The sequence below is a fragment of the Advenella sp. EE-W14 genome, from assembly GCF_012923605.1.
GTDB lineage: Bacteria > Pseudomonadota > Gammaproteobacteria > Burkholderiales > Burkholderiaceae_B > Advenella > Advenella alkanexedens.
The window spans coordinates 1-57,671 of sequence record NZ_JAAVNG010000007.1; the positions used below are offsets into that span (position 1 = coordinate 1).

Below are 57,671 nucleotides of genomic sequence, written 5' to 3' on the forward strand. Positions count from 1 at the left end.
TCGCGCCGATGATAGTGGATGGACATCCGTGAAAGTAGGTCATCGTCAGGCTCTTTATTACGAAAAACCCCTTCAGCACTACTGAAGGGGTTTTTTTATTTCACCATGACTCCAGCCCGGTACTTCGCTGGACTGCGCCAAGACTAGATACAGCAGGTTTATCAATAACTTAGGCGAGTTCATCATATGCCGGTGCTTTCTGAAACTTGACCCGGTTTCCTCTCTGCTGGCCCCTAGAAGGCTCCTGGGAACCGGGTCTTTCCGAGGAGTCATCATGGCAAAAATCAAGCTCACCAAGTCCGCTGTCGATGCGGCACACCCCCAGGCGCAGGCCGTCGAACTCCGGGATACGCTGGTGCCCGGCTTCTTGTGCAAGATTACCCCGTCGGGCCGCTGTCAACGGTAATTGAATTTTGACCCCCTTTTTGCTTAAATCGGCAATCTAAATTTGACCCCCACGTTCTAGAATTTCACTCATTACTGGTGCAATTCCAATTCTCTTTTTATCTTTTAAGCGATAGCTATCCCCCCGTATTTGAATGACATGACAGTGATGCAGTAAGCGGTCTAGCATGGCTGCGGTAAGCGTTGCATCATTGGCAAATGCGGTTGACCATTGGCTAAAGGGCAGATTGCTGGTCAACAAGACACTGCCGCGCTCATACCGTTTTGCAATCACGTTAAAGAAAAGGTTGGCTTCTTCCCGTCCGAACGGCAAATAGCCAATTTCATCAATGATCAGCAGTTTGGATGTCATCACAGTACGTTGCAAATAATCTTTAAGCTTTCCTTGCTTGTTGGCGATACAAAGCTGCATCATGAGATCGGCGGCAGTTACAAAACGAACTTTGATACCCGCCATAATGGCGCGATAGCCCAAAGCAATGCCCAGGTGGGTTTTTCCTGTCCCGCTAGGGCCAAGCATAACCACGTTCTCACAGCGTTCGATAAAGCTTAATCCTGCCAGCTCGGTTAACTGTGCTTTGGGCGCTCCACTGGCAAAGTTAAAGTCGTATTCTTCTAATGTTTTCACGGCTGGCAGCCCTGCAAAGCGCAATAGTGTCGTTACTTTACGTTGTGTTTTGGCGGCAATTTCTTCGGCCAGTAATTGCTCAACAAAGTCAGCGTAACTGCCTTCTTTCTCAACGACTCGTTGGGCGATCCCCGGCCAGCTAGTCGGGACAGCGCTTAAATTCAACTGCTCGCAAGCATCATTGATGCGTTCAGATTGCAGCATATTGCACCTGCATGTATTGATCGTAAATACTGAGTGGATGCTGCAGGCTTTCAACAGGGATGGGTTGACCAGCCGTTGCGTTTAGATACTTTATTTGAACACTGCCGGTCTTTATCGGCAACGGCAACAAGCATTCTTGCTCCATCTTAAGTTCTTGATTGGGAATTTTACCGGTAGTGCCATGAACACGGTTATTCGCCACATTAACCAGCCAGGAGCCAATATAGGCATTGGCTGTCTGGACATCCAGCTGCAGATGGGCTGAACGCAGGGTTGCTTGCAAGGGCACGACAAAGCTGGATTTCAAATAGCGGTTAAAGCGCTCTACCTTGCCTTTGGTCTTTGCGCGATAAGGTCGACAAACGCGGGCTTTAAAACTGTACTCCTTAGCCAAAGAAAGTAACTGTGGATTCCAGCGGTGGTTACCTTGGGCGTAAGCATCTCGTTCAATCATGATGGTTTTAGCATTATCAAATAATATTTCACTGGGTACGCCACCAAAAAACTCAAAGCTTCTTTCCAAGCCGTCGATCCATGCTTCTGTACGTTCATGGTTATAAAAGTAGACATAACTTGCACGTGAATGACCCAATGTCGCAACAAAGGCTTTGAGCGCATCAGGACCTCGACGAATAATGGTGAAGTCAACCTGCATTTGCTGCCCAGGTTCTGTCTCAAAACGGACCACTGGGTCAGGGTATGCCTTTGGTTTAAACTGCGACATATAGTTACTGAGCGTACGAATCTTACCTTGATAACCACGCTCGATAATCTCTCGATAAATGACGGCAGCAGGAATCCAATCAGGATGTGCCGCCTGGATACGCGATTGAATGTATTGTTGGTAGGGATCCAACTTACCCACGCATTTGGCACGCTGCTTGTAACTGGGTGCCTCATCACAAGCGAGGTATTTTTTTACCGTGTTGCGTGCTAGCCCTGTTTCTTTTGCAATGGCTTTTATCGCCAGGCCTTGCTGTTTAAGTACTTTAATGGTCACCGCCATCTCCTGAGTTAACAATGATCACCACCCTCGAAAAAAAGGGGGCATTTTACTTCAGGGGTCAATTTTCAATTGCCGATGGGGGTCATTATTACATTGCCGATAACAACGTTGGTAATCTGAATCACCACTCTTGCGCCAAGGCGGTGCAGTCCTGACCGAAAAGGACATGATGCACCTCGCCGCTTGCGGCAGGGTATCCAATGCTGCGCCCCATTTCCGGACTGCGCGGCCGTCGCATTCGGACAATCCTTGTAAGGCTTCGGAGCAAATCAGTCTTGACACTTCTCGTTACAGCTTGAGTCTATCCCTTTGCTGGCAGCGCGTTGAGGTTTTGATGACGTAACTCCCGTGCACCGACAACCATGGCGACGATCTCTGCCCAACAGGAGGTTGCGTCATGACTGATCGAAGCGCCGAACCTTGGTACCCCACTGCCGCATATCTCTACGTGCTGCACCTGGATGACCTGGCACTGGCCTGGGAGTATTTACGCCGGCACCCCGATTACCGCCGTGACTGGCTACGCCGTCACCGCCAGCCGGAGACTGCCCACACCTGGGGATTGCGTATGCTGGAAGACCCAGCCTTGGATGCGCGTGACGCGCATCCGGTCTGGTTTTCCGGCCATCCTTGCACGGCGCAACTTCACCCGGACATCGATCCGCCACCAAATGCCGTCGCGTTCGAGCTGTGGCGCATTCCCGGTCAAAAGCACCTGGTCCACGATGGCCGACGCCTGATGCTCGCCACGCGCTGGCCCGGCTGCTGCCTGCGCCTGACGCTGGCGCCAAGCCTGGAGGATGGCATGGCCTACGTCTACGCCATCCGCGCGTGCGACATGCCTTGCGCGCGCCATTGCATGCTCCGGGCCGAACTGGACAAGCTGGCCGTGGCCCCCGAAGGCACGCCTGCGGCTGTGGTTCGGCCCCGGCCTGCGCCAACTGCGTTACAGGAGCTGCATACCTTGCAGGCGCTCGACGCCAACTTGGCAGGGGCGTCCTTGCGTGAAGTCGCCGAGGGGCTGTTCGGCACCGATGCCGTGGTCAAAGGCTGGTATGCCGATGGCGGCCTGCGGTCGCGCGTGCGGCGCCTAGTACGACGCGGCCTGACACTGATGCGTGGCGGATACCGGCGTCTGGCGCAACTCCAATGAATTGAGCAGGGTCGTTTTGCATCCCCTGCAAAACGACCCTCAACGGGAAGCCTCCCTTTCTTGAGACTGCCTCCATCTGGCCGCGCGGTGCGGCTGGACTGTCCTGACCGATGGAGGCTTACCCGATGCGACCCGCTCCCTTGCGGCCTGCTGCCGCGCACACCACACAGCAGCAACCCGCTGCTGCTACACAACCCCAACGCTACCTGACGAACGACGAGGCCGCCGAATATCTGCGCTTGTCGCCGCGCACGCTGGAGAAACAGCGCGTGATCGGTGGCGGACCGAAGTTCCGCAAGTTCGGCCGTCGCGTCATGTACGCGGTGGCCGACCTCGACGCCTGGGCCGACCAGCGCAGCTTCGAGGCCACGTCCGATCCCGAATACGCCGAGCACCACTCGGCCGACAGCCGTGCGCGCTGATCGGCGCTTCGCCGGTGGCCATCACCTTGCCCAGCCCATCGCTGCCACCCCGATCATCGGGGCAGCGATCGATGCAGGAGCGGGAACAGCTCGACTTGTTCCGCGCGCTGCCGGGCGACATGGCGCCGCGCGACAGCCAGGATTTGATGGCCTTTCCGTTCTTCTCGCTGGCGAAGTCGAAACGCGTCCAGCCGATCGACTTCCGCGCCGGCGGCGTGACGATCCGCGTGGAGGGGACGCAGGAGCATGGCATCGCCACGATCTGGGATGCCGACATCCTGATCTGGGCAGCCAGCCAGATCGTGGAAGCGCGCGACGCGGGCATTCGCCCGTCGCGCCTCATGCGCGCCACGCCCTACGAGATCCTGCGCTTCATCGGACGCGGTACGTCGCTGCGCGACTACCAGCGCCTCAAGGCCGCCTTGGATCGGCTGCAATCAACCACGGTGGCCACCTCCATCCGCGAGACGACTGGACGGCGCCTACATCGTTTCTCGTGGATCAACGAATGGAGGGAGCTGGCCGACGCCCGCGGTACGCCGCTGGGCATCGAGCTGATCCTGCCGGATTGGTTCTACGCGGGTGTGTTGGACGCGGCGCTGGTGCTGACCATCGACCCGGCCTATTTCAAGCTCACGGGTGGCATCGAGCGCTGGCTGTACCGCCTGGTGCGCAAGCACGGCGGCAAGCAGCCGGGCGGTTGGCAGTTCGACTTCAAACATCTGCACCGCAAGTCGGGCAGCACAGCGAAGCCCTACGACTTCGCCTGCGACCTGCGCGCGCTGGTGGCGCGGCAGTCGATGCCGGGCTACATCCTGGGCATCGAGCGGATGCCGGACGACGGAGCCGAACTGCTAACCTTCCGGCCCGTGCTGCGGACGGCACGGGGATAACTCGGGGAAAAGCTGTGAATGGCCTCGTGCTATCAGGCGTGCCGGGTATCGTGCTATCGGGCGTGTCCATATCGTGCTATCAGGCGTGCGAAACCGCCAAAAACCCAATAACGGCGCGGGTTCCCGGCCCCTCTAACTTCCCTAACTTAAATTCTTTAACTTTTAATAGAAGCGCGCCATTTCGGTGGATAAGCACCAAACGGCACGGTGCACAGCGAAGAAAACCCGGCTTTCCAGAAAGGAGGGCCGTGCCATGATCATCGCTTTACTGAACCAGAAAGGCGGTGTGGGCAAGACCACGCTCGCCACGCACATCGCTGGCGAGCTGACAATGCGCGGCCAGCAAGTCGTTCTGCTGGACGCCGATCCGCAAGGCTCGGCACTGGACTGAACCCAGCGGCGCGCCCAACAGGGCTTGCCGCGCTTATTCAGCGCCGTGGGCCTCGCACGCGAGACGTTGCACCAGGAAGCGCCCGAGCTGGCACGCCGGGCCGATCACGTCGTCATCGACGGCCCGCCGCGTATCGCGGCCCTGGCGCGCTCCGCGTTGCTGGCAGCCGAGCGCGTGCTGATCCCGGTGCAGCCAAGCCCCTACGATCTGTGGGCGTCCGCCGAAATGGTGGCGCTGATCCGCGAAGCGCAGGTGTTCCGACCGACGCTGCGCGCAGCCTTCGCCATCAATCGGCGCGTTAGTACGACCATCATTGGCCGTGAAGCGCGCCAAGCGTTGGCCGACCAGCCGCTGCCCGCGCTGCGTTCGGAGGTGCATCAGCGCATCGTCTTCGCCGACAGCGTAGCTGCCGGTCGGCTCGCCCGCGAAACGGCACCTGACAGCGCTGCCGCGCGCGAGATCGCCGCGCTGGTCGATGAACTGCTGCGGTGGCCGACATGACCACGGAACGATCTACGCGCGGCAAGCGCGTCGGCATCGGAGTACGGCCACCAGCGAACCCGCACGCTGAGGCGTGGGTTCGCCAGGGCGAAGCCGATGCCTTGCAAAAAGGCGACCTCTACACCGCGCGCCTGACCCTCGACATCACGCCCGCGATGCGGGCACGCATCAAGGTGTCGGCCTTCACGCAGGGCGTGACGGTGGCCGAACTGCTGCGCGCATTGCTGGAACGCGAATTCCCGGACGTATCCACGGAGAGAACACCATGAACACTCACGCCTTGCCAGGCACGGTTGCACCACCGACTTCACTCGCTGAACTCGTTGGCCGAGCTGGTACCGCACCTTTGACCCGCGTTTCGCTGGCCTACCTAGAGGCGCGCATCGACATCTATCTGCGCTTCGGCGAACCGGCGCGCACCACTCGGCTTGACCGCTGGCGGCGCGTCGCGATGTTCCTGCCGGGCGCCGTGTTCTGTCGCATTCGCTGGCACGCCAACGACTACGGCACCGTGCGCTGGCAGCTCATGGTGATGCAGGCTTGCACGCCGCTGGACGCGGCGCAACGCATTCCCGGTGTGCTGCCCGGCGCGCGCCTGCTGCTGCACGCCGAGGGCGAGCCCGCCGTGCGCTCTGTTCTGGCGCAATTCGACGCCATCGAGGCGCAAGGCATCGCATCCGCCGATGTGGCGCCCGCATACTGGTGCACGCTCGGCAATCGTCTCTCTGCGCGCCTGCCGCTGCCAGCGTACACAGCCAAGCGGCATGCCGCCTGGCTGGCCGGGAGGGCGCTGTCATGACGATGCTTTCCACATCCGCCAACACCACGGGAACGGCGCCGCATTCTCGCCCGCTCGGGCGCGTTCGCATCGTCGTGGCGACACTGGCCGCCATAGGCTTCGCTGCGCTGGCCTGGGCGTCTTTCGTGTCACCACTGCCGCGCCTGACCTACAACCCGTCCGACAGCGTAGCGGTCGGCTGGTATCGCGTCGATCCGCTCGACCACCGGGCCGGGTCGCTGCCAAGTCTGTTGTCCGTGAACAGCATCGTGCTGGTCCCGCTACCGGCCGAGGCCGTCACATTGGCCGCGCAGCGCGGCTACCTGCCGACGCGCGTTCCGTTGCTCAAGCGCGTGGGCGCGATTGCACCGCAGGAAGTGTGCGTCGCTGGTGGCATCGTCCGCATCGACGGCGTGCCTTCGGCTGCCGTGCTGCGCGCCGACCGGCTGGGCCGTCCGCTGCCGTCGTGGCAGCAGTGCCGCCGCCTCGCACCGGGCGAGCTGTTCCTGTTGAGCGTGACGAACGCAGCATCGTTCGACAGCCGGTATTTCGGCCCAGTCAGCGCATCCACCGTGATCGGTGTTGCGCATCCGGTCTGGCAGGAGACACGTCCATGATGGCCGCCGATTCACTGCACATTTCCGTGCTCCTCATCGTGCCATCTGACGTGTCGTTTCACTGTTCGTCGCCGTGTCGTTGCGCGTGCAGTGCGTGTGCATTTGCACATCACTTCGCGCAGCCTCCGGCACCGACTTCCTACGTGCAGATGTCTTGCCTCGAACACGCCTGGCCGGTGGCCGTGGCCATGTTCGCCGGCGGGCGGGCTGCTGGCAGCACAGCGCCGCCGGGCCGCCGACGCCCAGAGCGAAAGCGAGGGGCAAAGGCGAAAGGCAAGATAAAAGGTCGCGGCACTCAGCCGCTTGAAAACCTTGTCTGCACGTGGGGGTGGCGCGGCACGCGCCTGGGAGCGGCAGCGTGCTGCGAGAGTGCGCAACGCCGCATCGGCATTGGCGAGAGCGCGTGCTTCGCCCGCTCGGCTGCGCTGGCCTTGGATAGAGGCACAGCATGAACAACCATGACGATGAGCGGTTCCGCGTACGGCCTGGCGCGCCGAAGCAGCGTGGCGATGCTTTCATCAACAAGGTGCTGCGCCAGACCAACAAGGCTGGCGCCAAGCTCGGCAAGACGGTCGGTAAAGTCGGCCATCGGCCCGGTTCCAGGCTGGGGCGCGGCCACGTTGCAGCCCGCTTCGCCGGGGCTTCGCTCACACCCAACGCCTGGCGTGTCACGATCAAGGCGCGGCTGGTCAATTTGTCCAAGGCCGGGCTGCGTTCGACTGCGACGCACCTGCGCTACATCGAACGCGAAGGGGTGGATCGCCAGGGCGGTCCGGGCCGCGCCTATGGCCCAACGACCGACGCGGTGGATACTGCCGCTTTCGAGGAACGCGGGCGCGAGGATCGGCACCAGTTCCGTTTCATCGTTTCGCCGGAAGACACCGAAAAGCTCGACGACCTGCGCACCTACACCCGGCACCTGATGGCGCGCATGGAAGCCGACCTGGGCACTCGGCTGGACTGGGTGGCGGTAGATCACTGGAACACCGACAACCCGCATACGCACGTTGTCCTGCGCGGCAAGGACGACACGAGTAAGGACCTCATCATTTCTCGCGACTACATCAGCGATGGGATGCGCAATCGGGCGGCCGAACTGGCAACTGAATGGCTGGGGCCGCGCACCGAATTGGAAATCCAGCGCGCCATGCAGCGCGAAGTCGACCAGGAGCGGTGGACGGGGTTGGATCGCACCTTGCAGCGCTTGACCGTGGACGGTCTTGTGGGTCCGGAGGCGCTGGCCGAGCCTCGGCAGCAACGCCAACGGCAAATGCTGATCGGCCGCTTGCAGCGCTTGCAGCGCATGGGCTTGGCGAGTGAGCAGCAGCTTGGCACATGGGGCATCCATGCCGATGCCGAATCCAAGCTGCGGGCCATGGGCGAGCGTGGTGACATCATCCGCACCATGCAGCGCGCCATGAGCGGAAAGCAGCGCGAACTGGCGGTGTTCCAGCCCGGTGAGGATGGCCGCGCCATCGTCGGCCGGGTGGTCGGCAAAGGTCTGGCCGACGAGCTGCATGACAAGGGTTATCTGGTCATCGACGGGACCGACGGCAAAGCGCACTACGTCGCGCTGCCACCGCGATCGGAATTGGGGCAGTACCCGACCGGCGCCGTGGTGGAGGTGAAAGGCTCGGCCGACGTGCGCGTGGCCGACCGGAACATCACCGCGCTGACCGTTGATGGCGTGTACCGCTCCGATCATCATTTGGCCGTCGCGCAAGGTCAGGCCACGCCCGACCGCGACCCACGGGAGGTGGTGGTGGCACACGTGCGAAGGCTCGAAGCTCTGCGCCGCGCCGGCATTGTGGGGCGCGAGGCCGAAGGCGTCTGGCGCGTACCCGATAACTTGGCCGAGCGGGGCCGGCAGTATGACGCGCAGCGCCTGGGAGGCGGCGTAGCGGTGGAACTGAAATCGCACCTGCCCATCGAGCGGCAGACCCGCGTAATCGGCGCGACTTGGCTGGATCAGCAGTTGATCGGCAGTGGCAAGGGGCTGGGGGACTTGGGGTTTGGCGCCGAGGTCAAGGATGCGCTTCGCCAGCGTGGCGACTTCCTGATCGAACAGGGGCTGGCCGAGCGGCGAGGCCAGCGTGTGATCCTGGCGCGCGATCTATTGGCGACGCTGCGCTGGCGCGAGCTGGCAAAGGCTGCGCAGGAGATAGCGGCAGAAACGGGCTTGGAGCACCGGCCGGTGTCCGATGGGCAGCGCGTGACCGGCATCTATCGCCGCAATGTAATGCTCGCCGGTGGGCGCTACACCATGCTCGATGACGGCATGGGGTTCTCGCTGGTGCCGTGGAAGCCCGTGATTGAGCGGCATTTTGGGCAAACCGTGACAGCGGTGATGCGGATAAATGGCGTGTCCTGGGAACTTGGGGGGCAACGCGGGCTCGCACTTGGATAAGCTACAAAACTGTTGCGTCTAGTCCAGACCAGGACACGTACTCTACGTAATCAGAACCCTTCTTGAAATCTCAAATGGATCAGCTCGCCGATCGTAATGACAGGAAAACCGTGTTTCAGAGAAAATTGACGAATATCCTCACCCTTGGCCATCGTACCGTCTGGGTTCATGAGTTCGCATAACACCGCAGCAGGATTAAGCCCGGCGGATCGGGCTAGATCAACAGCGCCCTCCGTGTGGCCGCGTCTACCCAATACACCATCATCATGAGCACACAACGGAAACACATGACCAGGGCGCACCAAATCGTTGGGGGTTGCGTTGTCGGCAACTGCCGCCCTGATGGTCGTAACTCGATCCGCAGCGGACACACCAGTGGTGACACCGTGACGCGCCTCGATTGACACTGTAAATGCGGTGCTGAATCTGCTCTCATTCTGCGTGACCATGGGAGGAAGCTGGAGTCGCTTGGCAACGTTCTTTGTCAGGCAGAGACAAACGATTCCGCTGCATTCCCGGATCAGGAGAGCCATGGTTGACACCGTAAGTTTCTCGGCGGCCACAATGAGATCGGCCTCGTTCTCCCTATCAGCATCGTCCATCAGAATCACCGGGCGCCCAATGCGCATAGCATGAAGAGCATCCTTCATACGCTGACTGGCATCCGTAAGAGCAGAAAAATTGGAGGGAAATGATTGAACAAGCATGAAACGCTCCTCGCAAAGAATAAAGTGACGAAAAACGTTTCAGGGCAAACGTAAACACCCGCAGCGGGCGCCAATTTCTTGGAACTCGCACGGGTATCACATCTTCTCTCATCCGGACTATAACCGTCGGCCTTGGCTTTGCACCAAATCTGCTGACCTTACGAAACCGCAAGCGCTCGCGGGCTTGTCCATAAATGAACTTACCGCCGGTGGGGAGTTTCGCCCCGCCCTGAAGACGTGACCATAGTGTAGCATGTGAGCATGTCATCCGAAAAGCATCCCCTTCAGACGTGAAGTGACCATCCAATCTCGGAGTTCGGCTTTGTCTCGGAGTCGCGAGGCTCAATACAACAAGCCCACCATCGCCGCACGAATGACAGCAGCAGTCTTGTTGACCGCATTCAGTTTGACCATCGCATTCGCAATATGGAAGTTGACCGTTCGCTCGGTGATGTCAAGAATGCTGGAAATTTCGCCCGACGTCTTTCCTTCCGCTGTCCAGCGCAACACCATGATTTCGCGCTCGGTGAGTTGAATCGTGGATTCCCGCATCACTTTTGGGGTGAGGAGTTTTGACATTCCCAAGTGCGCAATCTGGGCGAGCCAAGCCATCTTGAAGCCTTTGTCGCGTAGTTCGGAAGCGGATAGCGGTTCGCCGGAGCGGGCGAGTGTTAGCATTCCAATTGTTCCGCTCGCATCGCGACTGGACTGCGCCCAACCAAATCTCAGCCCAAACGAGTAGACCTCCTCCCAAAATTCACGAAACGGAACGGAAAGGTCATTTGACCAGATGACGGGTTGCATGGAACGTATGCCGTGTTGTACCGTCGGGTCAATATCGAGGTAGTTGCGTTCCGCGTACCGGAGTTGCCAAGCCGCCGGATAGTTGTTGAACATCACGGTTTTCGGACATGAAATAGGAAGGGGTGTGCGCATACCATAGGCGCAATGCTCGAAGCCCAAGTCGCGGGCTACTTCTGCGAGCACATCAAACAATTTATTCTCGCAGTGGATGGAGTGCAGCTTTGATAGCTGATCTTCCTGCCAGGCTTCCACGAATGCTCCGTTGAAAAAGACCTCGATTTCTTTGTCACAATGCCGCAAATACTTTGGTTGCCACAATACAACTGTCAGACTTGACACTGTTGTTCGGCAATCCTGTCATGTACCGTAATCACTGTCAGACTCTTGCGGATATGCCATGAAGGATCGACAAGCAGATGCCGGAATCCCGTACCAAGCCCCCTCCGATAACCCTCTCCGCTGACGGTTATGTGCGCCTAACGCTGGATACATTGCTGACTATTCAGTTTTTCCATTCGATATCAGGTGTGTACGAAGACGCTGTATTTTCTGCCGGTGAAGGGGCGCGGTTCTCAATCACTTACGGCTACACCGAGTGGATTAGCGCGACGAAACCGTTGCTCAGTCTAGGATGGGACTGGCAGCTCGGGGGGACACAAGCCACCCTTCAGTACTCGTACTGGCGGGTAGGCAGCCATTATAGCAACGTCATGCTTGTCGATGAGCAATTGCGCGACTTGGGAGCCCCCACAACTGCGGCCTTGCTTGAATCCTTAATCGACCTAATGCGCTGGCAGACAGAGGTTGACGAGCATATCGTCGCCCGCTATGCGTAGCAACCTGTCAAAGTTACCAGTTACGTAATTTCCAGTGGCACAGTCCAATCCCCCTGATCTTATCGTCATTGCTTGGGGGGTATATGTTTGTCATTTCTGGCGCACCGCGAACACTTCCGCGGGGCCTGTACTCGAAGGTCGCTCACTACCGCCACAAGGTATTTATAGAACAACTCGGCTGGCAGCTTCCAACCCTCGGGGAGGGAGAGCAGGATCAGTTTGACCGATCGGATACTGTCTACGTGGTGGCACAAGATGAAGATGGGCACATCTTCGGATGCGCTCGGTTACTCCCTACCACCCGCCCCTATCTTCTCAGCGACGTCTTTCCCCAGCTTCTCAATGGGCTACCCCACCCATGCTCGCCTGACATCTGGGAGCTTTCCCGCTTCGCGTCAGTGGACTTCAACTCCAAGATGACATCGCCATTGGGCCAATATTCGTCATCTATAGCTATCCAGTTGCTCAGGGAATCGATCGCATGCGCAGCAGAACACGGTGCAAGACGATTGATTACTGTATCTCCGATTGGGATTGAACGACTCTTACGTAGAGCAGGTATTCACGCGCATCGAGCCGGCCCGCCAATGGTTGTCGATGGGCACCCGATCGTTGCCTGCTGGATCGAAGTGGCCAGAAATATCGTTCCGGCGCAGCTCGCACCATAGGAAGACAGCGATGTTCAAACTCAGTTACAGCCTAAATAGCGCCGACTTGCTCCCAGTAGAAGAGGTGTGCGACAGCCTCCTTTCCTTTGGCTACTCCGGCGTTGAACTCTCCTTTCAACGCAGTCAATTCGATCCGTTCCAAATATCCGAAACGAGGGTTGGAGAATTGCGCGAGTATTTTGCCCACGCGCGGATTAAGCCGGTATGTATTTCCACCGCGACCACGAAGTTTCTATCCAGTGTTCCGCATGAACCGTCCTTGATAAATATCGATGAGAAAAACCGCGCCCTTCGCAGCACACTGATCGGACAAGGACTCAAGTTGGCCGACATGATCGGAATACCCCTCGTATCGTTCCAAAGCGGATATCTCCGAGATGAACACGCTGGCCTGTCGCGGTCAGCCGTTCTGCAAACCTTAACCGCCGAAATCAAGGCCCTCCTGGCACAAATTCGGGGCACTGTGAACTTGGTAATCGAGCCCGAACCCGGAATGTTTATCGAAACAATCGCGGACGCAAAGGAGTTGATTGGCCTGGTAGACGACGCCAGGTTTGGGCTGCACATGGATATCGGACATGTGTTCTGCTCCGAGGAAGACTACCTCGAAACCATACGTGCGTTTGCCCGCGACGTGAAATACGTTCATATCGCCGATATCCAAGAGGGCTTCAACTTAAAGTACCAGGCCGCATCCACTGCGGATGTTGGAAGACTCCTGGACCGCGAGCCAGACCGCGAAACCGCAACATTATATGACATTGACAATACCGGAATGTATCTGTTTGTTCACGGTTCAAGGCGGATATTTGTCGCATCCGAAAATGCAGCGAATGACGCTGCTCGCCAATACAACGCGGTGGAAGCATTGATCATTGATAAGGCGCATTTGAATGCAAATGAGTCCGTGGCCATAAAGCACGAGATTCTCGCCTACCTGGACTCGATATCCGGCATCGACTACGAAAGAGTATTGCGCGCATATGACGCGGTTGCCAGTCTTCGCCAGGGAAATTCGTCGCAGCCGCCAGTAATTGTGGAAACCGTCTGCAACACCATCAAGGGCAAAGTTCATTATCATGACTTATTCGGCAATGGAAGAATCGATTATGCGAAAACCATTTCCGCGCTCATCACGTCTGAATACACGGGATACTGCACCGTCGAGTTGTATAACCATGCGTCGCTCTGGCGCGATATTGCCCCACGTTCCGCAAAGTTTATTCTCTCTCACGTAATCGGGCACTTCGGCTGGGATGCCTCGTGTTTTGGTCATATCGATCATCGAAAAGTGGTCGCGCCATATATCCGCGTCGCCGATGCCCAAATGGGGCATGAAGGTGGCGTCGCAGTTCTTTACGATCTGCGATTGTGCCAGCCAAATACCGTTGCACTCCCCGCCAATGCGCTCCATACCTTGGAACACTGCCTGCTATGGATTCTGCCTAGTCTTGTACCCGGATTTCTTAGTGTCGCTCCAATGGGTTGTCAGACAGGCCTTTATCTCACGACGGCATTCCCTCTTGAGAGCGGCTTCATGAAAGAAGCGATCATCATCGCACTCAACCAGATCATGGAACTGGAAGAAATTCCGTATCAAAACGAAATCCTCTGCGGCATGGCGAAAAATCATGACTTGCCCGCAGCAAAATCCATCGCGGGCTCCGTCGCGGTGGCGATGACACGCACTTTGGGAAATACGCCATGATTACTATCAAAGGTGAACGAAGCTACTCATATTCAATTACGAGAACAGAGAGCATTTTCGACATCAATAACGATGCCTTGCTCTCCGGGGGCGACGCCTACCCCGGTGCGCGGCGATTCATCATCGTCGACAAGAATGTTTATGACCTGTACGGTTCGAAAATTGAATGCTATTTCGCCGAAAGGGGAGTGACGGCAAACATCAGGCTGGTCGATGCTGGGGATAAGCACAAGTCAGAAACGAACTACATTTCCGTGTTCGGCGACTTATGCCAATATGATCTCAAACGACGTAGTGAGCCGATCATCGCTATTGGGGGCGGCGTGGTAACTGATCTTGCTGGATTTGTTGCCAGCACGTATCGGAGGGGTATTCCTCACCTCAAAGTACCTACCACTCTGATGGGATATATCGACGCTTCCGTGGGCATCAAGACTGGGGTCAACTTCGGAGCATTCAAGAACAGAATGGGGAGCTTCGAAATTCCGGCAGGGGTCATTCTCGACAAGGCGTTTCTGAGGACACTGGACAAGCGGAATCTTGTCAACGGCATCGGGGAGATCATCAAATTGGCTGTCATTCTCGATGCTGATCTCTTTGAGGACATGGAACGCGGAGGGGAATCGCTCGTCTTGAACAAGTTCCAGGACGAGTTGGGTCAAGTCGTCCTCGATAAATCCATTACGGGGATGGTCCGCGAATTGTCTCCCAATCTGTATGAAACAGAGCTGCAGCGGAAAGTGGACTTCGGTCATACCTTCAGTCTGGTCATCGAGTCCGAGTCGGGCTACAAAACCATGCATGGCGAGGCAGTTGCGATTGATATATTGCTGTCCTCATACCTATCCCTTCAGAGGGGAATCCTCTCTATCCGGGAGTTTGAGCGCATTGTCGCCCTGTATGAATCCCTAGGCATCCCGATGTGGAGCAGTCATATCACGCCAGACATGCTCTGGGGCGGGGTCAGTGAAAGAGTAATGCACAGAGATGGAAAGCAGTCGATTCCAATTCCGACAGCCATTGGCGCCTGCGATTTCATCAATGATCTGAGGTGTGATGAGATACGTAGTGCGGTTGAAATTCTCGAAAGAGAATTTGGCAATGAAGTTGTCGCATGAACTCTGACTTCAGATTAGCGCGCATCGCACCGGCAGTGTGGGCTGTATTTTTCTGTTTTGTCGGCATCGGCGCGACGATTAGCGTAATACCCGTCTATGTCAGCGCGCAGCTCGGATTTGGCTCATTCGTTGTCGGAATGGTGGTGGCGTCCCAATACGTAGCGATGCTGCTTGCCCGTCCTGCTGCTGGCAGCACAGTCGACACAAATGGACCAAGAATTGCTCTTCAACGTGGCTTGCTGTTTTTCCTGCTAGCTGGAATCGGCTATCTATTGTCAGCGATGGCCGATGGCGCTTCTATCAAATTGGTTGTACTCATAGTTGCCAGGCTGATACTCGGCATCGCGGAGAGCTATATCGTAACAGGTGCGCTTGGCTGGGCAATAAGACACACTGGCCCCTCCCATGCTGGCAAGGTCATGGCTTGGAACGGCAACGCGATGTATGGAGGCATCGCCGTTGGAGCGCCGCTTGCTGGTCTGCTGAGCGTTTCAGGTAGCTTCGAACCTGTAGCCTGGGTATCGATCTTGTTGGCCATCGTAGGGATATCCATTTCTATTCGTCTGTGTCCATACGGACCAATAGGCGGTATACGCGCGCCATTCCGCCATACGCTACGCTTGGTCGCGCAGCCAGGACTAGGCCTGTTGTTGGCAAGTGTCGGCTACGGGGCAATTCTGGGATTTGTCAATTTGTATTTCCAACATAACGGATGGAGTTCCGGCTTCTTCGCCATTTCCGGCTTTGGGTTCGCCTATGTCGCGGTGAGAGTGTTTTTTGGTGGGCTACCAGACAAATACGGCGGGGTGAAAGTAGCTATCTGGTCATTGATAATCGAGTCAACCGGCCAGGCATTGCTTTACTTCGGTTCAAACGAATTCATGGCATTACTAGGCGCCGCATTAAGTGGAGCCGGGTTCTCTCTCGTCGTACCTGCGTTTGGGGTGGAAGCGGTGCGCCGCGTGTCCCATCAAGACCGCGGCGCGGCCATGGCTGGGTATTTGGCATTCTTCGATCTGGCATTCGGAGCAGCTATACCACTAGCGGGCCTTCTCGCTGATGCATATACGATTGGAGTTGTGTACTTGCTCGGTCTGCTGTGCACGCTTGCTGGTCTGACTATCGCCACCAAGATGAAACCCAGAGAAAATATCCCGTTTATGATCGCCGAACCATCGGACTCGCAGACCAAGTAAATTCCGGCTTTACGAGCATATTTGGGAACGCCATGACCTACTCCATTTTTAGCATACCGGCTGTAGGAGGAATGCTTACTCTGCACAGATGGTTCTCCTCCTGCAACGCTACACAATTGACATTTCCTGCGTACCGACGTCTTTGTGGGAAAACAGCGAGAGGGGGAGATAGATGGAGCTTCGCCACCTTCGTTGCTTTCTTGCGGTAGCGAAAGAACTCCACTTCGCTCGCGCGGCCGAGCGATTGCATATCGAGCAGTCGCCTCTGTCACGTGCCATAAGGGATCTAGAAGAGGAACTAGGCACCCGGCTATTCTCCCGTACTACGCGCAGCACCCGTTTGACTCGCGCGGGAGAACTCTTTCTGCAGCACGTGCCACGTGTTTTCGTTGCCATTCAGCAAGCTCGCGACAGCGTGAAGGCCGCCACCAACGGCTTCCACGGTCAATTGCGCATCGCTTTGTCTGACTGCATTACACCGACGTGCTTTTCAGCTCTTCTGGCACTTAGCAGGCAAGAAGAGCCAGAGATCGAGGTTCGCCTCGCGGAGGTTCCCTTGTCGCAACAGATCAAGGGGCTGCACGATAATCTGTATGACGTAGGATTCGCTCAATCGGATGAGGTCGGCGATGAACTCATTGCCGAACCCGTCTGGCATGATCCATTAATGGTGGCAGTGCCTGCACGCCACCCATTGCTTGCTTACAAGGATGTGCCTCTGGACGAGGTGCTGCGCTATCCCTTGGCGCTCGGCGATACGAACGCATGCGAGGGACATGCCCGCCAAGTCGAACGCGTGCTGCGTCGAGCCAATCAAGAGCCGTTGATCGCCGAACGAGTTGCGTCCTTCGACCTGATGATGACGCTGGTGTCCGCAGGTTTTGCACTCGGATTGGCCGGCGCTTCGCAAATAGCTGCCAACCGCGAACCAGGTGTCGTGGCGCGACCGCTGGCCGGCGGTTCGCACAAGCTCACGACTTACCTGCTGCGTGTAGGTGGCGAACCGTCGGATACTCTGGCTCGCTTCATCGAACGGGTCTATGCCGTTGAGCCACCGAAAGGAAAGACCTCTGCTGCACGAGCAAAACCTGATCCATCGGAGGATATCGAGCCATGAAGAAGATCACCCCGCTTCTACTTGCCGCAACGCTGGTGGCTTGCAGCAAATCCGAACCGGCCAAGACGACCACCACGTCCGTGCCGTTCGAAACGGTCGAATCGCTCGCCGCCAATCCCGAACGGTTGAAGGAACTGCGCCAGCAGTGCAAGACTGACCGTGCAAAGCTCGGCGACGAACTCTGCAATCGAGTGGCCGAAGCGACAAACCGGCGTTTCCTTGGTGATGGCAAAACATCCTACACGCCACCGAAGGAATCACCCAAGTTCTGATTTCGGGCGAATCGCTTCGAAAACTGAATTTATTTTCTCGACATGCCGCAACGCGCTATTGCTTGCGGCATTTTTACTGGCTTCGCTCCTGCACGCATTGATGCTTTTTAAGGCATCTTTGTCCCGATAACGGTCTTTGACCGGCCTTGTTCCACCTCCGATCCTGATGACAACGGCACGTCTTCGTGCCACTTGCCACATTGGGAGAGATCGGAGGCCAGAATGCAAGGTCAGAGTGTGCTGTTCGGGCAAATCGCCGTTGTTTTCGGCATTGTGATCGCCGGTGTGTGGAGCGCCACACAATGGACAGCCGCCGCCCTGGGCTACCAGCTACGCCTTGGCTCGCCCTGGTTCGATTTCTTCGGCACGCCGGTCTATCACCCTTGGCGGCTGTTCGAGTGGTGGTTCTTCTTCGATGCCTATGCGCCCCGCATCTTCAACATTGGCGGAGCGATTGCAGGCGGCAGCGGCTTGGTTGCCGTCGTGGTTGCCATCGGCATGTCGGTATGGCGATCACGGCAATCGAAGCTGGTCACGACCTACGGCTCAGCGCGCTGGGCCGATGCCACCGACATCCGCAAAGCCGGTCTGAATCAGCCGACCGGGGTCTTCCTCGGCCTGCATGACGGGCAATACCTTCGTCACGAAGGCCCCGAACACGTCCTGACCTTCGCTCCGACGCGCTCCGGCAAGGGGGTTGGTCTCGTGGTGCCCACGCTGCTGTCCTGGCCCGCGTCCACCGTGATCCACGACATCAAGGGCGAGAACTGGTCCATCACCGCCGGCTGGCGTTCGCGCTTCTCACACTGCCTGCTGTTCAACCCCACCGATCCCAAATCGGCCGCCTACAACCCGCTGCTGGAGGTTCGGCGCGGCGCGCATGAAGTGCGCGACGTGCAGAACATCGCCGACATCCTGGTCGATCCCGAAGGTGCGCTGGAGCGCCGCAACCACTGGGAGAAGACTTCGCACGCCTTACTGGTCGGCGCCATCCTACATGTGCTCTATGCGGGCGAAGACAAGACGCTGCGCGGCGTCCCAACTTCCTGTCCGACCCGGCGTGTCCGTTCGAGCTGACGCTGCACCGGATGATGACGACGCGGCACCTGGGCGATGCACCACATCCTGTCGTCGCCTCGGCCGCGCGCGAAGTGCTCAACAAGAGCGACAACGAACGCTCAGGCGTGTTGTCCACGGCCATGTCCTTCCTCGGCCTGTACCGTGACCCCACTGTGGCCGAAGTCACCTCGCGTTGCGATTGGCGCATTGCTGATCTGATTTCAGCAGAGCATCCGGTATCGCTGTACTTGGTCGTGCCACCTTCGGACATCAGCCGCACCAAGCCGCTGGTGCGCCTGATCCTCAACCAGATCGGCCGACGCCTGACCGAATCGCTGGACGGCAGCGACGGCATCGCGCGCCGCCACAAGCTGCTGTTGATGCTCGACGAGTTTCCGGCGCTGGGCCGACTCGACTTCTTCGAGACGGCGCTGGCGTTCATGGCAGGCTACGGCATCCGCAGCTTTCTGATCGCCCAGTCGCTCAACCAGATCGACAAAGCCTACGGTCAGAACCATTCCATCCTCGACAACTGCCATGTCCGGGTGACGTTCGCCACTAACGATGAACGCACCGCCAAACGCATTTCCGAAACACTGGGCACGGCGACCGAGCTGCGCGCGCAGCGCAATTACGCCGGTCATCGGCTGGCTCCATGGCTTGGGCATCTCATGGTGTCGCGCCAGGAAACGGCGCGCCCGTTGCTGACGCCCGGCGAGGTGATGCAACTCCCGCCGGACGAGGCCGTGGTGATGGTGTCCAGCGTGGCACCGATCAAGGCGAAGAAGCTGCGCTACTACGCCGACGTGAACTTCAAGCGGCGCGTACTGCCGCCGCCCGCGCTCGCAGCCCGCCGCTACGCCGACGCACCGCCTCGGCAGCCCGACGACTGGAGTGGTCTGGCAATCCCCTCCGTACCAACCGCACCCGCCACCGCGACCCTGGCCGATAGCGAAGCCAGCACCGCCGATGACGGTGGCCCGCGCCGTCAGCCAGAGCTATCCGAAGTCGCCGAATACCACCCCGAACAGGAGCCTGTCAGCAATGACCTGGCGCTGCTTGATGACGACGACTTGCCGCTGCCACTTCCCCACCAGCTCGACCCGGCCATGCAACGCACGGCCCGGCTGGCATCCCTCGACCCTGACGACGGAATTCAGCTATGAGCCAATACCGCCTCAACCTGTTCATTCCGCCCGAACATGCCAAGCGTCTGGACGAACTGGCCGCCAAGAAAGGCGTATCCAAGTCGTCTATCGTCGCGGCGGCACTGGCGTCCTGGCTGTCACCGGATGCGGGCGATCAGCGTGAGGCGGCCATCGCCAAGCGACTTGATCGGCTGACGCGCCAATTCGAGCGACTGGAGCGCGACCAGAACATCGAGATCGAGACGCTGGCGCTATTCGTTCGCTACTTCCTGACTGTCAGCACACCTGTCCCCGAAGCACACCAGGAAGCAGCCCGCGCCCAAGGCAAGGCGCGCTTCGAGCAGTTCGTCGAACAGCTCGGCCGCCACCTGCTGCGAGGGCGCAGTCTGGTGCGTGACGTGGTGGAGGAACTTCAACCCGACTCTGCGCGGTTGGACGAAGCGGCGGCGTTGGCCGAAGCCCAGGAGCGTGCCTCATGAGCGCGCAATCCGAATCCTTCGCCACCACGTCGCTCGACCGGCGCATCCGCATGCTGCGCACGGCCATGGGACCAGTAATCGCCGCCGCGCTGGAAGACCCGGACGTGGTGGAAATCATGCTCAATCCCGACCGGTCCCTGTGGGTGGATCGTCTGTCCTCCGGTCGCGCACCATTGGGCGTGGAGCTATCCGAGGAGGACGGCGAACGCATCATCCGGCTGGTCGCAGCGCACGTTGGTGCGGAAGTTCATCGCGGCCAACCGCTCTTGACTGCCGAATTGCCTGAGACGGGCGAACGCTTCGAGGGCATCCTGCCGCCCGCTGCACCGGGGCCTGCCTTCGCGCTACGCAAACGCGCCGTAAACATCATCGGCCTGGATCGTTATGTGGCCGACTGCATCCTGTCCGCACCACAGGCTGAGTTCCTGCGCCATGCGGTGCGGGAGCGGCAGAACATCCTGATCGCCGGCGGCACCAGCACTGGCAAGACGACGCTGGCGAACGCCTTGCTCGCCGAGATCGCCATCACCGGCGACCGCGTGCTGGTGCTCGAAGACACCATCGAGCTGCAATGTGCTGCACGCGACCACGTGCCGCTGCGTACGCGAGCGGGCGTGGTTTCCATGACCGAGCTGGTGCGCGCCACGATGCGGCTGCGCCCCGACCGCGTGGTCGTCGGCGAGGTGCGTGGAGGCGAGGCTCTGGACCTTGTGAAGGTGTGGGGCACCGGTCACCCCGGTGGCATTGCCACCATTCATGCCGGCTCCGCGCTGGGCGCACTGCTGCGCCTGGAGCAGTTGGTTCTCGAAGTCGCGGTCAACCCGCCGCGCGCACTGATCGCCGAGGCGGTGAACGTCGTCGTCTTCATTGCCGGTCGCGGTCGCAAACGCCGCATCGAAACTATCGCCCGTGTCGCCGGCTTCGACGGCACGGGCTATCGCTTGGCGGATGTATTGGAAACACCGTTTCCAGAGCTGCTGCCGCTGTCTTCCATCGTTCCTTCCCCGTCCCCCAACCACTCTGGAGAACTGCCATGACGCACGCTCATGCTTTCCGCTTTTCCGTAAATCCGGCTTCGATCCCCGCTCGCCTGCGGCGGCTGGCCGAGCCCGCCTATCACGGCCTGTTGTTGGCCGCCGCGATGCTGACGATGGCCGGCACCGCGAAGGCGGCCGGCTCCTCAATGCCCTGGGAAGGGCCGTTGCAATCCATCCTTGACTCCATCCAGGGGCCGGTGGCTCGGATCATCGCGGTCATCATCATCATTTCGACGGGCCTGGCGCTGGCGTTCGGCGACACGTCAGGAGGCTTTCGCAAGCTGATCCAGATCGTGTTCGGTCTGTCCATCGCGTTCGCGGCTTCTAGCTTCTTCCTGTCGTTCTTCAGCTTCTCCGGCGGGGCCGTCGTATGAGCACGGCCAACGACCTGCCGGGCTTCGAGATTCCGCTGCATCGCTCGCTGACCGAACCGATCCTGCTAGGCGGTGCGCCGCGCACCGTGGCGATTGCCAACGGCACGTTGGCCGCCGCCGTGGGCTTAGGGCTTCAACTGTGGATTCCAGGCTTGGTGCTCTGGATCGTCGGCCACTCGCTGGCGATGTGGGGCGCGCGCGTCGATCCGCAGTTCATGCAGGTGTTTGCCACGCACCTGAAACACAAACCGCTGCTGGACGTGTGAGGGCTTTGCCATGCTGAACCTCGCCGAATACCGCCAGCGCCCGGCTTTGCTCGCCGACTGGCTGCCCTGGGCCGGTCTGGTCGCGCCGGGCGTGGTGCTCAACAAGGATGGCAGTTTCCAGCGCACGGCGCGCTTTCGTGGGCCGGATCTGGACAGTGCAACACAGGGCGAGCTGATTGCCACCACTGCACGGTTGAACAACGCACTGCGTCGGCTCGGCTCTGGCTGGGCGCTGTTCGTCGAAGCCGAACGCCGACCGGCGGCGGACTATCCGCACTCGGATTTCCCGGAACCTTTGTCCTGGCTGGTGGACGAGGAGCGGCGCGCCAATTTCGAGGAGTCGGGCAACCACTTCGAGAGTGGCTATCACCTTACGCTGCAATACCTGCCAGCGGAAGAATCCCGCGCCCGCGCAGCCAAGCTGCTCTACGAAAACACGCCCACGCAAGGTGTGGACTGGCGCGAACGCCTGTTGGCCTTCGTCGCGGAAACCGACCGCATCTACGACCTGCTGGATGGCGTGATGCCGGAGATCAACTGGCTCGACGACAGTCAGACGCTGACCTACCTACATGCGACCGTCTCGACGCGTCGCTATCCGCTAGCGGTGCCGGAAGTTCCATTTCATCTCGATGCGCTGCTGGCCGATGCGCCGCTGGTCGGCGGCCTCGCGCCCATGCTGGGCGACCAGCACTTGCGCGTGATGACAGTCCGTGGCTTCCCAACCTCGACCTGGCCGGGAATTCTGGACGACCTCAACCGCTTGGGCTTCGCCTACCGCTGGAGCACGCGCTTCCTGTGCATGGACAAGGCGGAGGCCGAAAAGGAGCTGGGCCGCCTGCGCCGGCAGTGGTTCGCCAAGCGCAAGAACGTCCTCGCGCTGCTGCGCGAAACCATCTTCCAGCAGGAAAGCCCGTTGGTCGATACCGATGCCAGCAACAAGTCAGCCGACGCGGACGCGGCCTTGCAGGAGTTGGGCAGCGATCAAGTCTCCTTCGGCTACGTCACCGCGACCGTGACCGTGCTGGATGCCGACGCCAACGCGGCCGATGAAAAGCTGCGGATGGTGGAGCGCGTCATCCAGGGCCGTGGTTTCGTGACGATCCCGGAGACGCTGAACGCCGTGGAGGCCTGGCTATCGTCGGTGCCTGGCAATGCCTACGCCAATGTGCGTCAGCCCATCGTCTCGACGCTGAATCTCGCGCACCTGATGCCGGTATCGGCGGTGTGGGCCGGGCCGGAGAAGAACGACCACCTCGACGGGCCGCCGCTGATCGTCACCCGTACCGAGGGTGCGACGCCGTTCCGGCTGGTGACGCATATTGGCGACGTGGGGCATACGCTAGTGGCCGGCCCGACCGGCATGGGCAAGTCGGTTCTGCTCGCCACGCTGGCGATGCAGTTCCGCCGCTATCCCGGCTCACGCATCTTCGCCTTCGACATGGGGCGCTCGATGCGCGCCACCATTCTCGGCCTGGGCGGCGAGCACTACGACCTGGGCGCGGACGGTTCGATCGCGTTTCAGCCACTCGCCCGCATCGGCCGCGAGGGCTACCGCACCTGGGCGGCCGAGTGGGTCGAAGGCCGCCTGCGACATGAAGGCATTGCAATCGGCCCCGATGAAAAGGTGGCCATCTGGTCGGCGCTCGGCAGTCTCGCGGGTGCGCCCGTGGAGCAACGCACGCTCACTGGCCTGTCGGTGCTGCTGCAATCCAACGTGCTGCGCCAGGCGCTCGCGCCCTACGTGCTCGGCGGCGCTCACGGCAAGCTGCTCGATGCCGATAGCGACCGGCTGGGCGTGGGCGACGTTCAGGGCTTCGAGATGGAGGAACTGATGCACAGCAAGGCCGCAGTGCTAGCCGTGCTGAGCTATTTGTTCGCGCGCTTCGATGAGCGTTTTGACGGCGCGCCGACGCTGCTGATCCTCGATGAAGCCTGGCTGTTCCTGGATGACCCGGTGTTCGCGGCGCGCATTCGCCAGTGGCTCAAGACGCTGCGCAAGAAGAACGTCAGCGTCATCTTTGCCACGCAGTCGCTGGCCGACATCAAGGACTCGACCATCGCGCCCGCGATCATCGAGAGCTGCGCCAGCCGCATCTTCCTGCCCAACCCGCAGGCCACTGAACCGCAGATCCGCACGATTTACGAGGGCTTCGGGCTGAACAGCCGGCAAATCGAGATTGTTGCCACCGCCCAGCCCAAGCGCGACTACTACTACCAGTCGCGTCTGGGCAATCGTCTGTTCGATCTTGACCTCGGGCCGGTCACGCTCGCCTTTGCGGGCGCTTCGACACCCCAGGACCAGCGCGCCATCGACAGCGTGCTGCGCGATGCCGGAGCACCGGGCTTCGCGGGTGCCTGGCTGCGCCATCACGGCCTCGATTGGGCGGCCGACCTGTTGCCGTCCGCCCCCTTGGCCGCGTCTTTCCTTGCTTCCCAACCTCTGGAGGTTTTGCCATGAAAAAACGTCTTCTTGCCGTCGCTGTTGCCGCCTTGATCGGTGCCATGCCCGTCGCACACGCGCAATGGGTCGTCATCGACCCCACGAATCTGGCCCAGAACATCCTGACTGCCGCGCACACGCTGGAGCAGATCAACAACCAGATCAAGCAGCTTCAGAACGAAGCGCAGTCCTTGATGAACGAGGCGCGCAACCTCGCGAGCCTGCCGTTCAACGTGGTCAACCGCCTACGATCCAATCTGGATACGACACGGCAACTGATCGCCCAGGCGCGGGGGCTGGCCTTCGACATCCAGAACATGGACCAGCAATTTGCGCAACTGTACCCGGAGCAGTATGCCGCCAGCGTAAGCGGCAACCAGATGTTCCAGGATGCGCATCAGCGCTGGCAGAACACGCTGCAGGGCTTGCAGACCGCCATGCGCATGCAGGCGCAGGTGTCGCAAAACCTGAACCAGGATGAGGGTGTGCTGGCCGATCTGGTCGACCAGAGTCAATCGGCCACCGGCGCCTTGCAGGCCATGCAGGCCACCAATCAGCTCTTGGCCCTGCAAGCCAAGCAGTCCATTCAGACCCAGCAGCTCCAGCTCACGCAGGGGCGTGCGGCCTCGCTGGAGCTGGCTCGGCAAGCTGCCGCCGTCGAGCGTGGGCGCGAGGTGACGCGCCGCTTCCTCGGTAGCGGCACGGCGTACACGCCGCAGTCCGTGAACTTCTACGGCAACTGACGGACGCGGCCATGAACGACGTCTCCGTCATCGACCGTTTCCTCAACGTCTTCTCCACGTACATCGATTCGGGGTTCGGCCTGCTGCACGGTGAAGTCGCTTTTCTGACCGCGACGCTGGTAGCGATCGACATGACCCTGGCTGGCCTGTACTGGGCACTGGGTCATGCCACCGGTCAGGGCGAAGACGTGATGGCCAAGCTCCTGCGCAAGGTGCTCTACGTCGGCGCCTTCGCCTACATCATCGGCAACTTCAACTGGCTCTCCGGCATCGTGTTCCGATCCTTCGCCGGCCTGGGACTGACGGCCTCAGGTTCGACCATGAGCATGGCGACCTTTCTGCAGCCGGGGCGTCTCGCCAAGACCGGTATCGACGCGGCTGCGCCCATCCTGCAGCAGATCAGCGAGATGGCCGGGTTCCCGGAGGTGTTCATCAACATCGCACCTATCGTCGTGATGTTCCTCGCCTGGCTGATCGTCATCATCAGCTTCTTCGTGCTGGCGGTGCAGCTCTTCGTTACGCTGATCGAATTCAAGCTGACCACGCTGGCTGGCTTCGTGCTGGTGCCGTTCGCACTCTGGAACAAGACCGCCTTTCTCGCTGAAAAGGTGCTCGGCAACGTGGTGTCCTCGGGCATCAAAGTGCTGGTGCTGGCCGTGATCGTGGGCATTGGCACAGGGCTGTTCGCCGAGTTCCAGGTCACGCCCAATGAGCCATCCGTCGACCACGCACTGGTGGTGATGCTGGCCTCGCTCGCCATGCTGGCACTCGGCATCTTCGGCCCCGGCATCGCCACCGGCCTGGTGTCTGGAGCGCCGCAGCTTGGCGCGGGTGCGATGGCGGGAGCAGCAATGGGCGCAGCCGGTACAGCCGTCGCGGTTGGTGCTGCCGCGACGGGCGTGGGCAGCGCGGTGGTGGCTGGGGCGCGCATGGCACCTGTCGCCGCCAAAGCGGCCGCCAGCGGTGCGCGTGCTGCGGCCTCGACCGCAAGCAGTGCGCGATCCGCTTATCAAGCGGGTTCCACAGCAGCCGGCGGTGGCCTCAAGGGTGCCGCTGCCGGCGTGGGCAACGTTGCCAAGACCGGCGCGCAAGCTGTCGGCCAAAAGGCCGCCGCCGGGATGCGCTCGCTCAAGGAGCGCGCGGCATCCGCTTTCCGTTCCGATGAGGCAGGGCCGACACCTGGAGGCGCTGCCGCATCAGGCCAATCCGCTGCCAGCGAAGCCAATTCCGGCGCTGCCGATCCGCAGCAACAGGCGCAACCCGCTTGGGCCAAACGCCTGCACCGCCGCCAGCAGATCAGCCATGCCGCTACGACCGCCGCCCACACGCTGCGCGGAGGCGACGGCGGTGGTTCGAGTAGCGGCCCGAGTTTGAACAGTTCCGACGATTGAAGCCATTCACAAGGAGAACAACCCATGCGATTCAAACGACCGCAGGTGCGCTATGCCGATACGCCGCAGCCTGCCACTCCCTACCAATCCGCCGCCCAGGTGTGGGACGAGCGCATCGGCTCGGTCCGCGTGCAGGCAAAGAACTGGCGGCTGATGGCCTTCGGTTGTCTGGTGCTTGCTCTGCTGATGGCGGGTGGCTTGGTCTGGCGCTCGGCCCAGTCCATCGTCACGCCCTTCGTGGTGGAAGTGGATCAGGCCGGCCAAGTTCGGGCGGTCGGCGAAGCCGCCACACCGTACCGGCCGAACGATGCCCAGATTGCCTATCACTTGGCTCACTTCGTCGTGCTGGTTCGTTCGCTGTCCATCGATCCCATCGTCTTGCGGCAGAACTGGCTCGATGCCTACGACTACACCACCGATCGCGGCGCGGGCGTGCTCAACGAGTACGCCCGCACCCATGACCCGTTCGCCCGCGTCGGCAAGGAGTCGGTCACGGTGCAGATCACCAGCGTCGTGCGCGCCAGCGACGCGTCTTTCAACGTGCGCTGGACCGAGCAGCGCTTCGCCAACGGCGCGCCGGCCGGCACCGAGCGCTGGAACGCCGTGATTTCCACCGTCCTGCAAACCCCGCGCACCGAGCAGCGGTTGCGCAAGAACCCATTGGGCATCTACGTCAACGGACTGTCGTGGAGCCGCGAACTCGATGCCGCCGAAGGAGCCAAGCCATGAACCCGTCTTTCCGCTTTTACGCCCTTGTGTTGACGCTTGCAGCCTCTGCACTGTCGTTGCAGGGCTGCGCCACGAAGGGCACGCCACCGCCGATCATCTCGCTCGATGAGCCGGTGCAGGCCCAGCCGCAGCCCGAACCACCCAAGCCGATTGAAGTGGTAGAAGTACCGAAGGTGTTGCCGATGCCGGCGCAGATGAAGCCTCTGGAGAGCATCGAGGCCAAGACGGCACCTGAGCCCGCCGACGAGAAACTCCGCGTCTCGCGTGCCAATGCCGAGGCGCGCATCGCGCCCACGCGCGAGGGCTACGTCAACGCCATCCAGGTCTGGCCCTTCACGGATGGTGCGCTGTATCAGGTCTATGCGGCGCCGGGGCGGGTAACGGTCATCTCTCTCCAACCCGGCGAGGAACTGGTGACGGTCGCCGCCGGCGACACGGTGCGCTGGATTGTCGGTGACACCTCCAGCGGTACAGGTGACGCGCTGCGTGTCAGCGTATTGGTGAAGCCGATCCGCTCGGGGCTCAAGACCAATCTGGTCATCACCACCAGTCGGCGCACCTACCTGATCGAGCTGACCTCGACCGAACGCGCCTGGATGGCTTCGGTGTCGTGGGAGTACCCGAAAGATCGGATGCTCGCCCTACAACGGCAGGCACAGGCCGCGCAGGCGACCGCACTGGTCGATAGCGGCCTGTCGCTGGAGAGGATTCGTTTCCGCTACGCCATCAGCGGCAGCACGCCGCCGTGGAAGCCGCTGCGCGCCTTCGACGACGGCGAGAAGGTCTATATCCAGTTCCCACCGGGCATCGCGCAAGGCGAGCTGCCGCCGCTGTTCGTGATCGGCGCTCAGGGCGATGGGCAACTGGTGAACTACCGTTTCCGCTCGCCGTACTACATCGTGGATCGGCTGTTCGGCGCGGCTGAGTTGCGCCTGGGCGGTGGAAAGGGAAGCGATGGCGGCGAAGTGGTGCGCATCGAGCGCACGGATGGAGTCGTGGGCGCAGCGCGGGGGAACTGACCATGAGCCAGAACGACACCCCGGAAATGCCCGTTCCCGACGCCGCCCCGAAGGTCGCGCCAGAGAACGTGGCACTACGCGCCCAGCCGCGCCCGGTGACGCGCTTGAACCGGCGCACATTGGCAGTCCTGGCCGGCGGGCTCGCCGTGGCCGTGCTGGGGGCAACCATGTGGTCGCTGCAACCGCACAAACGCAGTGCAGGCGAACAGGCCGAGCTTTACAACGTGGATCGTGTTTCGCGCTCGGAAGGGCTGGACCAGCTTCCGACCGATTACTCCAAGCTTCCGCGAGCTTTGCCTCCCCAAGTACCCGAGCTGGGGCCGCCGCTGCCGGGCGACTTGGGGCCAGCCATCGTGAAATCGCAGCAGCCTGTGGCACCGACTTACTCGCCACCCGGCCACGCTCCGGCAAATGCCGAGCACGACGCCCAGCACAAGGAAGCGGAAGCGGCGGCGGGCGCATCGGTGTTCTTCCGATCCAGCAATCAGCGCGCCGCTGCTGGGCCAACGCAGGTGGCCACGGCCAGTTCCGCGTCTGGCCTTGCGGGCTTCGATCCGATGGCTGCCGGGCCGGCTTCGGCAGCGGCTCAACCAGTCGATCCGACCGCCGTGCAGAACCGGCAGGAGCAGAAAGAGGCGTTCCTGAAAGCCGGCTCCACGGAAACCCGTAATTCTGGGAATCTGAAAACGCCGACTTCGCCGTACCAGGTCATGGCCGGCACCGTGATCGCGGGTGCCCTGGTCACGGGTATCAAGTCCGATCTGCCGGGCGACGTGATCGCCACGGTGACGGAGCCGGTCTACGACACGGCCACCGGCAAGTTCGTACTGATCCCGCAGGGTTCGCGCATCCTCGGCCGCTACAACAGCCAGGTGAGCTACGGGCAAAGCCGGGTGCAGGTGGTGTGGAACAGGATCATCCTGCCTGACACGTCTTCGCTGACGCTGGACAACCTAGCCGGTGCCGACCCCGCCGGTAACTCCGGACTGGAGGATGGTGTCGATTGGCATTGGGATCGCATCTTCGCCGGTGCTGCGCTGACGACGCTGCTGGGCGTCGGTGCCGAACTGGCCGCGCCGGAGAACCGTCAGAACGGCGATCGCGTCATCAACGCCGGGCGCAACAGCTTGCAGGACAGCGTGAATCAGGTTGGCCAAGAGATGACCCGGCGCAACCTCAACATCCAGCCCACGTTGACGGAGCGGCCGGGCCTGCCGGTGCGCATTATCGTCAACCGGGATCTGGTGCTGCGGCCCTATCAGCCGCTGTTCTTCAATCGGGGGATTTCACGATGAACACCACGCGCAAGCTACGGCTGGGGCCGCTGCCCAAGACCGAGAGCGTCAAGCTAACCTTCACATGTCCGACCAGCCTCAAGGCGGACCTCGACCGCTACGCCGCGCTGCATGCGCAGACTTATGGCGAGACGGTCGATGCGGCGACGCTGATCCCGCACATGCTAGAGGCATTCATGGCGGGGGATCGAGGATTCAGGAGAGGTACTTCCCCAAAGCAGGTGCCGCAGAAATCAACCTAGCAGGTTGAAACCCATCATCCCTTACACGAAAGCGCAGCCAACGGCTGCGCTTTCGCTTTTTTTGGGGCCGACGCAGGCATGGAGGCATATGATGGCGGGTAAGAAGTGAGTTGGTCATGAACTGACCCGTCCGCTGCAGTGCTCTCAGGCTTGCTGTCGCGATGCCCCCATGTGGCACCTGGCACGTAGGACGCCAAGTACGCACGGCGGCTGGAATCTAGCCTAACTCATTGCCCCATATAGCCTTTAGTGCTGCTGTCCGGTTGCACAATAAGCTTGACAGCTGACATTTTTTATTGCCCGCTCGATTCGTGGGCCGCTTTGCTGCCATGGAGCGCGTCAAAGGATAGGCTCATGCGTTACCACGGAGCATGGGAACGAGGAGGAAGGCGCTAATGGCAGGCATAAAAATTGTGGAGGGGGGGCAGGCAAAGCCTGACGGGGTGGTTTACCCCACCGTAACTTTGAAGGTTTGCTGTTTGCTGTTTGCTGGCAATGATAATAAACGAAAAGTATCTCTTTCTTCTTCATCAATTTGCAATACAAGATTGGTTTCCCATTCCAGATATTTTCTGGCAGCCTCTTTGTTGCCGTGATGTCTGTCATGTACAAAAAACAGGAAATCAATACATTCCGCATCGGGTGGGTTGTTGCTTTGTTTTTCCAGGCTTAGGCCAGCCACCTCAAAAACAGAAGGGTCAAATATTGTCTGCTGAATATTCTGATACCCTGCATTGACCATATCAGTGGCCAATAATGCCGTTATATCATCGCCCGTACCCAGTAACAGGACAGGCGTTTGTTTATCAAGCGGAACATGTTTGAACAAGGTGGGACGAATGACCCACTGCGCTTGCTTTAAATGAACAGAACGGAACTGCATACTGGATCTGCTGTCCAGGATACTTGCTTGAGGATACTGTTTGATGAAGTTAATGGTTTCCTGGGGAGAAAGTGTTTGGGGATGTACCAAGGCAAGGGCTTCATCCATTGGTACCGCTAATGTTGCCAATTTATCGGTTTCTGGCAATAGATAGACCTCCCAGCCCAGCTGTTTGAGCCAGCTGGCGATAACAGGTGCCCTGACCTGGTCAAAATCGGCTAAAACGATGCGGGCCTTCCTGACGCCAATATATTCGTCGGTTGCCTGAATCAACTGCCCTCCTGGGGCATGCCGTATAGCGGATGATAACCGGCTTTCCTCAAATTCCTGGGCGGTACGCACATCAAACAGGTATGTTGTGCGATTTGTTTCTTCTTGCCAGATTTTTAATTGCTGGCATGAAATGCTTTGTAGCTCGAATTGTTGGATCAGATGATGTGCGCTTTGTCTGGCTTCGGCAAGTAATTCCGGGTTGATTTTTTCCGGATAAAGCCTGTTTGACTGGTGCTCCAGTTCATAGCCTGACAAATACCACCCCTGGGTGCCGTTTTCAAGTGCATAAATGGGGTTGGGAATGCCAAGATTGATCAGGGTCTGGGCACCGATAATGCTGCGTGTACGCCCCGCACAATTGATGATGATAGTTGTTGAGGGATCAGGGGCGATTTGACGGGCGCGCAGGGCAAGCTCTCCGTTAGGGCAGCAGATGGATCCCGGTATGTTCATTTTCCGGTATTCCGGTATGGGTCGGCCATCCAGGATTACCAGGCTTGCCGGTGCGGATTGTATCCGTTCATGCAATTGCCTGGCGCTGATATGCGGCGTTTGGTAAATGTGTTCTGCCAGTTCTCCAAACGTTTTACTGGGTAAATTGACCCCGGCAAAGGTGGCGTATCCAGCTGCTTGCCAAGCCTGGATGCCTCCTTGCAGGATATGAACATGCGTATAGCCCAGTCGTTGTAAAGCCCTGGCAGCAGCCTTCACGACTGCTTCACCGGTATGGTCTGCGTAAATAACAATACGCGTGTTTTTACGAGGGACAAGTCTCCCGACGCGAAGTTCAAGCACACTATAGGGTAAAGAAACAGCAAAGAAAAGGTGGTTCTCGCCGTATTGGCCGTGTTCACGGATATCCAGTACGGCGATTTCATGTTCATCATGAATCCAGCTTTTCAGCAGTTTGGCATCGATTGTTTTCATTGTTTAAATAGCGGTGAGGCTGGACGTGAATGGAGCTGTCGGGTTCAGTTGCCCTGACGGGTTTTGACACCGATATCCATGATTTTGCAGGTATTGTTTTCCACATCAAAGGCCAGTCTTTCGGTAAGTGTTTCCAGTGCCTTGCCATACATATGCAGGTGGCGGATCTGGCTGTCTTCAATGCGAACGGCATGAATGTCGTCAGGCATTAAGGCGATTCCTTCACCGGGACCTATGCTTTTAATGGCAGTTTGAACGAGCGTTGCTTTTCCGCTAATGCTGCCATCATCGGTACGGTCGTACAAATAGTTGCTTTCGGTGCCTTCTACGGCAGCAATACAGGCCCACGTTGTATGGTTATGCGGCACGATTTTTTTGCCAGGCTTCATCACATTTAGATACAGGGCAAAGCTGTTGTCAGGTTCTGAATGAATTAAATAGCGGGCTTGCAACTCTTCGCCTTCGGGTGCGGGATAGTCTGCTTCTGACCACCAGTCTTTATGGGCGGCCAGTTTGATCAGGCCTTCACGCACGGATTCCAGGCCTTGACGATTGGGTTCCGGTGTTGTTTGCTGTTTGGCCAGTGTGATAAAAGCGTTGATGGCATTTTGTTTGCCATTGTTGTTGTTCATGAGCGGTTCTCCTGTGATTTTTATAAAGTATAGTAATTTCCCCGTACATTGACTAATTAAAATTCTTGGTTAATATATTAGCTATCCTAATGGATACAATCCTGTATTTTCTTTTATTAATGATTTTTCATATTACTATTCCCTATGAATAACCTGGATCTGGGTTTATTGCGCACGCTGGTTACTGTCGAAAAAACTAATACATTTTCCGGTGCGGCAGCCGTATTGTTCAAGACACAATCGGCCATCAGCCAGCAAATGCAAAGACTGGAATCCCAGATCGGGTATCCGTTATTTGAGAAACGGGGCAGGCACCGGGAACTGACGGCTCAAGGCAAACAACTGGCCATGTATGCGCGGCGTTTACTGGCGATCAATGATGAGGTCTTGCGCACACTGGGGCAGCAGCAAGTGGAAGGGCATATCCGTTTTGGCGCGACCTTTGATGTGGCGGATACGATTTTGCCAATCGTGCTTACCCATATAGCGCGTCATGCACCTAAAGTGAAGCTGGATATCCAGGTTGACCGCAGTCCCGCCTTGATGGACTTGCTGGCCTCCGGTGATATAGACATGACCATTTCCACACGCGATGCACCGGGATTGAGCAGTTTTGTGGTGCGTACCTCTCCAACGGTGTGGATATGCGCGGCGGATTTTCCTTTTAGCCGGGGCGCTACTTTGCCTTTGATTCTGGCGGATGAACCCAGTATTTTCCGGCGACTTGCATTAACTGCACTTGCGCAAAGCCAGACGCAATGGCGTATTAACTATCTGGCCCCCTCTTTGGCGGGGATCAAGGCGGCTGTTCGGGCCGGGTTGGGTGTAACGGCCCGCAGTGTCGAGTTTCTGGGGCCTGATATGAGGGTTTTGGCCGAGTCGGAGGGTTTGCCGGCATTACCTTTGGTGACGTACCGTTTGTTGACGCGCAAAGACACGATCAATCCATTGGTTTTGCATATTTTTGAAATGTTGCGGACCCAGTTTGAAAATACAGTCTGAGTCCGGTCGCGTTGTGGCGGGTCTGAACAAGTCATCTGCCACCGTCATCAGGTCAAGGGCAAGATAACTTCAGGACATTTGGCTAAGCATTTTCCGGAAATGGTTAAGCGAGAACAGGAACAGGACCAGACCAATAATAAACAATGACAGGAATTGGGGCCATACGACCTGAAAGTCTGCACCACGATAAAGAATGGCCTGACCCAGTGAGACAAAGTGCGTGGTAGGCGCCAGTAGCATGATGTCCTGGACAAACTGCGGCATGCTTTCCCGGGGTGTACTGGCACCTGAAAGCATTTGTAAGGGCAGCAGTACCAGCACCATTAATAGCCCGAACTGCGGCATATTGCGAGAGAGTGTGGCCATGAATATGCCCATTGAGGTGGTGGCAAACAGGTGCAGGGAGGCACCGGCAAGAAACAGCAGGATTGAGCCCTCAATGGGGACGCTGAGCCAGTCCTGGACAACGATCTGAAGTGAAAAGGCGGATGCGACCAGTACAACCAGGCCCATTGACCAGATTTTGGAGAGCATGATTTCGGCTGGTGTCACAGGCATGACCAGAAGGTGTTCGATGGTGCCATGTTCACGTTCACGGATAAGTGCGGCACCGGTCAGGATGATGGAAAGCATGGTGATGCTGTTGATGATTTCCATTAAAGAACCAAACCAGGAGCGCTCAAGCGTTGGATTAAAACGCATCCGTATGGCCAAATCAACCATGGGAGTTTCAGTGGCTTTATAGCCTTGGACAAATTCGTTGACTTCGCTGTTGACAATTTGCTGGATATAACTGCTCCCGGTAAAGGCTTGTGACATTCGGGTGGCATCCACATTCAACTGGATTTCCGGTTGTTTACCGGCCAGCACGTCTTTTTGGAAATCAGGGGGGATATTAAGGGCGAAGGTAAACCGGCCTTCATCCATGCCAGAGTCCATTTCATTGATGGAGATCATTTCTGGGTGCGTAAACCGCGGCGGGAAAAAGGCACTGACAATGCGGCCAGACAAGGGGGAGCGGTCCTCATCAACAATGGCTATCGGTGCACCATGCAGGGTTTCCGGCATGGCTGTGGCTGCGGTGTAAACTGAAACGGTAAAGGTGTAGATAATCAGGAATAGCATGATCGGGTCTCTGATGAGACTCCAGAACTCCTTGATACCCAGCCGATAAATATTTTTAAAATTGGCCATGCTCAGGTGTCCTGTTTCTTTAGCAAGATAATGGACAGCAGTAGAATCACGATGGCACCGGCCAGCATGGGCCAGTAATACGTGATCAGATTCTGAAAGCCGAGTGCCTTGTTAAAGATCCCCCGGCTGATCATGAGAAAATAGGTGGTTGGGAAAATGTTGCCAATGAATGCGGCAAACCCTTCCAGGGCAGAAACCGGATTCAGCAGTCCCGAAAACTGGATGGCAGGCAGTAAGGTGCCGACCATGGTGAAGAACATGGCGGCAATCTGGCTTTTCGTGAATGTGGAGGCAAACAGGCCCACGCCGGTTGCGAACAGGACATACAGGAAAGCGGCCAGCAAAAGCGCCAGGAAATTACCCTTGATGGGGACATCGAAAACAGTAATGGCCAGAAAAGCCATGAGCAGGAAGTTCATCATGCCCAGAATAATGTAAGGAACCTGTTTGCCCAGCAGGAATTCACTGCGGGTAACGGGTGTTACGTAAAGATTGATAATTGATCCCAGTTCTTTTTCTCTTACCACCGAGAGGGCGGAAAGCATGGCCGGAATCATGAGCAGCAAGAGGGGAATAACGGCCGGTACCATGGCAGGCAGGCTTTTTACATCGGGGTTATAGCGGAAACGGGTTTGGATGGAGGCCGGTACTGTACTGGCGGGGTCGATGCCCAGTCGCTCGGTAGCCATGGTAGACAACCAGCCCTGATGCATGCCAAGCACATAACCTTGAACGGTTTCCGCCCGCTGCGGATTGGCGCCATCTATCCAGGCGCCAATCTGTACGTTTTTCCCCTGTTTGAGATCACGGGCGAAACCAGGTGGAATTTCCAGGGCCAGCACCACTTCGTTACTGCGCATGCGCCGGTCAAGATCGGCATAGTCCTTGATGGGCGGCTTTTCAATGAAGTAACGAGAACCTGCCAGGTTCAACGTATAGTTTTGGCTTAGGGTGGTTTGGTCACGGTCCAGGACGGCAAAGGTCAGATCCTCGACATCCATGCTGATGCCATAACCCATAATGAACATGAGGATGGCAGTACCAAGCAGGGCAAGGGTTCTGCGCACGGGATCACGTTGCAACTGAAGGGTTTCCAGCAGGGTATAGCTGAAGGCCCTTGAAAAACTGAAGCCATTTGTTCTGGTTGGTTCCGGGTTGGTGGTCTGGGCCGGTGTTTCGGGTTCTGGTGCAGGGGACGGGCTTTTGCCTGTTTCGGTCTCACGAACCGCATCTTCCAGGTAAGCAATAAATGCGTCTTCCAGCGTCTGGGTGCCGCGTTGGCGCACCAGTTCTGCCGGTGTACCGCTAACCAGAACCTTGCCCGCATGCATGAAAGAGATCCGGTCGCATCGTTCGGCCTCATTCATGAAGTGGGTGGAAATAAAAATAGTGACCCCGTCCTTGCGGGCCAGGTCTATCATGAGTTGCCAGAAAAGGTCCCGTGCAACGGGATCCACGCCCGAGGTAGGTTCATCAAGGATCAATAATTCGGGGCCGTGAACCACAGCAACGGCCAGCGACAGGCGCTGACGTACCCCCATGGGCAGGTTGTCTGGCAGTGCATCAATGGCATCGCCCAGATCAAAGCGCTGAATCATGGCCTCAACACGTGCCGGGATTTGTGCCTCGGGAACCTTGAACAAGCGGGCATGCAACACCAGGTTTTGTTTTACCGTGAGTTCCGTGTAAAGGGAAAATGCCTGCGACATATAGCCGACCCGACGTCGGGTGTCGATATCCTTGGGGTTGACTTCTTGTCCAAACAGCCATGCCTTGCCTTCAGAGGCCTCAAGCAGGCCGGTGAGCATTTTCATGGTGGTTGACTTGCCACAGCCGTTGGAACCCAGGAAGCCAAAAATTTCACCCTGCCTGATGCGGAAATTGACATGGTCAACCGCCACAAAATCGCCAAAGCGCATGGTTAAGTCTTGCGCTTCAATGGCAATATTCGCATTGTCATTATTGAAGGGTGGAATGACGATGTCATGATGTTCGGCCCGTTTTTCTTCGGGAAGCAGTTTGATGAAAGCTTGCTCAAGAGAACGGGAGTCGGTTTTTTCATGCAATTCATGGGGCGTACCGGTGGCCAGTACCTTGCCATCGTCCATGGCAATCAGCCAGTCGAAGCGATCGGCCTCTTCCATATAGGCGGTGGCAACAATCACACTCATTTGCGGCCGGTTTTGCCGGATGCGATTGATGAGGTCCCAGAATTGTTTGCGGGCAAGTGGGTCCACACCGGTCGTGGGCTCGTCAAGAATCAATAAATTGGGGTCGTGAATGAGCGCACAGCATAAACCCAGTTTTTGTTTCATGCCTCCGGAAAGTTTGCCGGCCGGCCGGGATAAAAACGGATACAGGCCGGTGCTGCGGGTAAGGTCATCAATTCGCCTGCGTCGTTCTTGCTCATTGTGACCGAACAGGCGGGCGAAAAACTGCAGGTTTTCTTCAATGGAAAGGGTGGGATAGAGGTTTTTGCCCAGTCCCTGCGGCATGTAGGCGATATGGGGACAGACTTGGGTGCGGTGTGCCGCTTCGGCCATGCTGCCCTGTAATACCTCAACACGGCCTGACTGAATGGCGCGGGCACCGGCAATCAGGGATAAAAGACTGGATTTGCCCACTCCATCGGGGCCAATCAGTCCCACCATGATGCCTGCGGGGATATCCAGGCAGATATTGTCCAGGGCCAGCTTTTTGCCATAACGCAGGCTGACCGATTGCAGTCTGGCGACCGGTGCGTTCATGACGGGTTTACTCCGGCAGCTTGATAGTTAAGTGCTCTGGCCATTCCTTGTTGGCGTCAAGCTTTATCCAAGCCATACCTGGCAGGCCGGTCTTGACCTGTTCAAGATGCTTTTGCAGCAGCTCGGGTGAAATGCGCGCCTTGACACGGAACATGAGTTTTTGGCGCTCACTGGCCGTTTCAACGGTTTTGGGCGTGAATTGGGCCGAGCTGGCAACAAAAGAAACCTTGGCTGGTATGACATATTCGGGTGCCGCATCCAGGACAATATGCACATCAGTATCCAGGGCAATGCGGCCAGCCACGGTTTCAGGCAGGAAGAAGGTCATGTAGACATCGTTAAGGTCGATGACATTCAGGATTTTGCCACCGCCACCAACCACTTCACCCGGCTGGGCAATACGAAATTGAACGCGTCCGTCGCGCGGGGATTTCAGGATGCTGTCATCAATATCGGCCTGAATGCGCTTGATGGCCGCTTCTGCCGCAATAACGGCTGATTCTGCCCCGCTTACCTGTGCTTTGGCTGCCTTGATAGCGGCCTGTGCCGCATTGACCTGGGCTTTGGCGGCATTCAGACCGGCTTCGGTACTGCGAGCAGCGGCACGGTCATCGTCAAGGGTTTGTTTGGGGGTGGCACCACGGGCAGCCAGGGTTTCGGTTCTGCTCAGGCGTTGTTTGGCCAGGGTAAATTCGCTTTCCCGCTGTGCCATGAGTGCCTGACTGGCAAGCAATTCGCTTTCTCGGGCATCGACCTGGACCTTGGCGATATTGACATTATTCAGTGCCTGCTGGTGTTCTGCCTGTGCCTGTTCAAGCTGGGCTTTCAGGACATCTATTTGCATATGGGCAAGGGGTTGATCTGCCTTGATAAAGTCACCTTCATTGACAAGTATGTCCTGGATGCGTCCGGCAAGCTTGCTGGAAATATCCAGTTCGGTGGCTTCTATGCGGCCATTGCTGCTGATAAAACCATCGAGCTGGTTGTTGGACTCGGCCTGTTTCCAGTAATAGACACCAATCGCAATGGCAGCCAGGATAATGATGATGAGGAGGAACGGTTTTTTGTTTGATGCGCTCATGTGGTACTCTGATGGCAGGAAAACCCGGGTTGCCACTATAAAACCAGACAGGCCCGGAAGTATGATGACAGGTGATTTATGCGCTTTGCTTTAATAACCGAAAACTTCGATGGCTTTCCGAAGGATAACGAAAATCATGATAATCAGCCCCAGTCCCATGACCACAATGCCGGGATTATGGTCTTTCAGTCCGATACCGATAAAAACGATAATAATGCCGATGACAAAAACAAGGTGTAAAGGTACATCACTGAAATCCATGGTGAATCCTATTTTGAATGACCGTTATGGGGCTGTGGTCAGCTGTTGATCACTGCCCGACCCCATTTTTATCCCTTAAGTATATCAAATGCCCATCTGGCAATTATTAAAAAAAATTTCAAGGCTAAAAAGAAACAAAAAGTAAATATCGGTTTGCGCAGACTTTGGCGCAGAGGCAAGCTGGCAAGTCAAAGAACAGCGTGACCGAGATACGCCAGCCATTTGGCCAGCGTACTTACTGTTTTTTATTGGCGGGCCTGGCGGGAGGGAGGGAGGTCATGGATGGGTGATGTGCTGCGCCAGGGGTTGATATCCAGCCCGCCCCGACGGGTATAGCGTGCATAAACAAACAGTTTGGCGGGTTGGCAGTGTTTCATGATGTCGCAGAAAATCTGTTCCACACATTGTTCATGAAAACCGTCATGATTGCGGTAAGAAATAATGTATTCCAGCAGGCTGGCATGGTTGATGGCAGGACCTTCATAACTGATTTGCAGACTGCCCCAGTCGGGCTGCCGGGTAACAGGGCAGTTGGATTTCAGCAGGTTGGAAACCAGGGTTTCATGCACGATGGTGTCGGTATCGCATTGCAACAGGCTGGCATCGGGTTCATATTTTTCGGGAGTGACATCCAGTTCGTCAATTAGTATCCCGTCCAGGTTTTCTATGGTTTGTTGAGAAAAATCGGTGGGCTCGATAAGCTGGATTGAAACCGGTGCTCCGCTGGCCACGGACAAGTCTGTCTGCAGGCAGGCCAACAGGTTTTCGCTTGTGTTCAGCCGGGTCTGGTTGAATGAATTCAAATAAAGTTTAAAAGATTTTGATTCAATGATGTTGGGGGCGGCCGCATCAAAACTGAAGCGGGCCATGGCCACCTGCGGCTTGCCCTTTGGATTAAGCCAGGAAAGCTCATAGGCATTCCAGATGTCGGCCCCGTACCAGGCAGGGTGTGGCTGCAAGGACAGTTGAGATCGGCCAATGGTGCGGGCAATGGGGAAAAGGAGGGACGGATCGTATTGATCCGGGTATTGCGTTTCTTTTCCCAAAGGGGCCTGATTAAGTTCACGGTTGATCATGGCAGGCGAACAATTAAGATTGAGGTTGCATGAAAATGGTTTTATGGCGCGAGACCGACTGGATTGGGTCATCAGGCAATTCGGTTGCGGGCTCAAGATCCGGGAAAATTTCCGCATCAAAGGCCTTGTCGCCGTTTTCATCGGCCAGTCCGCTTGGCTTGAGACCAACAAAATCAAACAGCTGGCGGTCCATTAAATGCGAGGGTGCCACCGCAGACAGGGATTTGAAGATATTCCATACTTTTTTGGGGCTTTCTTTTTCCCAGGCACGGATCATCTGGTTGATTTCCTGGCGTTTCAGGTTTTCCTGGGAACCGCACAGATTACATGGAATGATGGGGAATTGCTTCATCTCGGCATAGGCAATCAGGTCTTTTTCCGCAATATAGGCAAGTGGCCTGATAACCGTATGCCTGCCATCGTCTGACACCAGTTTGGGGGGCATGGTTTTAAGTTTTGCCGCATAAAACAGGTTCAGGAAGAAGGTGGCCAGAATATCGTCCCGATGGTGACCCAAGGCAATTTTTGTTGCACCCAGTTCATCGGCAACACGATATAAAATACCGCGCCGCAGGCGTGAACAAAGTGAGCAGGTTGTTTTTCCTTCAGGAATAAGACGCTTGACGATGGAATAGGTATCCTGATTTTCAATATGAAAGGGAACACCTATCTTTGTCAGGTATTCGGGCAAAATATGTTCGGGAAAGCCGGGCTGTTTCTGGTCCAGGTTGACGGCCATAATGTCGAACTTGACCGGTGCGCGCTTTTGCAAGGTCATGAGAATATCCAGCATGCCGTATGAGTCTTTGCCTCCTGAAAGGCAAACCATGACTTTGTCGCCATCTTCAATCATGTTGTAATCAACAATAGCGGTACCGGCTTCACGGATAACACGTTTGCTCAGCTTATTGTTTTCAATGCGGATTTTTTCGGCCGCAGCGCTACGATGCTCGTTACTCATGTTTATCGTCCAGTAACAACTTCAATGCCAACCGCATCACAATCGGCGAAAGCCATGGGTTTGCTGATCCTGAGCCTGACTTTTTGAACCTCGGGGAAATCTTTCAGCAAACGATTGGCAATCATTTCGCCCAGTGACTCCACCAGGTGCACGTGGGCACGGGTACATTCTTCAATAATGGCTTCCCGCAGCTTGCGATAGTCAAGAACACTGCTGATATCGTTGTCATTCAGTTGTCTGGGTACATGAATGTCTATTTCTGCATCAATATGCAGGGGCTGGGTGGCACGCAGCTCATGTTCAAGAATGCCAATGCGGGCATCAAGGGCAAGACGGGAGAAGAATATACGACGAGTTGACATAGAATTAAGGTTAATATGTAGAGACAAAGAAGAAAGCGTTTTCTTTGCAATTTATCAAGGGCTTAATTGTAGTGGTTATCTCATTTGAAGAGGCTGCAATAAGGTTTTCAAGGTAAAGAAAATCATTGATTTTTCATGGAAAAAAGGATTTGGCTGCATGCAACCGGTTGTTTATGATGCGATTGTGATTGGTGCAGGCCCGGCAGGTGCTTCATGTGCTGTCTGGCTTGCCCATTTGGGCTTTTCTCCGTTAATTCTTGATGGCTCTGAACAGGTTGGGGGGCTGACGGCGCATAACCCCTTTGAAGATGCCTGGAATGTCACCGCTCCTGGCCTGACCGGCGAAGAAGTGGCGGTGCAGATCAAGCGCAGTCTGGATGGCGCCAGGGTCCCTGTGCTTTTGAAAATGCGGGTCGACAGGGTAGAGATCATTGATGCCCCTGATCAGATTAATGCCTTGCTCAAAAAGGAGGGCAAGCACGATAAGCCGGTCTGTCCAAGACTGTTTCGCGTGTTCTTTGACGGGCATTCCCTGGTGTCGCGTTTTGTGGTGGTGGCCAGTGGCGTTACCTCCCGCTTTCCGCAAGAGCTGGCCAATCAAAAATATGACCATGTCCTGGTGGGGCCTGGCAGGCACATTTCCAACTATGAGTTTGCCAACAAGCGGGTGGCCGTCTTGGGAGGCGGTGATAACGCTTTTGAAAACGCCATTTTTGCACAAAAAAGAGGAGCTTTGTCGGTGGATATTTATGCCCGTCATATCCGGGCGCAAAGACAATGGTTTGAATCCCTGTCACGAAAGCGGATTCATACCGGTGAGTATGTGTTTGATCCGCTGACCCGAACCGTTAACGGACACAGGTATGATGTGGTGATGGTTTTTTATGGCTGGCAGGCTCAGCTCAATGGCCTGGAAAGCCTGGGTCTTTCGTGCAGTGAAAAAGGCTATGTCAACACCCATGTGCATACTGCAGAAACCAATGTGTCCGGGGTGTATGCCATTGGTGAAGTCGCCAACCGGCACCATCCCTGCATTATCACCTCCATGGCTGATGGGGTGGTGGCGGCCAAGGCCATCCAGTACAGGCTGGAACAGGAAGAGCTTGAACTGGTGAGTTAGGGCTGCAGACGGGAGCGGGCCTGGTCGATGGCCTGGCAAAGTCCGGGCAGGGCACGAATCAGGCGATCTGTCGGACGAAATAAAATATCCGGATGTTGGGTAACGATTGCCTGACGGGCAAATGAAAACCCTTTGTCATTGAAAAAGTCCCGTATTTCGTCGGCTGTTTTTTCATGTGAAGCGCCAGCCAGTATCAGTTTGGGTTGGCGTTGCATAATGCTTTCCAGGCTGACAATAGGCGAAGGGCTGTTCAGGTCGTTAAAAATATTGTAGGCACCACATAACTGCAACATTTCATTCTGGATAGGGCCACCCCCCAGCGTGTATAGCGGGGAATTGCCCAGAAAAATGAAAACGGGTACCGGGGTACGGGCGCTGTACTCATCGCGGGTTTGTTGGATGATGGCTTCCAGCTCATGGGCCTGGTGGCGGGTTTGTTCCAGCGTTCCGGTCAGCCCGGCAATTTGTAACAGGTCTGCCGTAATATCCGCCAGTTTTATTGGTTGAAGAGACAGTATCGGCACCATGCGTTCAGTCTGTTTGAGTCCTGTCACGGGCAGGCCACCTGAAGACCAGGTCACAATCAGGTCGGGTTTCAGGCTTAGCAATAATTCGGCATTTGGACGCAGGCCGTCGCCCACGTTAGTCATGTTTTTGACTTCAGGGGGATAGTTGCTGCTTTTGGCAACCCCAATCAGCTGTTTGCCTGCCCCGGCCGCAAATATCAGTTCCGTGGCATGGGGCGACAGGCTGATAATGCGTTTTGCCGTTTCGTGCACGGGGGCGCTTAAGGTGCCTGCCTGGGCAGGCAGGCAGGCATTCAATGAACCGGCAAGAAGGCAGAGCCCGGCAAACAGCTTATGATGAAGCTTCATGTTGATGATCCCGAGATTCCTGGTTGCAGACAGCTTACTGGTTTGGTAAAAGCCATAACAACCACGGAAGGCCTGTTACATGCGCCAGGCAAGGTTTAGAAATACATTCGAGCCTTGGCTATTGTAGCCGTAGGCGGTATTGTATTTTTTGTCTGTCACATTATTCCAGTAGACCTGGCCCTGCAGGTTTTTGTTGAACTGATAGCTTGCATGCAGGTTAAGCAGGCCGTAACTGCCCAGTTTTCTGGCGGCGGTGTTGTCCTTGTCATCATAGCGCTTGCCAACAAATTGATAGCTGGCACCCAGTTCGGCATTGTCCAGTTTATGGCTGACCGAGAGACGATAAACCTGTTTGGCCCGGCGGACCAGGGTTTTGCCGTTGGTGTCGTCCTTGGGGTTCAGGAAGTCGGCACCGGCACTGAACAGGGTATTGCCAAACTGGTGGGAGGCCTCCAGCGACAGGCCGCGAATGGTGGCTTTGTCGGTATTTTCAGCAGTGCAGTTGAACAGGGCATCGCACACATAAGGATTGATCAAGTCCCTGAATTTGTTCTGGAACACCACCAGGCTTAATTGGGTGTCTTCTGCCTGATAGCGCAGGCTGGCTTCGATGTTTTTGGATTTTTCCGGTTTCAGATTGGGGTTGCCCTGATAACCCCAGCTTAATGGATAATACAGGTCGGTAAAGGTGGGGGCCCGAAAACCGGTGCTGGCCGCCATACCCAATTTGAGCGAGTCGCTTAAATCGTAGTCATAAGCCAGACTGCCGGTGGTTTTACTGCCAATGCCGGATATATTGTCATGGCGGACACTGGCCTGTACGTGGTGACGGTTAAAATCACTCCGGTAGATCAGGGCCGCTGCATTAGTGTCACGGTGCTGGCGGCTTAACAGGGAAGAACCGGTTGCGCGTTCGTCAAGGTGTTCCAGCACCAGGGACAGTGTGTTGTTCTGATCTAGCGTAAGGTTGTTTTGCCAGCTGTACTGACGCTGGATGGTACCTATTTCCGTGCGGCCGGAAGCGTCATTGGAGGTTTGTAAGTCATGGTTGCTTTTACTGTAGCCAAAAGCCAGGATGCTTTCCCAATTGTCGGTTATTTGATTGGTGCTGCCAAGGGTATAGGCCTGCTGGCGGGTAATGTCATAGGTATTTTGGTAGTATTCACCGGAATCAAAATCACCATGGTTGTAACCATTCAGGAAGGTCAGGTCGAACCGCTGTCCCGGGTTCCATTCATAACCCAGGGAACCGCTCAGGCTGGTTTGGATGTAGCCATCATCGTCCGCGTTGTAAACATAGGGGCCGGCATCAGGGTTGGTGGCATTAAAGCCATCGCTGGAGGCATAGCTGGCAGCCAGGCTGTAGTTCCAGTTGTTGTGTGCCCCTGAAAAACCAAAGCCGGTCTTGAAAGTGCTGTCCGAGCCAACCCCGAAATTGCCAAAGGCGCTGAACGGGCGGTCTTGCCCGTCGGACTTGGTAATAATGTTAATCACACCCCCCATGGCGCTGGAACCATACAGGCTGCTGGCCGGGCCGCGGATAATTTCGATGCGTTCAATCGTCGAAGGGTCTACGGCTGCCCAGTTGGTGCTGCCACTGTTGGTATCGCTAATGCGCATGCCATTGACCAGCACCAGGGATTGTGCCGGACTGGCCCCACGCACAAATATTCCTGAGATGGTTTGCGGGCCGCCCTGGCTATATAGCTGGATGCCAGGCTGGCGAGCCAAAATGGTGGGCAGGGATTCTGCCCCGGCATTTTTCAGGCTGACACCGGAAATAACGCTCACGTCACCCATGACCTTATCCAGCGGCTGTGCCATGCGGGCAGGCGTGGCAACAATGGTATCCAGGGTGGTGACATTGGGAGCAGGGGTGGAGGGAGTTTGGGCAAAAAGCAACGAAGGTGCGAAACAGGCAGCCAGTGCCAGCGCACGAGGGTGGAACGTAAAATACATATAAATGGCCTTCACAATATGTGCGACCCCGCACATAGGAATTAGGGAATGTTTATTGTTTGGCTGGTGTCGGGCTTGTTGCTGGCAGTTGAATACCGGGCAGCTTACCGTTGCGGGGGCAGCACAGACTGAACAGGACGGTGTGGAAAAGGACCGGCTGTTTTCTGTTTCCCATTTAACTTTCACAGTTCGAACGAGCTGAAAGCACCTTGCAATAAGGGCAATACTGTAACACAGCCATAATATTTAGTACACTAGTGACCACGACAATTTAATTTTCAGGTTCAACGTGTCTTATCCTAAACTTCCTTATCCGCTTTCCGCCTATACAAAGGGTGCCGAATTTGTACGCCAGCTGGGTTCCGGCCGCATTCTTGTCCTAGATGGCGCAATGGGGACCATGATCCAGCAATTCAAACTGACCGAATCCGATTTTCGCGGTGAACGTTTTGCAGAGCATGGCAAGGATGTGAAGGGCAATAACGAGCTGTTGTCATTGGTGCGCCCCGATCTTATCGTGGATATTCATCGCCAATATCTGGCCGCCGGCGCTGATGTGATTGAAACCAATACCTTTGGCGCCACAGCGGTTGCCCAAGGGGATTATGATCTGGCCGGTCTGGCCTACGAACTGAACCTGGAATCGGCCAAACTGGCGCGCCAGGCCTGTGATGAATTCAGCACGGCCGAACATCCCCGTTTTGTGGCCGGTGCCCTGGGCCCGCAGCCCAAAACGGCCTCCATTTCCCCTGATGTGAATGATCCAGGGGCACGCAATATTACTTTCGAAGAGTTGGCCAAGGCCTACACCGAGCAATTGAACGGCCTGCTTGACGGTGATATTGATATTGTCCTGATTGAAACCATTTTCGACACCCTGAATGCCAAGGCGGCCATTTTTGCGGTGGAAAGCGTCTTTGAAGCGCGTGGTGTGCGCCTGCCCGTCATGATTTCCGGTACCGTCACCGATGCTTCCGGGCGTATTCTTTCGGGGCAAACCGTCGAAGCGTTCTGGAACTCCATCCGCCATGCCCGTCCCGTTACCATCGGTTTGAACTGTGCGCTGGGGGCAGCCCTCATGCGCCCTTATGTGGCCGAGCTGTCAAAAATCTGTGATACCTATACCTGTGTGTATCCCAATGCCGGCCTGCCCAATCCCATGAGTGACACGGGTTTTGATGAAACCCCTGAAGACACATCTTCTTTGCTGGCAGAGTTTGCCCAGGCCGGTTTTGTGAATATGGTGGGTGGTTGTTGCGGCACTACGCCCGGGCATATCCAAGCCATTGTGCAAAGCGTCAAGAACCTGCCGGCCCGTGAGGTACCAGAGGTGCCGGTAAAAACCCGCCTGTCCGGCCTTGAGGCCCTGAATATTGATGACGAATCCCTGTTCGTGAACGTTGGCGAGCGTACCAACGTGACAGGCAGCAAGGCATTTTTGCGCCTGATCCGTGAAGAAAAATTCGATGAGGCGCTCTCGGTGGCCCGTCAGCAGGTGGAAAACGGGGCGCAAATTATTGACATCAATATGGATGAAGCCATGTTGGATTCCAAAGCCAATATGCGCCGCTTCCTGAATCTGATTGCTTCAGAACCGGATATTGCCCGGGTGCCCATCATGATTGACAGCTCCAAATGGGAAGTGATTGAAGAAGGCCTGAAATGTGTGCAGGGCAAGCCGGTGGTGAACTCAATCTCCATGAAAGAAGGCGAGCAAGCGTTCCTGGAACATGCACGCCTGTGCCGTAAATACGGTGCAGCTGTTGTGGTGATGGCTTTTGACGAGCAGGGTCAGGCCGATACCCTGCAACGGCGCAAGGAGATTTGTGGCAAAGCTTATCGTTTGCTGACTGAGGAAGTGGATTTCCCGCCTGAAGACATTATTTTTGACCCCAATGTTTTTGCTGTTGCCACCGGACTGGATGAGCATAATCACTATGGTGTCGATTTTATTGAGTCCGTCAAGTGGATTCATGAGAACCTGCCGCATGCCCGGACGTCGGGCGGTATTTCCAACGTGAGTTTTTCGTTCCGTGGCAATGAAGCCATGCGTGAAGCCATTCATACCGTCTTCCTTTATTACGCCATTAATGAAGGGCTGACCATGGGGATTGTGAATGCCGGCATGCTGGGTGTTTATGCCGACCTTGACCCTAAAATCAAGGATCTGGTTGAAGACGTGATCCTTGACCGTGACCCGCCTTTGGGCAAAACCGATCCGGCCGATGAGCGCACGCCGACTGAAAGGTTGGTCGAGTTTGCTGAAACCGTTAAAGGTGAAGGCGGGGCCAAAAAACAGGAAGACTTGACATGGCGTGAGCAGGAGGTTGAAAAACGCCTTGCCCATTCCCTGGTGCATGGCATTACTTCGTTTATTATTGAAGATACCGAAGAAATCCGCCAGCAAATTGCCGCGCGTGGCGGCCGTCCCATCGAGGTGATTGAAGGCCCGCTAATGGATGGAATGAATATTGTGGGCGACCTGTTTGGTGCCGGCAAGATGTTTCTGCCCCAGGTGGTCAAGTCGGCCCGGGTCATGAAGCAGGCCGTGGCTCATTTGGTGCCTTACATTGAAGAAGAAAAGCGGCAGATTGAAGCCCAAGGCGGTGATGTGCGTGCCAAAGGGAAAATGGTGATTGCAACGGTAAAAGGCGATGTGCACGATATCGGCAAAAACATTGTGGCCGTGGTCATGCAGTGCAATAACTTTGAAGTCGTGAACATGGGCGTGATGGTGCCTTGTGCCGAGATTTTGGCCAAAGCCAAGGAAGAAAAGGCAGACATCATTGGCCTGTCAGGCTTGATTACCCCCAGCCTTGAAGAAATGGCTTATGTGGCCTCTGAAATGCAGCGTGACCCGTATTTTCGCGAGAATAATATTCCCCTCATGATTGGCGGTGCCACCACCAGCCGGGTACATACCGCTGTCAAGATCGCGCCCCATTATGATGGTCCGGTTGTTTACACGGCCGATGCCAGCCGGGCGGTTGGTGTCGCCACACAGCTGGTTTCCGATCAGGCCGAGGCTTTTATTCGTGAAACGGCCGAGGAGTACGAAAAAGTGCGTGAGCGGCATGCCAATCGCAAGTCCACGCCGATTATTCCTCTGGAGGAAGCCCGCAAGGCCAAGCCTCAGATTGACTGGGCCAACTATACGCCGCCCAAACCCAAATTCATTGGTCGTCGTACGTTCAAGCAGTATGATTTAAGTGAAATAGAAAAATTCATAGACTGGACACCGTTTTTCCAGACCTGGGGATTGTTTGGTCAGTTCCCGGCCATTCTGGAAGACAAGGTGGTGGGTGAACAGGCCAGAAAACTGTATGAAGATGGCAAAGCCATGCTGAAAAAAGTCATTGAAGGCCGCTGGTTGACGGCCAGCGGCGTGGTGGCTTTTTATCCGGCCAATACGGTCAATCACGAAGATATTGAAGTTTATAAAGACGAGTCCCGCAGCGAAGTCCTGTTTACCTGGCGTAACCTGCGCCAGCAAACCGCCAAACGCGAAGGGGTGGATAATAAATGTCTGGCCGACTACATTGCCCCTAAAGAAAGTGGCGTCAAAGACTACATCGGCTTTTTCGCCGTTACCGGCGGTCTGGGTATCGAAGCCCATGAAAAGCGCTTCGAGCAGGAAATGGATGATTATTCCAGCATTATGCTCAAGGCACTGGGAGATCGCCTGGCAGAGGGCCTGGCCGAATGCCTGCATGCACGGGTACGCAAGGATTTGTGGGGTTATGTACCCGATGAGGTGCTTGATAATGAGGCGGTGATTGCTGAAAAATACCAAGGGATTCGCCCGGCACCGGGCTATCCGGCTTGCCCCGAGCATACCGTCAAACGGGCCATGTTTGATGTTCTGCAACCCGAGGAAATTGGCATGCAGCTTACCGAAAGCCTGGCCATGTACCCCGCCTCCAGTGTTTCCGGCTTCTATTTGAGCCATCCGCAGTCTTCCTACTTTAACGTCGGTAATATCGGAGAGGACCAGTTGCAGGACTATGTTCAGCGTAGCGGGCTTGATGAAGAGGAAGTTCGCAAGGCTTTAATGAGCAGTCTTGGGTAAGTCGGGCCATGGGTATCAAGTCAGGGGGATCGGCACATAAACAGGTGTTGGGCGAATTTGTGCGCAATGCCCGATCCAGGGTAACCCCCCAAATGGCCGGGCTCAGCCACGGCCAGCGTCGCCGGACCCCGGGCTTGCGTCGTGAAGAGGTGGCGCAGTTATGTGACATTAGCGTCACCTGGTATACCTGGATCGAACAGGGCCGCGATGTGTCCGTTTCCAGTACGGTATGGTCCCGTTTGGCCGATGTCCTGCATATGAACAAGGCGGAACGGGCGTACCTGTTCGAGTTGGCGGAAATGACCGATCCGGATCATGGCAAGTCCCAGTATGGGAGTCTTCCCTCTTCCTTGCAGGCCTGTGTCAATAACTGCACCGGACCGGCCTATATCCTTGATCGTTGCTGGAATATCCTGTTTTTCAATCAGGCACTGGACACGGTTTTCAATCATTGGCCCAGTCGCCAGCAAGCGCCCAATTTGCTCAGGTTCATTTTTCAAAATCCCGAGGCGCCCAAAGTGGTGGTCAATTGGGAGCAGCGGGCACGCCGCTCGGTGGCCGAGTTCAGGGCCGACATTGGGGCTCATCTTGATGAGCAGGATATCAGCCAGATTATTGAAGAGTTGCTGGCTTCCAGTGAACTGTTCCAGCATTGGTGGTCAAGACAGGCGGTCGTGGAGCGTGAAGGGGGAATACGCGAATTCATGCATCCGGAAAAGGGATATCTGGAGTTTGAGCAGATCACTTTCCGCTTGGCCACTCACCTTGACTATAAGCTGGTGATGTTATTGGTAAGACCCGATTGACTACACGATTGAATTTTCTACAAAACATTGCGGATTGTTATTAAAATATAAGAAATATCAATCCTTAATGATATAAAAAAACATTTTAAACCAATGGCATAGCTGATGATTTGGGTTTTCTGGCCACAAAAAAGGAGATCTTGCTAGTACTTGTGTCTGACGTAGTATGTTAGTATTCCAGCGGAAAGCATCTTCATTTAATATATGGTTTGTTTAACCATATATTATTTTGACCATACTTGCCGTGGTTCATTATCAAGAACACAGATTCTAATAGGAGAAGTACATGAATTATCGTTTAACTCGTCTTGCCGGTGTTCTGGTCGCCGGGTCCATTTTGGCCGGTTGCGCAACACAAGGTGGTAATACCGCTGCCGGTGGCGGTATCGGTGCGGTAGTGGGGGCAGGCCTGGGTGCGTTGATTGGTGACAGTTCTAAAGCGGCCGGTATCGGTGCTGGTATTGGTGCGGTCACTGGTGCGATTGTTGGTTATAACTGGGATCGTATTGTTGGCAAGGTTGACCAGGCCGGTGGCAAGCAATTGGGTGTTTCAACTACCCAAATGCCTGATGGCAGCCTGAAAGTCAATATTCCCGAGGGTGCCACTTTCGATATCAGCCAGGCCACGCTTAAACCAGCCATTTATCCTGTCCTGAATGCACTGGGCACATCCATGGTTGAAGATCCTTCGTTGCGTCTGAAAGCCGTGGGTCATACCGACAGTACCGGTTCGGCCGCCTTTAACCAGACCCTGTCTGTTAACCGTGCCTCAAGTGTGGTCAACTACCTGGTTTCCCAAGGGGTTCCCGCCAGTCATATGACTGCAGAAGGCCGTGGTCCCAATGACCCTATAGCCAGCAACAGCACGGCAAGCGGACGTGCCATGAACCGTCGCGTAGAGCTTTATTTGTATGCCGTTCGCTAACGTGCGCTTGTAAGGCTGGCGTTGTTGTCCAGGCTTTATAAAAGACCCTTGTTGCATGATGCGCAAGGGTCTTTTTTGTGTCTTTTTTATTTGGCTGTTGGCATGGCAAATTCTGCACCTTTGCTCATGCTTTCAGGCCAGCGCTGCATGATGGATTTTTGGCGGGTGTAAAAACGTACGCCTTCTTCGCCGTAGGCATGCGTATCGCCAAAGAGGCTTCTTTTCCAGCCGCCAAATCCGTGCCAGGCCATGGGGACCGGAATGGGAACGTTAATGCCCACCATGCCAACCAGAATGCGGCGGGCAAATTCGCGTGCGGTATGGCCATCACTGGTAAAGCACGATACGCCATTGCCAAATTCATGGTTGTTGATCAGTTCAATCGCCTCACCCAGATCGGCAACCCTGACGCAGGACAGGACAGGACCAAATATTTCCTCTTTGTAAATACGCATCTCGGGTGTGACGTGGTCAAACAGGGTGCCACCGGTGAAAAAGCCGTTTTCGTGTCCTGGTACAGTATAACCGCGGCCATCAACAACCAGGCTGGCCCCTTCCTGGACGCCTGACTCAATATAGGATTCGATTTTTTCCAGTGACTGGCGTGTAACGATGGGGCCCATTTCGGCTTCCAGGTTCATGCCGTCCATGATTTTCAGGTTGCGGGTGCGTTCTGCCAGCATTGGAATCAGTTTATCTCCCACATCGCCCACCAGCAAGGCCACGGAAATGGCCATGCAGCGTTCACCGGCAGAGCCGTAACCGGCACCTACCAGAGCGTCAACGGCAAGCTCCAGATTGGCATCGGGCATGACAATCAGATGGTTTTTGGCACCGCCCAGGGCCTGCACCCGTTTTCCGAAATGGGCAGCGCGTTCACTGATATAGTGGGCAATTGGGGTAGAACCAACAAAACTGATGGCAGAGACATCCGGGTGTTCCAGCAAGGCATCAACAGCCGGTTTGCCTCCTTGCACCACGTTGAAAACACCATCAGGCAGCCCGGCCTGCTTCAACAGGTCGGCCATGAACAGGGAAGCACTGGGGTCCCGCTCACTGGGTTTGAGAATAAAAGTATTGCCTGCAGCGATGGCAATCGGAAACATCCAGCAGGGAACCATGACCGGGAAATTGAAGGGCGTAATGCCGGCGACCACGCCCAAAGGCTGACGCATGGTCCAGTTGTCAATGTCGGTGGATACCTGATCGGTGTAATCGCCCTTGAGTAATTGGGGAATGCCGCAGGCAAATTCGATAATATCAATGCCTCTGGCCACTTCGCCCTGGGCATCGGTAAAGACTTTGCCATGCTCGGCGGTAATGATGGCGGCCAGAGTATCGGTATGCGCCTGCATCAGCCCCAGGAATTTGTTGATAATGCGAGCCCGGCGGATGGGTGGGGTATTGGCCCAGCTTTTGGCTGCGGCTTTGGCGGCTGCTACAGCATCGTTGATTTCCTGTGCGCCTGATAGCATCACATGACGGGTGATTTCACCCGTGGCGGGGTTGTAGACTGGCTGTTTTTCTGTTTGGGAAGGTGTGGTTCTTGCGCCATTAATATAATTGACAATATCCTCACTGCAGGCATAAGCCGGGACTGGATTCATAATGCTGTTCTCCTGTTTTGAAATGATGTTTTAAAGCAGTATAGAGAGCAGCCTTGTGATGATCAATACTTGAAAACTGGATTTATTGTTCATAATATTGGACAATCCCTAAATGGATATCCGAAAAATAGAACCCCTTTGGTCACACATTTACTGGCTTGGCATTCTTGATGATACGGGCAGTTATACGGCAGCGGCACAGCGGTTGGGCGTTAGCAAGGCGGCCATGAGCCAGCGCATCCAGGAGCTTGAAAAAGCGCTGGGCATCATGTTGGTGCAGCGTACTACCCGTAGCGTGCGTTTAACCGAGGCCGGGCAGGCCATGGTGGCCTTAACGCGTCCTGCTTTTGCCGAGATAGAAACCGGTTGTGAAAAAATCCAGGAATTGGCCGAACAGCCAAAGGGGGTCATCAGGGTAACTGCACCGGTTGCACTGGCCCGTCAGCAGATCGTGCCGCGTTTGGCTGATTTCATGCGGATTTACCCTGAAATCAAGATCGAAATCGAGCTGTCCGATCATATCAGCACGCTTGCGCAAGAGGGGTTTGATCTAGCCATCAGGCATACTTCGGCTGTTCCCGAAACTTATGTGGCATGGGTTTTGTGTCAAACCCAAACCCTGCTTCTGGCAAGTCCCGAATATATACAGAATCATGGCATGCCATCACATCCGTCAGATTTGAAGAAGCATAACTGTCTGACTTATTTGCGCTCGGGCTCCCGGCCTACCTGGCATTTTGAGCGCAGGAAAGGTGTTGGGGAAAGAGTTAGTGTACCGGTTAATGGTTCTTTTTCTGCCAATAATAGTGAAACGCTGCGGGAACTGCTTTTGGCACATCAGGGGATCGCTGCCATTCCTGATTTTTCGGTAGCAGCAGAACTGAAAAAAGGCACCTTGGTCCCGGTCCTGTCACCATGGAAACCGGTCAGTGTCTTTGGGGAAAGCATTTTCGCCCTTCGCCCCTATAGCCCGCATGTGCCCAATATTATCCGGCTGTTTGTCAGTTATCTGAAAGTCGCTTTTGAAAATGAAAGCTTTATTTAGATATCAATTCAATAATCAAGTCGGGTATGATTGTGCTATTCGAAAAGGCTGTTTAATTAAAATTTCAATAAGTTGAGTTGGTTTAATGTATGAATAATCGTCCCACATCAATAGCAGAGTCAAACGATAATGATGATAATGGCCATAACAAAGCGTGGCTGTATTATTTTATTGCTGCGGTGGTTGGCTTGCTAACCGGTGTGCTGGGGTCTTTTTTTCATCAGGTCATTGATCATTCGCTGGCCTGGTCCCGCCATTTGCCTGAATTCTTGGGGTTGGAAGGGATAGGGCTTTATCTTTTCCTGTCCTTGTTTTCGGCTGCCATGTTTTGCCTGGCGGTGGCGTTGGTGCGTTTTGTGGCACCCGAGGCCAGCGGCTCGGGTGTGCAGGAAATTGAAGGTGCCATGGCAGGTCTGCGCAATATACGGTGGCAACGTGTGTTACCGGTAAAATTCATTGGCGGTACGCTGGCTTTGGGAGCGGGTTTGATTGGCGGTCGTGAAGGCCCAACCATTCATATGGGTGCCTCCATTGCCAAAGCGCTTGGATCGTGGTTTTCATTTGGTCAGAGGGATACGCGCGCGCTTTGGGGAGCCGGTGGGGCTGCCGGTTTGACAGCGGCCTTTAATGCCCCTATGGCATCCGTTCTGTTTATTCTGGAAGAGGCACGTAATGTCTTCCCCCATAGCGGGCGAACTTATAGCGCCGCCATTATTGCGTGCGGTGTGAGCGCGATTGCCACTGTGGCAATTTCAGGCTCGACACCGTTTATGGCTTTGTCATCAACGGCCATGCCCCTGTCCTTTTTACCCGTGTTTGTTGTGTTGGGGGTGGTATTTGGGGCGATGGGAGTGGTGTTTAACCGTATGGTTTTGGCAGCTCTTGATCTGTCCTTGCATATTGGTTTGCGTTTTTCTCCTTATTTAATCCCGGCTTTACTGGGTCTTGTCATTGGGCCCATGCTGGTGATTTTTCCTGAAGCGACTGGCGGTGGCGAGTCCCTGGCGGTTGCTATTGTCAATAATCCGATGCCGATTGGTTTATTGGGATTGGTCATTCTGGTACGGTTTTTTGGTACGGCCGCCAGTTATTCTACCGGGGCTCCCGCAGGTATTTTTGCGCCAATTCTGGCCTTGGCCACGGCAAGCAGTGTGTTTTTAGCCGAATTGTTGAGTCTGCTCATGCCCTTGCCGCCTGGCACAATCGTGGCATTTGCCGCAGCCGGTATGGCGGGTTTATTTGCCGGTACCGTACGTGCACCACTGGTGGGTATGGTGTTGGTGGCTGAGCTTACCGGCTCTTATGTACTGGTGATTCCGGTTTTACTGACAGCCATCATGGCCAATATCGTGGCCGATGCCCTGGGGGGGCGTCCTATTTATGAAGTACTGCTAGAACGTACCTTACGACTGGAAAAGAAAGCATGATTGGCCTGGTTGCAGCGCTGTTGCCTTAGGTTTGAATGAAAAAATCAAATTTATTCTGGCTGACGGCTTCACCCATGGGGTTGTAAGTCATTTCGCTAAACAGGGCCTGGCCACTTTTATGTACGGCAATAATGGTTGAACAGCGGGTGCCATAGTCGGGGCTGACAATAAACGGGCTGCTGAGCAGTCGTTCGCGCTCCAGCGATAACCCGGTATTGGGTAAATCGTTGTCGGCAGCGCGGGTATTGTCACGCAAAATATCAAAAATTTCGGGTAATTGGTCGGGTAGAAAATCAAGCTCAATGCTGTCCAGCGCCTTGCGCAGCCGTTCGGCCTTGGGCCATGGTGTGTCCATTAAATGGTTGGACAGGACATGACTGCCCGGCTGCAGTTCGGCCGGTTCGATCTGGTGGCTGCGATTGCTGATATACATGCTTTTCTGTGGGTTGCCCACGACCAGGTTGAAAGCATTGTATTGTGCTGCCCGGCTCAAAATGTTGCTTGCATATTCCACGGATGGCGTATTGGTTTGCAGAAATTCACTTACCAGATGACCACGGCTTGGTGCCCCGGGGACGATAGTGTTGACATCGCGGTAATTGGTCAGCAGGGCAAAACGGCCGTTGGTATTGATGCCCAGCCAGGTTCCGCCCGCTTCGCTGTCGATTCCGGCAATAATGGCCGGATTGCTGTGCCATCGAGCGGCTGCCAATGCCTTGCGCTGGTGAAATTCGTCCCGGTTGGCTGCAATGAACAAGGGCCATTCGGGATGCTTTCTGATAGATAAATAGGCAATGCACATAAAATATTTCCAGTGGTTATCAGACTTTATCTTCCCAGTCTATCCATTCAACAATGTAGGCGTTTAAATAGCCATTGACGGCCTGGCCGATCGTCGGGAAAAAACGCTCATTGCCAAAACGTGCCGACAGGCCGAATTTGCGCAACTTGTCCCTGACCGGGTCTTTCATTTCAGCAAAGCACAGTTCAATGCCGGCCGCCTTGAGCTGCTCGTCCAGTTCAACCAGCATGTCGGCAGAGGTGATATCAACACTGGTAACCGGTTCTGAGGTAATGACAACGCGTTGAACCGGGTGTGGGGACTTGGCAATGGTATCCAGGACGCAGTGATGAAAAAGCTCGGCATTGGCAAAAAACAGTGGCGCATCCCAGCGGAACAGGACCAGGCCGGGGATGAGGCGGGCTGTCGGGTGGCGGCTGATGTCGTGATAACCCTTGAGATGGTCAACCCGGCCAAGAATGGCGTAATGCGGCCGCCAGCCGTTCCATAAGTATTCCAGGATGGCGATGGCGACAGCTATGCCGATACCCGGTAAAACGCCGAATACCGCAACACCGGCAAAGCAAACCATAGAGAGCCAGAACTCCCATGGTTGAATGCGGTAAATGCGCTTGAGATCTTTAAACTCGAAAATACTGATTATTGACGTGATCACAACAGCGGCCAGGGTTGGAGCAGGCAGAAAATACAGCAGATCAGGTGCCCAGAGCAGAAGTGAGCCTACGATGATGGCACCGGTTATGCAGGCCAATTGGGTTTTTGAGCCTGCGGCTTCAGAGACAGGCGTGCGCGAGGCGCTGCTGCTGATGGGGAAGCCTTGAAAAAAACCGGTGAACAAATTGGCAATTCCAAGCCCGAAGAACTCCTTGTTGGGGTTGATGTAACGATTGTATTTGGCGGCATAGGTGCGGGACAAAATACTGGTCTGGGAGCTGGATAACAGGGCAATTGCCCCAGCCCCCAAAAGCAGGGGTATCAGGTCATCATAGCTGATCACGGGAATCGTGAATGAGGGCAATCCTCCAGGCAAATTGCCCAGGATTGTCACGCCATGCCGGTCAAGCTCGAAGTACGCCACCACGATGGTTGCCAGGGTCAGGACCACCAAGGGGCCTGGAAAACGCCTGAAGCGTTTGATAATCAGCAGTAAAATCAGTGAAGCAAGACCGATGAGCAGTGAGAGCTTGTTGGTCTCGGTTTTGAGCAGCGACAGCCAAATCGCTTGCAGTTTGGCAAAAATATCGCTTGCGTCTGTTGAAATGCCTATTAAAGCGGGTGTCTGGCCAACCAGGACGGTCAGTGCGATCCCGTTCATGTAGCCATAACGAATTGGCTTGGAAATCAGTTCGGTAATAAACCCGAGTTTCAGAAGGCTGACCAGGATGATGATCAGTCCTGAAAAAATGGCCAAGGTACTGGCCAGTGTAATCAGCCGTTCGGGATTTCCTGCAGCCATAGGTACAATAATGGCAAAAATGATGCCTGCCAGGGCGGAGTCCGGGCCGATGACCATTAAGCGGCTGGGCCCGAAAATGGCGTAAACCAGCAGGGGAATAATCGTGGCATATAGGCCATAAATGC

Annotated in this window: 51 protein-coding genes, 3 pseudogenes and 2 riboswitches (1 of these 56 running past the window's edge); of the genes and pseudogenes, 36 read left to right on the forward strand and 18 right to left on the reverse strand. The window is 56.2% G+C overall.

Annotated features, from left to right (window positions below; translation table 11 throughout):
• Positions 1 to 274 precede the first annotated feature (274 nt).
• Positions 275 to 394 (forward strand): annotated as a pseudogene (locus HCX92_RS04100) (integrase); the annotation flags it as partial.
• A 48-nt stretch (positions 395 to 442) separates the two neighbouring features.
• Here HCX92_RS04100 and istB read toward each other — a convergent pair.
• On the reverse strand, positions 443 to 1,237 hold the full coding sequence (gene istB / locus HCX92_RS04105; protein WP_169293667.1) for an IS21-like element helper ATPase IstB: 795 nt from the start codon (positions 1,235 to 1,237) through the stop codon (positions 443 to 445).
• Positions 1,224 to 2,258, reverse strand: coding sequence for an IS21 family transposase (istA, locus tag HCX92_RS04110; RefSeq protein ID WP_169293668.1), 1,035 nt, complete (start codon positions 2,256 to 2,258; stop codon positions 1,224 to 1,226). The genes istB and istA overlap by 14 nt, the downstream gene beginning before the upstream one ends.
• A 382-nt stretch (positions 2,259 to 2,640) precedes the next feature.
• On the opposite strand from istA, the gene HCX92_RS04115 reads away from it, so the two are divergent.
• The 9 genes and pseudogenes from HCX92_RS04115 to HCX92_RS04160 all read left to right on the forward strand — a co-directional run bounded on the left by HCX92_RS04115 (position 2,641) and on the right by HCX92_RS04160 (position 9,405).
• A complete protein-coding gene (locus tag HCX92_RS04115; RefSeq protein WP_169293669.1) occupies positions 2,641 to 3,396 on the forward strand; it encodes a DUF2285 domain-containing protein in 756 nt (251 codons plus the stop codon).
• Positions 3,397 to 3,521: 125 nt separating this feature from the next.
• Positions 3,522 to 3,818, forward strand: coding sequence for an AlpA family transcriptional regulator (locus tag HCX92_RS04120; protein ID WP_169293670.1), 297 nt, complete (start codon positions 3,522 to 3,524; stop codon positions 3,816 to 3,818).
• Positions 3,819 to 3,844: 26 nt separating this feature from the next.
• Positions 3,845 to 4,711 carry a replication initiator protein A gene (locus tag HCX92_RS04125; RefSeq protein ID WP_371808394.1) on the forward strand — a complete coding sequence of 289 codons (867 nt, stop codon included), beginning with the start codon at positions 3,845 to 3,847 and terminating at the stop codon, positions 4,709 to 4,711.
• Positions 4,712 to 4,964: 253 nt separating this feature from the next.
• Positions 4,965 to 5,603, forward strand: a pseudogene (gene parA / locus HCX92_RS04135) (ParA family partition ATPase).
• The gene (locus HCX92_RS04140; RefSeq protein WP_024110194.1) at positions 5,600 to 5,872 is read left to right on the forward strand and encodes a hypothetical protein; all 273 of its coding nucleotides are present in this window, start codon (positions 5,600 to 5,602) and stop codon (positions 5,870 to 5,872) included. Before parA ends, HCX92_RS04140 begins: the two are co-directional and overlap by 4 nt.
• On the forward strand, positions 5,869 to 6,402 hold the full coding sequence (locus HCX92_RS04145; protein WP_169293672.1) for a DUF2840 domain-containing protein: 534 nt from the start codon (positions 5,869 to 5,871) through the stop codon (positions 6,400 to 6,402). Before HCX92_RS04140 ends, HCX92_RS04145 begins: the two co-directional genes overlap by 4 nt.
• Positions 6,399 to 6,998 carry a S26 family signal peptidase gene (locus tag HCX92_RS04150; RefSeq protein ID WP_169293673.1) on the forward strand — a complete coding sequence of 200 codons (600 nt, stop codon included), beginning with the start codon at positions 6,399 to 6,401 and terminating at the stop codon, positions 6,996 to 6,998. Before HCX92_RS04145 ends, HCX92_RS04150 begins: the two co-directional genes overlap by 4 nt.
• A 312-nt stretch (positions 6,999 to 7,310) precedes the next feature.
• The gene (locus tag HCX92_RS04155; protein ID WP_211182272.1) at positions 7,311 to 7,460 is read left to right on the forward strand and encodes a hypothetical protein; all 150 of its coding nucleotides are present in this window, start codon (positions 7,311 to 7,313) and stop codon (positions 7,458 to 7,460) included.
• On the forward strand, positions 7,447 to 9,405 hold the full coding sequence (locus HCX92_RS04160) for a relaxase/mobilization nuclease and DUF3363 domain-containing protein (protein ID WP_169293675.1): 1,959 nt from the start codon (positions 7,447 to 7,449) through the stop codon (positions 9,403 to 9,405). Before HCX92_RS04155 ends, HCX92_RS04160 begins: the two co-directional genes overlap by 14 nt.
• A gap of 50 nt (positions 9,406 to 9,455) precedes the next feature.
• Here the strand turns inward: HCX92_RS04160 and ribB are convergent, their stop codons facing one another.
• Together ribB and HCX92_RS04170 are read right to left on the reverse strand one after the other, a co-directional pair.
• Entirely contained in the window at positions 9,456 to 10,112 is a 657-nt protein-coding gene (gene ribB, locus HCX92_RS04165; protein ID WP_169293676.1) for a 3,4-dihydroxy-2-butanone-4-phosphate synthase, read from the reverse strand.
• Positions 10,113 to 10,208: 96 nt separating this feature from the next.
• A riboswitch (FMN riboswitch) is annotated at positions 10,209 to 10,353 on the reverse strand.
• 101 nt (positions 10,354 to 10,454) lie between these two features.
• Positions 10,455 to 11,255, reverse strand: coding sequence for a LuxR family transcriptional regulator (locus HCX92_RS04170; RefSeq protein ID WP_371808389.1), 801 nt, complete (start codon positions 11,253 to 11,255; stop codon positions 10,455 to 10,457).
• A 77-nt stretch (positions 11,256 to 11,332) separates the two neighbouring features.
• Here HCX92_RS04170 and HCX92_RS04175 point away from each other — a divergent pair, with 77 nt between their 5' ends.
• The 19 genes and pseudogenes from HCX92_RS04175 to HCX92_RS04265 all read left to right on the forward strand — a co-directional run bounded on the left by HCX92_RS04175 (position 11,333) and on the right by HCX92_RS04265 (position 30,056).
• The gene (locus HCX92_RS04175) at positions 11,333 to 11,752 is read left to right on the forward strand and encodes a DUF4902 domain-containing protein (protein WP_169293677.1); all 420 of its coding nucleotides are present in this window, start codon (positions 11,333 to 11,335) and stop codon (positions 11,750 to 11,752) included.
• A gap of 83 nt (positions 11,753 to 11,835) precedes the next feature.
• Positions 11,836 to 12,420, forward strand: a complete 585-nt coding sequence (locus HCX92_RS04180; protein ID WP_169293678.1) for an acyl-homoserine-lactone synthase — start codon at positions 11,836 to 11,838, stop codon at positions 12,418 to 12,420.
• A gap of 10 nt (positions 12,421 to 12,430) precedes the next feature.
• Positions 12,431 to 14,128, forward strand: a complete 1,698-nt coding sequence (locus HCX92_RS04185; RefSeq protein WP_169293679.1) for an S-ribosylhomocysteine lyase — start codon at positions 12,431 to 12,433, stop codon at positions 14,126 to 14,128.
• Positions 14,125 to 15,246 (forward strand): sedoheptulose 7-phosphate cyclase, encoded by a 1,122-nt coding sequence (locus HCX92_RS04190; protein ID WP_169293680.1) that lies wholly within the window; start codon positions 14,125 to 14,127, stop codon positions 15,244 to 15,246. Before HCX92_RS04185 ends, HCX92_RS04190 begins: the two co-directional genes overlap by 4 nt.
• Positions 15,243 to 16,442 (forward strand): MFS transporter, encoded by a 1,200-nt coding sequence (locus HCX92_RS04195; protein WP_169293681.1) that lies wholly within the window; start codon positions 15,243 to 15,245, stop codon positions 16,440 to 16,442. Before HCX92_RS04190 ends, HCX92_RS04195 begins: the two co-directional genes overlap by 4 nt.
• Positions 16,443 to 16,614: 172 nt before the next feature.
• Positions 16,615 to 17,559 (forward strand): LysR family transcriptional regulator, encoded by a 945-nt coding sequence (locus HCX92_RS04200; RefSeq protein ID WP_169293682.1) that lies wholly within the window; start codon positions 16,615 to 16,617, stop codon positions 17,557 to 17,559.
• A complete protein-coding gene (locus HCX92_RS04205; protein WP_169293683.1) occupies positions 17,556 to 17,831 on the forward strand; it encodes an EexN family lipoprotein in 276 nt (91 codons plus the stop codon). Before HCX92_RS04200 ends, HCX92_RS04205 begins: the two co-directional genes overlap by 4 nt.
• 222 nt (positions 17,832 to 18,053) lie before the next feature.
• Positions 18,054 to 20,056, forward strand: a pseudogene (locus HCX92_RS04210) (conjugal transfer protein TraG).
• Positions 20,053 to 20,517: a ribbon-helix-helix protein, CopG family gene (locus tag HCX92_RS04215; RefSeq protein WP_169293684.1), complete on the forward strand. Its 465-nt coding sequence runs from the start codon at positions 20,053 to 20,055 to the stop codon at positions 20,515 to 20,517. Before HCX92_RS04210 ends, HCX92_RS04215 begins: the two are co-directional and overlap by 4 nt.
• On the forward strand, positions 20,514 to 21,554 hold the full coding sequence (gene trbB / locus HCX92_RS04220) for a P-type conjugative transfer ATPase TrbB (protein ID WP_169293685.1): 1,041 nt from the start codon (positions 20,514 to 20,516) through the stop codon (positions 21,552 to 21,554). The genes HCX92_RS04215 and trbB overlap by 4 nt, the downstream gene beginning before the upstream one ends.
• A complete protein-coding gene (locus HCX92_RS04225) occupies positions 21,551 to 21,928 on the forward strand; it encodes a TrbC/VirB2 family protein (protein ID WP_169293686.1) in 378 nt (125 codons plus the stop codon). The genes trbB and HCX92_RS04225 overlap by 4 nt, the downstream gene beginning before the upstream one ends.
• Positions 21,925 to 22,194, forward strand: coding sequence for a VirB3 family type IV secretion system protein (locus HCX92_RS04230; protein ID WP_024110176.1), 270 nt, complete (start codon positions 21,925 to 21,927; stop codon positions 22,192 to 22,194). The genes HCX92_RS04225 and HCX92_RS04230 overlap by 4 nt, the downstream gene beginning before the upstream one ends.
• 10 nt (positions 22,195 to 22,204) lie before the next feature.
• Positions 22,205 to 24,655: a conjugal transfer protein TrbE gene (trbE, locus tag HCX92_RS04235; RefSeq protein ID WP_169293687.1), complete on the forward strand. Its 2,451-nt coding sequence runs from the start codon at positions 22,205 to 22,207 to the stop codon at positions 24,653 to 24,655.
• Complete coding sequence (gene trbJ / locus HCX92_RS04240) at positions 24,652 to 25,380, forward strand: P-type conjugative transfer protein TrbJ (protein ID WP_169293688.1); 729 nt, start codon at positions 24,652 to 24,654, stop codon at positions 25,378 to 25,380. Before trbE ends, trbJ begins: the two co-directional genes overlap by 4 nt.
• Positions 25,381 to 25,391: 11 nt before the next feature.
• Complete coding sequence (gene trbL / locus HCX92_RS04245) at positions 25,392 to 26,771, forward strand: P-type conjugative transfer protein TrbL (protein WP_169293689.1); 1,380 nt, start codon at positions 25,392 to 25,394, stop codon at positions 26,769 to 26,771.
• A gap of 24 nt (positions 26,772 to 26,795) precedes the next feature.
• The gene (gene trbF / locus HCX92_RS04250; protein ID WP_169293690.1) at positions 26,796 to 27,500 is read left to right on the forward strand and encodes a conjugal transfer protein TrbF; all 705 of its coding nucleotides are present in this window, start codon (positions 26,796 to 26,798) and stop codon (positions 27,498 to 27,500) included.
• A complete protein-coding gene (gene trbG / locus HCX92_RS04255) occupies positions 27,497 to 28,519 on the forward strand; it encodes a P-type conjugative transfer protein TrbG (protein WP_169293691.1) in 1,023 nt (340 codons plus the stop codon). The genes trbF and trbG overlap by 4 nt, the downstream gene beginning before the upstream one ends.
• Positions 28,520 to 28,521: 2 nt before the next feature.
• The gene (locus HCX92_RS04260; protein WP_169293692.1) at positions 28,522 to 29,814 is read left to right on the forward strand and encodes a TrbI/VirB10 family protein; all 1,293 of its coding nucleotides are present in this window, start codon (positions 28,522 to 28,524) and stop codon (positions 29,812 to 29,814) included.
• Positions 29,811 to 30,056: a DUF2274 domain-containing protein gene (locus HCX92_RS04265; RefSeq protein ID WP_169293693.1), complete on the forward strand. Its 246-nt coding sequence runs from the start codon at positions 29,811 to 29,813 to the stop codon at positions 30,054 to 30,056. The genes HCX92_RS04260 and HCX92_RS04265 overlap by 4 nt, the downstream gene beginning before the upstream one ends.
• 448 nt (positions 30,057 to 30,504) lie before the next feature.
• Here HCX92_RS04265 and HCX92_RS04270 read toward each other — a convergent pair whose 3' ends face one another.
• A complete protein-coding gene (locus HCX92_RS04270; protein ID WP_169293694.1) occupies positions 30,505 to 32,139 on the reverse strand; it encodes a rhodanese-like domain-containing protein in 1,635 nt (544 codons plus the stop codon).
• Between the two features lie 44 nt (positions 32,140 to 32,183).
• On the reverse strand, positions 32,184 to 32,771 hold the full coding sequence (locus tag HCX92_RS04275) for a cysteine dioxygenase family protein (protein ID WP_169293695.1): 588 nt from the start codon (positions 32,769 to 32,771) through the stop codon (positions 32,184 to 32,186).
• Positions 32,772 to 32,915: 144 nt separating this feature from the next.
• On the opposite strand from HCX92_RS04275, the gene HCX92_RS04280 reads away from it, so the two are divergent.
• Positions 32,916 to 33,773, forward strand: coding sequence for a LysR substrate-binding domain-containing protein (locus HCX92_RS04280; protein ID WP_169293696.1), 858 nt, complete (start codon positions 32,916 to 32,918; stop codon positions 33,771 to 33,773).
• Between the two features lie 69 nt (positions 33,774 to 33,842).
• Here HCX92_RS04280 and HCX92_RS04285 read toward each other — a convergent pair whose 3' ends face one another.
• From HCX92_RS04285 to folB, 7 genes are all read right to left on the reverse strand, one after another.
• Positions 33,843 to 34,967: an ABC transporter permease gene (locus HCX92_RS04285; protein WP_169293697.1), complete on the reverse strand. Its 1,125-nt coding sequence runs from the start codon at positions 34,965 to 34,967 to the stop codon at positions 33,843 to 33,845.
• Positions 34,968 to 34,969: 2 nt separating this feature from the next.
• The gene (gene rbbA, locus HCX92_RS04290) at positions 34,970 to 37,714 is read right to left on the reverse strand and encodes a ribosome-associated ATPase/putative transporter RbbA (protein ID WP_169293698.1); all 2,745 of its coding nucleotides are present in this window, start codon (positions 37,712 to 37,714) and stop codon (positions 34,970 to 34,972) included.
• A gap of 7 nt (positions 37,715 to 37,721) precedes the next feature.
• Complete coding sequence (locus HCX92_RS04295) at positions 37,722 to 38,795, reverse strand: HlyD family secretion protein (RefSeq protein WP_169293699.1); 1,074 nt, start codon at positions 38,793 to 38,795, stop codon at positions 37,722 to 37,724.
• 90 nt (positions 38,796 to 38,885) lie between these two features.
• Positions 38,886 to 39,056 (reverse strand): hypothetical protein, encoded by a 171-nt coding sequence (locus HCX92_RS04300; protein ID WP_169293700.1) that lies wholly within the window; start codon positions 39,054 to 39,056, stop codon positions 38,886 to 38,888.
• A 245-nt stretch (positions 39,057 to 39,301) separates the two neighbouring features.
• Entirely contained in the window at positions 39,302 to 40,132 is an 831-nt protein-coding gene (gene queF, locus HCX92_RS04305; protein WP_169293701.1) for an NADPH-dependent 7-cyano-7-deazaguanine reductase QueF, read from the reverse strand.
• Between the two features lie 13 nt (positions 40,133 to 40,145).
• The gene (ttcA, locus tag HCX92_RS04310; protein ID WP_169293702.1) at positions 40,146 to 41,093 is read right to left on the reverse strand and encodes a tRNA 2-thiocytidine(32) synthetase TtcA; all 948 of its coding nucleotides are present in this window, start codon (positions 41,091 to 41,093) and stop codon (positions 40,146 to 40,148) included.
• A 2-nt stretch (positions 41,094 to 41,095) separates the two neighbouring features.
• The gene (gene folB / locus HCX92_RS04315) at positions 41,096 to 41,455 is read right to left on the reverse strand and encodes a dihydroneopterin aldolase (protein ID WP_169293703.1); all 360 of its coding nucleotides are present in this window, start codon (positions 41,453 to 41,455) and stop codon (positions 41,096 to 41,098) included.
• 157 nt (positions 41,456 to 41,612) lie between these two features.
• On the opposite strand from folB, the gene HCX92_RS04320 reads away from it, so the two are divergent.
• A complete protein-coding gene (locus HCX92_RS04320) occupies positions 41,613 to 42,575 on the forward strand; it encodes an NAD(P)/FAD-dependent oxidoreductase (protein ID WP_169293704.1) in 963 nt (320 codons plus the stop codon).
• Here the strand turns inward: HCX92_RS04320 and HCX92_RS04325 are convergent.
• Both HCX92_RS04325 and HCX92_RS04330 read right to left on the reverse strand, forming a co-directional pair.
• A complete protein-coding gene (locus tag HCX92_RS04325; RefSeq protein ID WP_169293705.1) occupies positions 42,572 to 43,450 on the reverse strand; it encodes an ABC transporter substrate-binding protein in 879 nt (292 codons plus the stop codon). The genes HCX92_RS04320 and HCX92_RS04325 overlap by 4 nt on opposite strands.
• A 75-nt stretch (positions 43,451 to 43,525) precedes the next feature.
• Positions 43,526 to 45,409, reverse strand: coding sequence for a TonB-dependent receptor domain-containing protein (locus HCX92_RS04330; RefSeq protein ID WP_169293706.1), 1,884 nt, complete (start codon positions 45,407 to 45,409; stop codon positions 43,526 to 43,528).
• Positions 45,410 to 45,452: 43 nt separating this feature from the next.
• Positions 45,453 to 45,627, reverse strand: a riboswitch (cobalamin riboswitch).
• Between the two features lie 71 nt (positions 45,628 to 45,698).
• Here HCX92_RS04330 and metH point away from each other — a divergent pair.
• The 3 genes from metH (at position 45,699) to HCX92_RS04345 (ending at position 51,209) form a co-directional block, all read left to right on the forward strand.
• Complete coding sequence (metH, locus tag HCX92_RS04335; protein ID WP_169293707.1) at positions 45,699 to 49,478, forward strand: methionine synthase; 3,780 nt, start codon at positions 45,699 to 45,701, stop codon at positions 49,476 to 49,478.
• A gap of 8 nt (positions 49,479 to 49,486) precedes the next feature.
• On the forward strand, positions 49,487 to 50,284 hold the full coding sequence (locus tag HCX92_RS04340) for a helix-turn-helix transcriptional regulator (RefSeq protein ID WP_169293708.1): 798 nt from the start codon (positions 49,487 to 49,489) through the stop codon (positions 50,282 to 50,284).
• Positions 50,285 to 50,570: 286 nt separating this feature from the next.
• Positions 50,571 to 51,209 carry an OmpA family protein gene (locus HCX92_RS04345; RefSeq protein ID WP_169293709.1) on the forward strand — a complete coding sequence of 213 codons (639 nt, stop codon included), beginning with the start codon at positions 50,571 to 50,573 and terminating at the stop codon, positions 51,207 to 51,209.
• Between the two features lie 86 nt (positions 51,210 to 51,295).
• Here HCX92_RS04345 and HCX92_RS04350 read toward each other — a convergent pair whose 3' ends face one another.
• Complete coding sequence (locus HCX92_RS04350; RefSeq protein ID WP_169293710.1) at positions 51,296 to 52,816, reverse strand: CoA-acylating methylmalonate-semialdehyde dehydrogenase; 1,521 nt, start codon at positions 52,814 to 52,816, stop codon at positions 51,296 to 51,298.
• 112 nt (positions 52,817 to 52,928) lie between these two features.
• Between HCX92_RS04350 and HCX92_RS04355 the strand changes: the two genes are divergently transcribed.
• Positions 52,929 to 53,861, forward strand: a complete 933-nt coding sequence (locus HCX92_RS04355; protein WP_169293712.1) for a LysR family transcriptional regulator — start codon at positions 52,929 to 52,931, stop codon at positions 53,859 to 53,861.
• A gap of 89 nt (positions 53,862 to 53,950) precedes the next feature.
• On the forward strand, positions 53,951 to 55,288 hold the full coding sequence (gene clcA, locus HCX92_RS04360; protein WP_169293713.1) for a H(+)/Cl(-) exchange transporter ClcA: 1,338 nt from the start codon (positions 53,951 to 53,953) through the stop codon (positions 55,286 to 55,288).
• A gap of 25 nt (positions 55,289 to 55,313) precedes the next feature.
• Here the strand turns inward: clcA and HCX92_RS04365 are convergent, their stop codons facing one another.
• Both HCX92_RS04365 and HCX92_RS04370 read right to left on the reverse strand, forming a co-directional pair.
• Positions 55,314 to 56,090, reverse strand: coding sequence for an NRDE family protein (locus HCX92_RS04365; protein WP_169293714.1), 777 nt, complete (start codon positions 56,088 to 56,090; stop codon positions 55,314 to 55,316).
• A 19-nt stretch (positions 56,091 to 56,109) separates the two neighbouring features.
• Positions 56,110 to 57,671, reverse strand: partial view of a SulP family inorganic anion transporter gene (locus HCX92_RS04370; protein ID WP_248290002.1) — the 3' portion only. The gene runs 130 nt beyond the window's last position; only the last 1,562 of its 1,692 coding nucleotides appear in the window; its start codon lies beyond the right edge, outside the window; the stop codon is at positions 56,110 to 56,112.

Coding starts and splice junctions, on each gene's coding strand:
- istB (WP_169293667.1), bottom strand. CDS start 1,237: ATGCTGCAATCTGAACGCATCAATGATGCTTGCGAGCAGTTGAATTTA.
- HCX92_RS04115 (WP_169293669.1), top strand. CDS start 2,641: ATGACTGATCGAAGCGCCGAACCTTGGTACCCCACTGCCGCATATCTC.
- HCX92_RS04120 (WP_169293670.1), top strand. CDS start 3,522: ATGCGACCCGCTCCCTTGCGGCCTGCTGCCGCGCACACCACACAGCAG.
- HCX92_RS04140 (WP_024110194.1), top strand. CDS start 5,600: ATGACCACGGAACGATCTACGCGCGGCAAGCGCGTCGGCATCGGAGTA.
- HCX92_RS04145 (WP_169293672.1), top strand. CDS start 5,869: ATGAACACTCACGCCTTGCCAGGCACGGTTGCACCACCGACTTCACTC.
- HCX92_RS04150 (WP_169293673.1), top strand. CDS start 6,399: ATGACGATGCTTTCCACATCCGCCAACACCACGGGAACGGCGCCGCAT.
- HCX92_RS04160 (WP_169293675.1), top strand. CDS start 7,447: ATGAACAACCATGACGATGAGCGGTTCCGCGTACGGCCTGGCGCGCCG.
- ribB (WP_169293676.1), bottom strand. CDS start 10,112: ATGCTTGTTCAATCATTTCCCTCCAATTTTTCTGCTCTTACGGATGCC.
- HCX92_RS04175 (WP_169293677.1), top strand. CDS start 11,333: ATGCCGGAATCCCGTACCAAGCCCCCTCCGATAACCCTCTCCGCTGAC.
- HCX92_RS04180 (WP_169293678.1), top strand. CDS start 11,836: ATGTTTGTCATTTCTGGCGCACCGCGAACACTTCCGCGGGGCCTGTAC.
- HCX92_RS04185 (WP_169293679.1), top strand. CDS start 12,431: ATGTTCAAACTCAGTTACAGCCTAAATAGCGCCGACTTGCTCCCAGTA.
- HCX92_RS04190 (WP_169293680.1), top strand. CDS start 14,125: ATGATTACTATCAAAGGTGAACGAAGCTACTCATATTCAATTACGAGA.
- HCX92_RS04195 (WP_169293681.1), top strand. CDS start 15,243: ATGAACTCTGACTTCAGATTAGCGCGCATCGCACCGGCAGTGTGGGCT.
- HCX92_RS04200 (WP_169293682.1), top strand. CDS start 16,615: ATGGAGCTTCGCCACCTTCGTTGCTTTCTTGCGGTAGCGAAAGAACTC.
- HCX92_RS04205 (WP_169293683.1), top strand. CDS start 17,556: ATGAAGAAGATCACCCCGCTTCTACTTGCCGCAACGCTGGTGGCTTGC.
- HCX92_RS04215 (WP_169293684.1), top strand. CDS start 20,053: ATGAGCCAATACCGCCTCAACCTGTTCATTCCGCCCGAACATGCCAAG.
- trbB (WP_169293685.1), top strand. CDS start 20,514: ATGAGCGCGCAATCCGAATCCTTCGCCACCACGTCGCTCGACCGGCGC.
- HCX92_RS04225 (WP_169293686.1), top strand. CDS start 21,551: ATGACGCACGCTCATGCTTTCCGCTTTTCCGTAAATCCGGCTTCGATC.
- HCX92_RS04230 (WP_024110176.1), top strand. CDS start 21,925: ATGAGCACGGCCAACGACCTGCCGGGCTTCGAGATTCCGCTGCATCGC.
- trbE (WP_169293687.1), top strand. CDS start 22,205: ATGCTGAACCTCGCCGAATACCGCCAGCGCCCGGCTTTGCTCGCCGAC.
- trbJ (WP_169293688.1), top strand. CDS start 24,652: ATGAAAAAACGTCTTCTTGCCGTCGCTGTTGCCGCCTTGATCGGTGCC.
- trbL (WP_169293689.1), top strand. CDS start 25,392: ATGAACGACGTCTCCGTCATCGACCGTTTCCTCAACGTCTTCTCCACG.
- trbF (WP_169293690.1), top strand. CDS start 26,796: ATGCGATTCAAACGACCGCAGGTGCGCTATGCCGATACGCCGCAGCCT.
- trbG (WP_169293691.1), top strand. CDS start 27,497: ATGAACCCGTCTTTCCGCTTTTACGCCCTTGTGTTGACGCTTGCAGCC.
- HCX92_RS04260 (WP_169293692.1), top strand. CDS start 28,522: ATGAGCCAGAACGACACCCCGGAAATGCCCGTTCCCGACGCCGCCCCG.
- HCX92_RS04265 (WP_169293693.1), top strand. CDS start 29,811: ATGAACACCACGCGCAAGCTACGGCTGGGGCCGCTGCCCAAGACCGAG.
- HCX92_RS04270 (WP_169293694.1), bottom strand. CDS start 32,139: ATGAAAACAATCGATGCCAAACTGCTGAAAAGCTGGATTCATGATGAA.
- HCX92_RS04275 (WP_169293695.1), bottom strand. CDS start 32,771: ATGAACAACAACAATGGCAAACAAAATGCCATCAACGCTTTTATCACA.
- HCX92_RS04280 (WP_169293696.1), top strand. CDS start 32,916: ATGAATAACCTGGATCTGGGTTTATTGCGCACGCTGGTTACTGTCGAA.
- HCX92_RS04285 (WP_169293697.1), bottom strand. CDS start 34,967: ATGGCCAATTTTAAAAATATTTATCGGCTGGGTATCAAGGAGTTCTGG.
- rbbA (WP_169293698.1), bottom strand. CDS start 37,714: ATGAACGCACCGGTCGCCAGACTGCAATCGGTCAGCCTGCGTTATGGC.
- HCX92_RS04295 (WP_169293699.1), bottom strand. CDS start 38,795: ATGAGCGCATCAAACAAAAAACCGTTCCTCCTCATCATCATTATCCTG.
- HCX92_RS04300 (WP_169293700.1), bottom strand. CDS start 39,056: ATGGATTTCAGTGATGTACCTTTACACCTTGTTTTTGTCATCGGCATT.
- queF (WP_169293701.1), bottom strand. CDS start 40,132: ATGATCAACCGTGAACTTAATCAGGCCCCTTTGGGAAAAGAAACGCAA.
- ttcA (WP_169293702.1), bottom strand. CDS start 41,093: ATGAGTAACGAGCATCGTAGCGCTGCGGCCGAAAAAATCCGCATTGAA.
- folB (WP_169293703.1), bottom strand. CDS start 41,455: ATGTCAACTCGTCGTATATTCTTCTCCCGTCTTGCCCTTGATGCCCGC.
- HCX92_RS04320 (WP_169293704.1), top strand. CDS start 41,613: ATGCAACCGGTTGTTTATGATGCGATTGTGATTGGTGCAGGCCCGGCA.
- HCX92_RS04325 (WP_169293705.1), bottom strand. CDS start 43,450: ATGAAGCTTCATCATAAGCTGTTTGCCGGGCTCTGCCTTCTTGCCGGT.
- HCX92_RS04330 (WP_169293706.1), bottom strand. CDS start 45,409: ATGTATTTTACGTTCCACCCTCGTGCGCTGGCACTGGCTGCCTGTTTC.
- HCX92_RS04340 (WP_169293708.1), top strand. CDS start 49,487: ATGGGTATCAAGTCAGGGGGATCGGCACATAAACAGGTGTTGGGCGAA.
- HCX92_RS04345 (WP_169293709.1), top strand. CDS start 50,571: ATGAATTATCGTTTAACTCGTCTTGCCGGTGTTCTGGTCGCCGGGTCC.
- HCX92_RS04350 (WP_169293710.1), bottom strand. CDS start 52,816: ATGAATCCAGTCCCGGCTTATGCCTGCAGTGAGGATATTGTCAATTAT.
- HCX92_RS04355 (WP_169293712.1), top strand. CDS start 52,929: ATGGATATCCGAAAAATAGAACCCCTTTGGTCACACATTTACTGGCTT.
- clcA (WP_169293713.1), top strand. CDS start 53,951: ATGAATAATCGTCCCACATCAATAGCAGAGTCAAACGATAATGATGAT.
- HCX92_RS04365 (WP_169293714.1), bottom strand. CDS start 56,090: ATGTGCATTGCCTATTTATCTATCAGAAAGCATCCCGAATGGCCCTTG.